Source organism: Sphingomonas sp. ABOLH, assembly GCF_003951715.1.
Taxonomy (GTDB): Bacteria; Pseudomonadota; Alphaproteobacteria; order Sphingomonadales; family Sphingomonadaceae; genus Sphingomonas; species Sphingomonas hankookensis_A.
On the sequence record NZ_QQWV01000029.1, the window covers coordinates 1 to 48,034 of the forward strand.

Annotated in this window: 47 protein-coding genes; 22 read left to right on the forward strand and 25 right to left on the reverse strand. The window is 67.5% G+C overall.

Going from position 1 to position 48,034, the window contains the following annotated elements:
• From CA237_RS13235 to CA237_RS13250, 4 genes are all read left to right on the forward strand, one after another.
• On the forward strand, positions 1-854 hold an 854-nt coding region (locus CA237_RS13235), incomplete at its 5' end, for a protein-glutamate O-methyltransferase CheR (RefSeq protein ID WP_346773497.1).
• A 1-nt stretch (position 855) separates the two neighbouring features.
• Positions 856-1,929, forward strand: a complete 1,074-nt coding sequence (locus CA237_RS13240) for a chemotaxis response regulator protein-glutamate methylesterase (protein WP_066694356.1) — start codon at positions 856-858, stop codon at positions 1,927-1,929.
• 45 nt (positions 1,930-1,974) lie between these two features.
• A complete protein-coding gene (locus CA237_RS13245; RefSeq protein ID WP_126014348.1) occupies positions 1,975-3,672 on the forward strand; it encodes a hypothetical protein in 1,698 nt (565 codons plus the stop codon).
• A gap of 60 nt (positions 3,673-3,732) precedes the next feature.
• Entirely contained in the window at positions 3,733-4,308 is a 576-nt protein-coding gene (locus CA237_RS13250) for a biliverdin-producing heme oxygenase (RefSeq protein ID WP_126014349.1), read from the forward strand.
• Positions 4,309-4,312: 4 nt separating this feature from the next.
• On the opposite strand, the gene CA237_RS13255 is transcribed toward CA237_RS13250, so the two are convergent.
• The 5 genes from CA237_RS13255 to CA237_RS13275 are packed head-to-tail and all read right to left on the reverse strand — an operon-like array spanning position 4,313 to position 9,765.
• The gene (locus tag CA237_RS13255; RefSeq protein ID WP_126014351.1) at positions 4,313-4,906 is read right to left on the reverse strand and encodes a TetR/AcrR family transcriptional regulator; all 594 of its coding nucleotides are present in this window, start codon (positions 4,904-4,906) and stop codon (positions 4,313-4,315) included.
• Positions 4,907-4,955: 49 nt separating this feature from the next.
• Positions 4,956-6,335, reverse strand: coding sequence for a PAS domain-containing sensor histidine kinase (locus CA237_RS13260; protein WP_066694364.1), 1,380 nt, complete (start codon positions 6,333-6,335; stop codon positions 4,956-4,958).
• A complete protein-coding gene (locus CA237_RS13265) occupies positions 6,332-7,426 on the reverse strand; it encodes a DUF2336 domain-containing protein (RefSeq protein ID WP_066694366.1) in 1,095 nt (364 codons plus the stop codon). Before CA237_RS13265 ends, CA237_RS13260 begins: the two co-directional genes overlap by 4 nt.
• A 35-nt stretch (positions 7,427-7,461) precedes the next feature.
• Positions 7,462-8,634, reverse strand: coding sequence for a hypothetical protein (locus CA237_RS13270; RefSeq protein WP_066694368.1), 1,173 nt, complete (start codon positions 8,632-8,634; stop codon positions 7,462-7,464).
• A gap of 9 nt (positions 8,635-8,643) precedes the next feature.
• A complete protein-coding gene (locus CA237_RS13275; RefSeq protein ID WP_084401847.1) occupies positions 8,644-9,765 on the reverse strand; it encodes an anhydro-N-acetylmuramic acid kinase in 1,122 nt (373 codons plus the stop codon).
• Positions 9,766-9,866: 101 nt separating this feature from the next.
• Here CA237_RS13275 and tyrS point away from each other — a divergent pair, with 101 nt between their 5' ends.
• Positions 9,867-11,090, forward strand: coding sequence for a tyrosine--tRNA ligase (gene tyrS, locus CA237_RS13280; RefSeq protein WP_126014353.1), 1,224 nt, complete (start codon positions 9,867-9,869; stop codon positions 11,088-11,090).
• Between the two features lie 170 nt (positions 11,091-11,260).
• On the opposite strand, the gene CA237_RS13285 is transcribed toward tyrS, so the two are convergent.
• Positions 11,261-11,701: a DMT family transporter gene (locus CA237_RS13285; protein ID WP_126014355.1), complete on the reverse strand. Its 441-nt coding sequence runs from the start codon at positions 11,699-11,701 to the stop codon at positions 11,261-11,263.
• 261 nt (positions 11,702-11,962) lie between these two features.
• Positions 11,963-14,023, reverse strand: coding sequence for an ATP-dependent DNA helicase RecG (gene recG, locus CA237_RS13290; RefSeq protein WP_066694383.1), 2,061 nt, complete (start codon positions 14,021-14,023; stop codon positions 11,963-11,965).
• Between the two features lie 70 nt (positions 14,024-14,093).
• On the opposite strand from recG, the gene CA237_RS13295 reads away from it, so the two are divergent.
• The 3 genes from CA237_RS13295 to CA237_RS13305 all read left to right on the forward strand — a co-directional run bounded on the left by CA237_RS13295 (position 14,094) and on the right by CA237_RS13305 (position 19,306).
• Complete coding sequence (locus CA237_RS13295) at positions 14,094-14,360, forward strand: succinate dehydrogenase assembly factor 2 (protein ID WP_066694386.1); 267 nt, start codon at positions 14,094-14,096, stop codon at positions 14,358-14,360.
• 119 nt (positions 14,361-14,479) lie between these two features.
• On the forward strand, positions 14,480-17,932 hold the full coding sequence (mfd, locus tag CA237_RS13300) for a transcription-repair coupling factor (RefSeq protein ID WP_126014357.1): 3,453 nt from the start codon (positions 14,480-14,482) through the stop codon (positions 17,930-17,932).
• Between the two features lie 102 nt (positions 17,933-18,034).
• On the forward strand, positions 18,035-19,306 hold the full coding sequence (locus CA237_RS13305) for a hypothetical protein (RefSeq protein WP_126014358.1): 1,272 nt from the start codon (positions 18,035-18,037) through the stop codon (positions 19,304-19,306).
• Between the two features lie 188 nt (positions 19,307-19,494).
• On the opposite strand, the gene CA237_RS13310 is transcribed toward CA237_RS13305, so the two are convergent.
• The 5 genes from CA237_RS13310 to CA237_RS13330 all read right to left on the reverse strand — a co-directional run bounded on the left by CA237_RS13310 (position 19,495) and on the right by CA237_RS13330 (position 24,389).
• Complete coding sequence (locus CA237_RS13310) at positions 19,495-20,886, reverse strand: porin (RefSeq protein ID WP_066694395.1); 1,392 nt, start codon at positions 20,884-20,886, stop codon at positions 19,495-19,497.
• 64 nt (positions 20,887-20,950) lie between these two features.
• Entirely contained in the window at positions 20,951-22,363 is a 1,413-nt protein-coding gene (gene lpdA, locus CA237_RS13315; protein WP_066694398.1) for a dihydrolipoyl dehydrogenase, read from the reverse strand.
• Between the two features lie 66 nt (positions 22,364-22,429).
• The gene (locus tag CA237_RS13320) at positions 22,430-22,822 is read right to left on the reverse strand and encodes an acyl-CoA thioesterase (protein ID WP_066694401.1); all 393 of its coding nucleotides are present in this window, start codon (positions 22,820-22,822) and stop codon (positions 22,430-22,432) included.
• Positions 22,812-23,030 carry a hypothetical protein gene (locus CA237_RS13325; protein WP_066694403.1) on the reverse strand — a complete coding sequence of 73 codons (219 nt, stop codon included), beginning with the start codon at positions 23,028-23,030 and terminating at the stop codon, positions 22,812-22,814. The genes CA237_RS13320 and CA237_RS13325 overlap by 11 nt, the downstream gene beginning before the upstream one ends.
• The gene (locus CA237_RS13330; protein ID WP_126014360.1) at positions 23,031-24,389 is read right to left on the reverse strand and encodes a pyruvate dehydrogenase complex dihydrolipoamide acetyltransferase; all 1,359 of its coding nucleotides are present in this window, start codon (positions 24,387-24,389) and stop codon (positions 23,031-23,033) included.
• Between the two features lie 127 nt (positions 24,390-24,516).
• On the opposite strand from CA237_RS13330, the gene CA237_RS13335 reads away from it, so the two are divergent.
• On the forward strand, positions 24,517-24,972 hold the full coding sequence (locus CA237_RS13335) for a universal stress protein (protein ID WP_066694412.1): 456 nt from the start codon (positions 24,517-24,519) through the stop codon (positions 24,970-24,972).
• Between the two features lie 407 nt (positions 24,973-25,379).
• On the forward strand, positions 25,380-26,669 hold the full coding sequence (locus CA237_RS13340) for a M20/M25/M40 family metallo-hydrolase (RefSeq protein ID WP_198158629.1): 1,290 nt from the start codon (positions 25,380-25,382) through the stop codon (positions 26,667-26,669).
• Positions 26,670-26,717: 48 nt separating this feature from the next.
• On the opposite strand, the gene CA237_RS13345 is transcribed toward CA237_RS13340, so the two are convergent.
• The 4 genes from CA237_RS13345 to CA237_RS13360 form a co-directional block, all read right to left on the reverse strand.
• Positions 26,718-27,788: an RcnB family protein gene (locus tag CA237_RS13345; protein WP_066694414.1), complete on the reverse strand. Its 1,071-nt coding sequence runs from the start codon at positions 27,786-27,788 to the stop codon at positions 26,718-26,720.
• Positions 27,789-27,911: 123 nt separating this feature from the next.
• Entirely contained in the window at positions 27,912-28,394 is a 483-nt protein-coding gene (locus CA237_RS13350; protein ID WP_066694415.1) for a GAF domain-containing protein, read from the reverse strand.
• 56 nt (positions 28,395-28,450) lie between these two features.
• Complete coding sequence (arfB, locus tag CA237_RS13355) at positions 28,451-28,876, reverse strand: alternative ribosome rescue aminoacyl-tRNA hydrolase ArfB (RefSeq protein ID WP_066694417.1); 426 nt, start codon at positions 28,874-28,876, stop codon at positions 28,451-28,453.
• Positions 28,877-29,530, reverse strand: a complete 654-nt coding sequence (locus tag CA237_RS13360; RefSeq protein ID WP_066694420.1) for an RNA pseudouridine synthase — start codon at positions 29,528-29,530, stop codon at positions 28,877-28,879.
• A gap of 75 nt (positions 29,531-29,605) precedes the next feature.
• On the opposite strand from CA237_RS13360, the gene CA237_RS13365 reads away from it, so the two are divergent.
• Entirely contained in the window at positions 29,606-30,385 is a 780-nt protein-coding gene (locus CA237_RS13365; RefSeq protein ID WP_066694421.1) for a M15 family metallopeptidase, read from the forward strand.
• Positions 30,386-30,397: 12 nt separating this feature from the next.
• On the opposite strand, the gene CA237_RS13370 is transcribed toward CA237_RS13365, so the two are convergent.
• Together CA237_RS13370 and CA237_RS13375 are read right to left on the reverse strand one after the other, a co-directional pair.
• Positions 30,398-31,228 carry a MipA/OmpV family protein gene (locus CA237_RS13370; RefSeq protein WP_066694422.1) on the reverse strand — a complete coding sequence of 277 codons (831 nt, stop codon included), beginning with the start codon at positions 31,226-31,228 and terminating at the stop codon, positions 30,398-30,400.
• Complete coding sequence (locus CA237_RS13375) at positions 31,225-32,241, reverse strand: glycoside hydrolase family 43 protein (protein ID WP_084401849.1); 1,017 nt, start codon at positions 32,239-32,241, stop codon at positions 31,225-31,227. The genes CA237_RS13370 and CA237_RS13375 overlap by 4 nt, the downstream gene beginning before the upstream one ends.
• A 188-nt stretch (positions 32,242-32,429) precedes the next feature.
• On the opposite strand from CA237_RS13375, the gene CA237_RS13380 reads away from it, so the two are divergent.
• On the forward strand, positions 32,430-33,149 hold the full coding sequence (locus CA237_RS13380) for a Crp/Fnr family transcriptional regulator (RefSeq protein WP_164523877.1): 720 nt from the start codon (positions 32,430-32,432) through the stop codon (positions 33,147-33,149).
• 31 nt (positions 33,150-33,180) lie between these two features.
• Here the strand turns inward: CA237_RS13380 and wrbA are convergent, their stop codons facing one another.
• Positions 33,181-33,783 carry an NAD(P)H:quinone oxidoreductase gene (gene wrbA, locus CA237_RS13385; protein ID WP_066694424.1) on the reverse strand — a complete coding sequence of 201 codons (603 nt, stop codon included), beginning with the start codon at positions 33,781-33,783 and terminating at the stop codon, positions 33,181-33,183.
• 20 nt (positions 33,784-33,803) lie between these two features.
• Entirely contained in the window at positions 33,804-34,502 is a 699-nt protein-coding gene (locus tag CA237_RS13390) for a pirin family protein (protein WP_066694426.1), read from the reverse strand.
• Positions 34,503-34,594: 92 nt separating this feature from the next.
• Between CA237_RS13390 and CA237_RS13395 the strand changes: the two genes are divergently transcribed.
• Both CA237_RS13395 and CA237_RS13400 read left to right on the forward strand, forming a co-directional pair.
• Positions 34,595-35,497, forward strand: coding sequence for a LysR family transcriptional regulator (locus CA237_RS13395; RefSeq protein ID WP_126014364.1), 903 nt, complete (start codon positions 34,595-34,597; stop codon positions 35,495-35,497).
• A gap of 192 nt (positions 35,498-35,689) precedes the next feature.
• Positions 35,690-36,391: a response regulator transcription factor gene (locus CA237_RS13400; RefSeq protein ID WP_066694428.1), complete on the forward strand. Its 702-nt coding sequence runs from the start codon at positions 35,690-35,692 to the stop codon at positions 36,389-36,391.
• A gap of 249 nt (positions 36,392-36,640) precedes the next feature.
• On the opposite strand, the gene CA237_RS13405 is transcribed toward CA237_RS13400, so the two are convergent.
• From CA237_RS13405 to CA237_RS13420, 4 genes are all read right to left on the reverse strand, one after another.
• Positions 36,641-37,312, reverse strand: coding sequence for a L,D-transpeptidase family protein (locus tag CA237_RS13405; RefSeq protein ID WP_066694429.1), 672 nt, complete (start codon positions 37,310-37,312; stop codon positions 36,641-36,643).
• A gap of 105 nt (positions 37,313-37,417) precedes the next feature.
• A complete protein-coding gene (locus tag CA237_RS13410; RefSeq protein WP_066694431.1) occupies positions 37,418-39,088 on the reverse strand; it encodes an amidohydrolase in 1,671 nt (556 codons plus the stop codon).
• Entirely contained in the window at positions 39,085-39,951 is an 867-nt protein-coding gene (locus CA237_RS13415; RefSeq protein WP_066694435.1) for an NAD(P)-dependent oxidoreductase, read from the reverse strand. Before CA237_RS13415 ends, CA237_RS13410 begins: the two co-directional genes overlap by 4 nt.
• A 160-nt stretch (positions 39,952-40,111) precedes the next feature.
• Entirely contained in the window at positions 40,112-41,092 is a 981-nt protein-coding gene (locus tag CA237_RS13420) for an SDR family oxidoreductase (RefSeq protein ID WP_066694439.1), read from the reverse strand.
• 92 nt (positions 41,093-41,184) lie between these two features.
• Between CA237_RS13420 and CA237_RS13425 the strand changes: the two genes are divergently transcribed.
• The 4 genes from CA237_RS13425 to CA237_RS13440 all read left to right on the forward strand — a co-directional run bounded on the left by CA237_RS13425 (position 41,185) and on the right by CA237_RS13440 (position 44,093).
• Complete coding sequence (locus tag CA237_RS13425) at positions 41,185-42,426, forward strand: threonine ammonia-lyase (protein ID WP_066694593.1); 1,242 nt, start codon at positions 41,185-41,187, stop codon at positions 42,424-42,426.
• Positions 42,423-42,821: a GFA family protein gene (locus CA237_RS13430; protein ID WP_066694441.1), complete on the forward strand. Its 399-nt coding sequence runs from the start codon at positions 42,423-42,425 to the stop codon at positions 42,819-42,821. The genes CA237_RS13425 and CA237_RS13430 overlap by 4 nt, the downstream gene beginning before the upstream one ends.
• A gap of 109 nt (positions 42,822-42,930) precedes the next feature.
• A complete protein-coding gene (locus CA237_RS13435; protein WP_126014366.1) occupies positions 42,931-43,692 on the forward strand; it encodes an arginyltransferase in 762 nt (253 codons plus the stop codon).
• On the forward strand, positions 43,689-44,093 hold the full coding sequence (locus CA237_RS13440; protein ID WP_066694444.1) for a hypothetical protein: 405 nt from the start codon (positions 43,689-43,691) through the stop codon (positions 44,091-44,093). The genes CA237_RS13435 and CA237_RS13440 overlap by 4 nt, the downstream gene beginning before the upstream one ends.
• A 313-nt stretch (positions 44,094-44,406) precedes the next feature.
• On the opposite strand, the gene ykgO is transcribed toward CA237_RS13440, so the two are convergent.
• Positions 44,407-44,532 (reverse strand): type B 50S ribosomal protein L36, encoded by a 126-nt coding sequence (gene ykgO / locus CA237_RS13445; RefSeq protein ID WP_055755695.1) that lies wholly within the window; start codon positions 44,530-44,532, stop codon positions 44,407-44,409.
• A gap of 188 nt (positions 44,533-44,720) precedes the next feature.
• Here ykgO and CA237_RS13450 point away from each other — a divergent pair, with 188 nt between their 5' ends.
• From CA237_RS13450 to gpmA, 4 genes are read left to right on the forward strand one after another with little or no spacing between them, the layout of a single operon-like run.
• Positions 44,721-45,338: a DUF4136 domain-containing protein gene (locus CA237_RS13450; RefSeq protein WP_066694447.1), complete on the forward strand. Its 618-nt coding sequence runs from the start codon at positions 44,721-44,723 to the stop codon at positions 45,336-45,338.
• Positions 45,335-46,447 carry a M14-type cytosolic carboxypeptidase gene (locus tag CA237_RS13455; protein ID WP_126014368.1) on the forward strand — a complete coding sequence of 371 codons (1,113 nt, stop codon included), beginning with the start codon at positions 45,335-45,337 and terminating at the stop codon, positions 46,445-46,447. The genes CA237_RS13450 and CA237_RS13455 overlap by 4 nt, the downstream gene beginning before the upstream one ends.
• Entirely contained in the window at positions 46,444-46,899 is a 456-nt protein-coding gene (locus tag CA237_RS13460) for a GNAT family N-acetyltransferase (RefSeq protein WP_126014370.1), read from the forward strand. The genes CA237_RS13455 and CA237_RS13460 overlap by 4 nt, the downstream gene beginning before the upstream one ends.
• 35 nt (positions 46,900-46,934) lie before the next feature.
• Positions 46,935-47,621 carry a 2,3-diphosphoglycerate-dependent phosphoglycerate mutase gene (gpmA, locus tag CA237_RS13465; protein ID WP_126014372.1) on the forward strand — a complete coding sequence of 229 codons (687 nt, stop codon included), beginning with the start codon at positions 46,935-46,937 and terminating at the stop codon, positions 47,619-47,621.
• The last annotated feature ends 413 nt before the right edge of the window (positions 47,622-48,034 follow it).

Here is a 48,034-nt window from a genome sequence, read left to right on the forward strand (position 1 = left end):
GCCCTATGTCCGCCTTGCCCGCCCCCTCCCCCGATCTCGACCGGCTCAGCCCGCACAAGTTCGCGAAGCTGTCGGCGCTGATCTATGACAAGACCGGCATCAAGATGCCCGCGACCAAGGTCACGATGCTGCAAGGGCGGCTGCAACGGCGGCTGCGCGAAGTCGGCATCGCGACGCTGGATGCCTATTGCGACCATCTGTTCGACGGCAGCGCACATCCCGACGAGATCATCAACCTGATCAACGCGGTGACGACGAACAAGACCGACTTCTTTCGCGAACCCGGCCATTTCGACTTCATGGCAAAGACCGCGCTGCCAACGCTGGCGGACAGCGGCCGGCGCCGCATCCGCGCGTGGAGCGCGGCCTGCTCGACCGGTGCCGAACCCTATACGATGGCGATGGTGCTCGACCAGTTCGCGCAGAAGAGCGGAGTGGACTATGGCATCCTCGCCACCGACATCGACACCACCGTCCTCGAAACCGCGCGGCGCGGCATATACCCGACCGAAATGGTCGAACCGGTGCCGGCGTCGCTGCGCCAGCGCTATGTCGCCGTCTCGCGCGATCGCAAGGCGAACCAGGTGCGGATGGTGCCGGCCCTGCGCTCGGCGATCGGTTTCGCGCGGCTGAACCTGATGGAGGAACGCTATCCGGTCGGCGAACCGATGGACCTCATCTTCTGCCGCAACGTGCTCATCTATTTCGACAAGGAGACGCAGGAGCGGGTCGTGCGCCGGCTGTGCGCCAATCTGCGGCCCGGCGGCTATCTGTTCCTCGGCCATTCGGAATCGATCGCCGGCATGGACCTGCCCGTCCGGACCGTCTCCTACACCGTCTTCACGAAAGACTGACATGTCCAAGATCCGCGTCCTGATCATCGACGACAGCGCCAGCGTCCGCCAGGCGATGACGGCGATCCTGAGCGAAGACCCCGCGATCGAGGTGATTGCCGCCGCCGCCGACCCCTTCGCCGCCGCGCGCCACATCCAGGAGGAAATTCCCGACGTCATCACGCTCGACGTCGAGATGCCCCGCATGGACGGCGTCACCTTCCTGCGCAAGCTGATGAGCCAGAAGCCGATCCCGGTCGTCATGTGCTCCTCGCTGGTCGAGGAAGGGTCGGAAACCCTGCTCCAGGCGCTGGAAGCCGGTGCGGTCGACGTCATCCTGAAGCCGCGCATGGGTGTCGCCGACCATCTGAACGACGCCAAGATGCGGATTCGCGAAACGGTGAAGGGCGCCGCCCGCGCCCGTGTCCGCACCCGCAGCGCCAGCCGGCTCAACTCGCCCGCCGCAAAGCTCACCGCCGACGCCGTGCTGCCGCCGCCGACCGGCCGGGCGATGAGCCGCACGACCGAGATGGTCGTCTGCATCGGTGCCTCGACCGGCGGGACCGAAGCGCTGCGCGAGGTGCTGGAGGCGTTGCCCGCCAACTCGCCCGGCATCGTCATCGTGCAGCACATGCCCGAAAGCTTCACACGCGCCTTCGCGAAGCGGTTGAACGGCCTGTGCCAGGTCGATGTGAAGGAGGCCGAGGATGGCGACACCGTCATGCGCGGCCACGTCCTGATCGCGCCGGGCGGCCTGCGCCACATGATGCTGGAGCGGCAGGGCGCGCGCTATGTCGTGGCGATCAAGGAAGGCCCGTTGGTATCGCGCCATCGCCCGTCGGTCGACGTCCTGTTCCGCTCCGCCGCGCGCAACGCCGGGTCGAATGCGGTCGGGATCATCATGACCGGCATGGGCGACGACGGCGCGCGCGGGCTGCTCGAAATGAAACAGGCCGGCGCCCGCACCTTCGCGCAGGACGAAGCGACGTCGGTCGTGTTCGGCATGCCCAAGGAAGCCATCGCCCGTGGCGCTGCCGACCGGGTCGTCCCGCTCAGCGCCATCGCCCGCGAATTGTTGCAGGCGACCGCGCGATGATCGGCGCGCCCCGCCCCGCCCCCTTCTCCGTTCAGGACTGACGCCATGCACCATATCCGCATCGACACCGACACCGCCGAAGCCCTGAACCTGTCCGACCTGAAGCGCAATCTGGCGATGGTCGCGGCGGGGATGGACGCGCGTTTCGTCCGCGCCGGATCGACCCTGTCGACCGCGATCGAGACGATCGACCGCATTATCCACTCGATCGACGGCGTCACCGGCGCACTCGACGAAAGCGTCGCTGGCATCGCGGTGTCGAGCCTGAAATCGGTCGCCGGACAGCTCGACGCCCTGCCCGTCGTACAGGCGGGGCGTGAGGCGGACATGGCCCGGATCGGTGCGGCATCGCGGGTACTGCGCGATCACGTCATGGACATGCGCCAGGCGCTGCGCGTGCTGCACATCTATGGCATGAACATCAAGATCGCGGCATCGGGCGAGGCGGCTTTTGTAGGCTTCGTCAACGACATGGGGCAACGTCTTGCCACCGGTGAAGAACATCTCGAAGGGTTCCTCGCCAAGCTGAAGGAACTGTCGGGCAGCGTCGGCAGCGTGCAGCAGGCCGGCCGCCTGCTCGCAGCGGAGGCGCGCAAGATCCTGCCCGCCGTGCCGCAGCGCCTTACCCGCGATGCCGACGCGCTCAACGGCCATCTGGGCGACGTCGCCTCGATGGCGCGGCAGGTGGCGGAGATCGCGCGAACCGTGCAGGGTCGTGTCGCGACGATGCTCGGCGCGTTGCAGGTGGGCGACAGCACGCGGCAGCGGCTGGAGCATGTCGTGTCGGGCCTGCAACTGCTCGACGGCTGCACGCGCGAACTGGCACCGGCGCCGCAAGCCGAGGTGACGGCGGTGGTCCACCACCTGCTCGCCGCGCTGCTCGAAACCAGCGCCGCCGATTTCGACCGCGATGCCGCGCTGCTCGTCGCCAGCCTGAAGGCGCTGCAGCCCGACACCGCCGCGCTGCTCGACCTGATCGACGACGGCACCGGGCGCAACGGCCGCCCGTTCCTCGTCCAGATCGAGGAGGCCGTGGGCGAAGTCGCGATCATCACCGTGCAGTTGCAGGAAGCCGACCATCGCTCCGGCGCGATGCTGGGCCTCATCACCGAAACCGTCGACGAACTGACCGGCCGCCTCGAACAGCTGCAACGCGTGCAGTTCAACGTGCAGGACATCGCCACCAACACCCGCCTGCTGTGCCGCCGCCATGGCGATCTGGGCAAGGCGGTGTCGGTCGTCGCGGGCGAAGTCGATATCTATGCCCATTCCCTCGGCAATGCGATGCGCGGCATCGGCCAGCCGATCCGCGAACTGTCCGACGTCAACGCGCTCCTCGCCCAGAAGCGCGGGGTCGAGGGGGACAGCGACATGGGGACCAAGCTGTCGCAGGCGCTGGTCGTCATCCGCGAAGGATGCCAGCGCACCGATCTGGCCGTTCGCGAGGGCGGCGACGATGCCCGCCAGCTGATCGAACTGCTGACGATCGCCGGCGACGAGATCGGCGCCGAGCTGCAACTGGGCGCGAACATGCGTCAGGCGGCGATCCTGCTGTCGGCGGCGCCGCGCATCGACCAGCTGTCGGACGAAGCCCATGCCGCGCTCGCCGCCCTGCTGCCGCAGATTTTCGCGCTCTACACCATGGCGCAGGAACGCGACGTCCACACCGCCAATGTGCCCCATGCCTTCGCCGTCACGACCGCTGTCGTCGAAACCGACGACGACGATGACGGCCTTTTCTGATCGATCGGCCGGGGGCGCAAGCCTTTGCACCTCCGGCCAAAGGCGGATAAGCGGTAGCGGGTGACGACCGACCTTACCCGTTCGCAACGATTGAAAGCCGCGACCGCGACGCTCCACGATGCGCTGGACCAGCGGATCATGGCCCTCGATCCCTTCTCCTCGCCTGCACGCTATGTCCGCTTCCTGCGCGCGCAGCAGGCGTTTCACGATGCCCTCGCGCCGCTCTATGCCGCACCCACGATGCAGGCGCTGATCCCGGATCTGGCGGAACGCGACCGATCGGCGGCGATCGCGGCGGACATTGCCGACCTCACCCTGCCGCTACCGGCTGTGCCCGACGCTCGACCGGTAGAGCCTGTCGACATGTCGACGTCGCTCGGCTGGCTCTACGTCGCCGAAGGATCGTCGCTGGGCGCGGCCTTCCTGCTGAAGGCAGCGCAGCGGATCGGCCTGTCGACCGATCATGGCGCACGCCATCTCGCCGGTCATCCCGAAGGGCGTGCGGCGCATTGGCGGCGCTTCACCGCGCGGATCGACGACGCGACGATGACTGCCGAGGACGAAGACCGCATGATCGCCGCCGCCCGCGATGCCTTTGCCCGGTTCCGCACGCTGGTCGACGCCGCCTTCGCCTGAGGCGTCAGTCGGCAGCGGCCGCCAGCGACTCCCGCACCCGCGCCAGCGCCATCTCCACCGGCTCGTGCTCGCCCATCAGCGCGAAGCTGCCGGTAATGTCGAACAGGCAATGACCATGCACCGTGGCGACCAGCGAGCGGGCCAGCGTCACCGCCCGATCGGCATGATCGGGGCCCAGCGCCGCCGCGACCTCGTCGACGACGATCCGGGTCAGCTCACCGCGCTGCCGGCCCTGCGCCTCCTCCATCACGAAATCGTCCGGCAGGTGATGTTCGTAGATCGCCCGCCACAAATTGCGGTTGGTCCGCGCGAAGGTGAAATAGCTTTCGACCAGGCAGCGGATGCGATCCTCCGGCCCGGCGGCCAGCGCCGCGGTCAGGTCGCGCGCCCATAGCTGGAAGGTACGCGTGTTCAGCGCGACCAGAAACCGGTCATAGCTGCCGAACACATTGTAGAGCGTGCCGATCGAATAGCCGATGCGCTTGGCCACCTCGCGCGCGGAAAACCGGGCGAACCCCACTTCGGCCAGATGACGATGCCCTTCGGTCAGGAGCATCTGTTCGATTTCCTGCCGGCTGTGATCCGATCTGCGTCCCATCGACGGTCCGATGCCATATCGGACCGGCCGGGTCGATCCTTCGGTGCGTTCAGTCCGGGGCGAACCGGCCCGGCAGCATCAGGACGAACCGCGCCCCCTGCCCCGGCGCGCTGTCGACCAGGATGTCGCCGCGCATCGCCCGCGCCAGCCGCCGGGCGATGTATAGCCCCAGCCCGCTGCCCCCCGCCTCGGTCGGGTCGACCCGGCCGAACTTCGCGAAGATGCGCTCCTGATCGGCAGGGGCAATGCCCTTGCCCTGATCGCCGACGATCACGCAGGCATCGTCGCCGTCGCGTTCCAGCAATATCCATACCGTCCCGCCGGGCGGCGAATAGCGGACCGCATTGCCGATCAGGTTGACCAGGATTTGCAGCACGCGGCGAAACTCGCCGCTCGCCGGCATGGCTTCGTCGAACGACGGGCGCTCGATCCGCACATCGCCCTGCGCCGCGCGCACCGCCAGCAACCCCGCCGCGCGCCGCGCGACATCGGCCAGGTCGAGGTCCTCGACCGCGACCGCGAAGTCCGCCCGCTCGATCGCCGACAGATCCTCCAGATCATCGACCAGCCCCAGCAGATGCCGCCCCGCGCTGGCGATATCTGCAGCATAGGCGACGTAATCGTCGCGCAGCGGCCCGTCGGCCTGCGCGGACATGCTGTCGGCATTGGCGATGATCCGGCCCAGCGGATCGCGCAGCGCCCGGCCGATCCGGCGGCTGAACCCGTCGGGCAGGTCGGATGCAACCTCGTCCGGCTGCGCCGGCACGTCCCCTGGCGACAGGTCGCGTGCCGCGCCGTCGAACCCGGCGAACTGGCCATTGGCATCGGCGCGCGGCACCGCCGACAGCCGGACGCGATGCGCCGTCCCGCGGATCGCCGCTTCCTGTCCGTCGAACCACGCTTGTGCCGCCAGCGCGCTCAGGATCGGAAAGCCCCCATCGCCATCGTCGTTCAGCGCGAACAGCCGCGTGATCGGCTGGCCCAGCACCGCCTGCGGATCGAAGCCCAGCCGGGCGGCGGCATGATCCGACACATGGGTCAGGTGCAGCGCGGCATCGGTGGTCCATAGCCAGTCGGCATCCGAACGCAGGAAATCCGCCTCGCGCCGATGCGCCGGCTCGGCCTCCCACGGTGCGCCCGCCTGCCAGCCGCTCACCTCCAGCCTGATGCCCAGCTCGTCCGGCTCGGCCCGCACCGTCAGCGCGATATCGTCCTCGCCATCGGCGGCGACGATCGGGCGGGTGAGCGCGATGCCCAGCCGCTGCACCAGCCGCACCAGCGCGGCGATCTGCGGCACCGCGACCGGCTGTCCCGGGGCACCGCCGGCGCGGCGGTTCAGTTCGGCCAGACGCGGCTCGGCATCGAGCAGCAGCCCGTCGGCCGACAATCGTCCGATCGCGGGCGCCGCACCGGGGCGATGATCGTTCACGCCCCCGCCCCCAGCGCCAGCATCGCCGCGTGATAATCGGCATCCAGCGCCATCGGCGCCAGCGCGATGCGCGCGGCGTCGGGCGTCACTTCCATGATGACGTCGATCCGATCGGCGAACCCCTCGACATCGCGTACCGGTTCGGACTCGGCCAGTGCAAAGCCGATCCGCGCGATCGTCGCCCGGTCGACCGCGAGCGCGCGCAGCACGACCCAGAGCCGCGCACCGTCCGGGTCGATCACCAGATCGCGCACCCGTTCGAACGCCAGCCCGCTCGCCCGCGCGACCAGTGCCGTGAACAGGATCAGCCGCCCGTCGCCGATCGCCTCGGCCAGCAAGGCCCCGACTTCCTCGCCCTGCGGCTCGATCGCCTGCGCCAACCGCATCGCGGCGACCTCCAGCGGGACCAGCTCGCTCTGCGCGTCGATCGCCCGTCGCACCGACTCGGCCAGCGCCGCATCGACCATCGCGATCTGCTCGCCCGCACCCGCCATCTCGCGCAGCGCCGCCGCGACCCACCATGCCAGTCGCGCGTACAGCGGCCGGACCAGTTCGACCGCCGCCGGAACTCCTACGACCATGCCCCCGCGCCGCGCCTGCGCCGCCAGCATCGACACGGCCGCCGCGGCGACCAGCCGGTCGCTCGACTGCGCCAGCCGCGCGACCATCGTCGGCCCGTCGCCAGCGCCCGTGACCATCACCGGCAACCCCTGCGCGATCGCATCCAGCCGCACCCGCGCGAACAACTCGCCGAACAGCGCCGGGTCGCGGAACAGCCCGGCCCGCACCACCCGGTCGAACGGCGATCCCGCCCCGCGCAGCCCCTGCGCCAGCGCCGCCTGCCCCCGCGCGGTCAACAGCCGGATGGCGTGATCCCGCACCGTCGCATCGATGCCGCCGACCATCGCCCGCATCACCGCGTCCAGCGCGGCGGCGGTCCGGTCGTCGATCCGCGCATCGTCGGGCAGATGGAAATGCTCGGCCGCCGCGCGCAGCCGCCGATGCCCCGCCCGCTCCGCTGCAGCGACATGGTCCAGCAGCAGAATGGCGGCAGCGCTGGCCTCGCGGGAATCGATCGGGTCGATGGACATGGTTCCGGCTTTAACCTTACCCGGTTAAGGCTAAGCTAAGCCTCGCGCCGCAGATTTTCGATGGCGTGGGCAAGGGTAATGCCCGCGTGCAGCGCGACCAACGCCAGCCCGATCGTCGATGTTCCCGCCAGTGCGAACGGTGCGAGCAGTACCAACGCCGTCGCCGGCGTCGCGGCCCAGGGCGGGCGGACGGCGGGCGAGCGCCGCGCGAGGATCGTCGCCGCCACGCCGACCAGCGCCAGCACCCCCGCCGTCCCGGCCTGCACGATCAGCGACTGGACCAGCCCGATGCCCAGCACCCCGGCCACGCCGAACACATCGACCCCGCGTTCCTGCCACGCGGCATGCCCGTCCTCGCCGCGCAACCATCCGAGCAGCGACCCGGCCGACAGCACGACCATCGCCAGGAACAGCAGCACCGTCGCCGCCCCCGCACTCCAGAACGGGATCGCCGCCAGCCCCGCGACGCCCAGCACCCCGCCCGCCGCACCGATCGCGACATCGGGCACCTTGCGCCGCACCAGCAGCGGCAGCAGCAACCGCGACACGGGCGTGAAGACGTACCGGTCGATCCACCCCGTCCGCTGTTCGGCCAGCGACGCCAGCACGTCCTTGCTCCGCACCTCCAGCGTGCCCGCATCGCGCTCCACGCCATGTCCCGAGCGCACCGCCTTGGCCGGCAGCAGGACATGCGCCGCGCGTGCCTGGGTCGCGACGCGCAGCAGCGTCGACTGAAAATCATATTCGCGCGGCAGCCGGGCGGCATCGTCCAGCCGGTCGACCGACAGCGTCGCGACCCCGGCCCAGCAATGCTCGGCATCGACCCGCTCGACCGAGGTCGCATCGCCGGTCGGCGTGACCAGCAGCGTGTCGACCGGCTCCAGCGCCATCCCCTCGACCACCGCGTCGGTCGTGACCAGCCCGTCGGCCAGCGCGACGATGGTGGCGAGCGGGTGGACCTTCGCCTTCGCTTCCTCGGCCGACCGCACGATATCGACCGTCGCCCCGCGCCGCCCGATCCGGTTGACCGCCGCCGCCAGCGCGGGCGTCACCCGCCCGACCGCGACCAGCAACTGCCCGGCACCGGCCGCGACCAGCAGCCGCGCCTGATATTCGATCAGGGTCATGCCGCCAAAGGGCAATGTCGCCGCCAGCACGCCGGGCTGGTGTTCGGCTTCTTCGGTCGCGAAAATCAGGCCGGTCAGCATGAAGGGCCGTTAAGCGCTGACGAGCCGCAGCGCCAGCCCCGCGCGCGGTGCCGGATACAGCACGCCGCCGGTCAGCGGCGCCGCCACGCCGGTCGTCCCCGGAAAGGTGATCGGCAGCCCTTTGAGCGACCGCACCGCCAGATAGGCGAACCCCTCCGCCTCCAGCGCATCGCCGTCCCAGCCCAGCACGTCGCTCGGCTCGGCCGTCACGCCGCACCGCTCGCCGATCATGCGCAGCATCACCGGATTATGCCGCCCGCCGCCGCCGACCAACAGCCGCTTCGGCCGCGCCGGCAACTGGTCGAGCGCCTCGGCAACACAGGCGGCGGTAAAGGCGGTCAGCGTCGCCGCCCCGTCCGCCGCCGACAGCCCGCGCGCCGGCTGGATGGTGAAGTCGTGCCGGTCCAAGGACTTGGGGTGCGGCAGTTCGAAGAACGGATGGTCGAGCATCGCGGTCAGCACCGCCTCGTCCACCTTGCCACCCGCCGCCAGCGCCCCGCCTTCGTCGTAGCGCGCGCCGCTCTCCGCCTCGACCCAGCTGTCGACCAGTCCGTTGGCCGGCCCGGTATCGAACGCGATCAGCTCGTCGCCCTCGCCGACATAGGTGACGTTGCCGACCCCGCCAAGGTTCAGCACCGCCACCGGCTTGTCCATGCCCGCCGCCCGCGCCGCGTGATAGATGGGCAGCAACGGCGCGCCCTGCCCGCCGGCCTTCACGTCCGCCACGCGCAGATCGGCGACGACGTCGATCCCGGTCGCGGCCGCCAGCGCCGCACCATCGCCCAGCTGCCACGTCCAGCCCTTGTCCGGGCGATGCGCCACCGTCTGTCCGTGATAGCCGATCACGTCGACGCTCCGCGCCTCGACGCCGGCCTTCTCCAGCAGCGCGGTGACGGCGGCGGCGTGGGTGCGGGTCAGCAGTTCCTCCGCCCGCTCGATCAGCGGATGCTCGCCCGGATCGTCGAACAGCAGCGCCAGTTCGGTCGCGGACGCCAGGGTCGCACGATCCTCGTCGCTATAGGGCGTGCCGACGAACGCGACCGGCCGCACCTCCCCCTCGCCATCGGTCTCGATCAGTGCCGCGTCGATCCCGTCGAGCGAGGTTCCAGACATCAGGCCGATCGCAAGCAAGGGGGCATCTCCGCGCAAATGGACATTCTCAATATCGCCTGAACCGTGCCGAAGTCGAGATACGTGGACTTGGGTGCGCCCGCGACGCTAAGGGAACGCGCATGACCTATTCGTCCGACCTGCTCAACACCCTGTCCGAACGGGGCTATATCCATCAGCTGACCGACGCCGCCGGCCTCGACGCGCTGGCGAGCGAGCAGGTCGTGCCCGGCTATATCGGCTTCGATCCGACCGCCCCGTCGCTGCACGTCGGCAGCCTGGTGCAGATCATGCTGCTGCGCCGGATGCAGCAGACCGGCCACAAGCCGATCGTGCTGATGGGCGGCGGCACCGGCAAGATCGGCGATCCGAGCTTCAAGGACGAAGCGCGCAAGCTGCTGGCCGAGGACGGCATCGCCAGCAACGTCGCGTCGATCAAGCGCATCTTCGAACGCTTCCTGACCTTCGGCGACGGACCTTCGGACGCGGTGATGGTCGACAATGCCGACTGGCTCGACAAGCTGGAATACATCCCGTTCCTGCGCGAGGTCGGGCAGCATTTCAGCGTCAACCGGATGCTGTCGTTCGATTCGGTAAAGCTGCGCCTCGACCGCGAACAGTCGCTGTCCTTCCTCGAATTCAACTACATGATCCTGCAGGCCTACGACTTCCGCGAATTGTCCAGCCGCCATGGATGCCGCATGCAGATGGGCGGCAGCGACCAGTGGGGCAATATCGTCAACGGCATCGAACTGTCGCGCCGCATGGACGGGACCGACGTCTATGGCGTCACCACCCCGCTCATCACCACGGCGGACGGTGGCAAGATGGGCAAGACAATGTCGGGCGCGGTGTGGCTGCACGAGGATCAGCTGCCCCATTTCGATTACTGGCAATTCTGGCGCAACACCGACGACCGCGACGTCGGCCGTTTCCTCCGCCTGTTCACAGACCTGCCACTCGATGAAATCGCCCGGCTCGAAGCGTTGCAGGGCGCCGAGATCAACGAGGCCAAGAAGATCCTCGCCAACGAAGCCACCGCCATGTGCCGCGGCGCCGACGCCGCCGCCGGTGCGGCCGAGACGGCACGCCGGACCTTCGAGGAGGGATCGGCAGGCGACACGCTGCCGACCTTCGCGGTGGCGGGCGGGATCACCGTGGTCGACGCGCTGGTCGCGCTGCGCCTCGCCGCGTCGAAGGGTGAAGCGCGCCGCCTGATCAAGGGCGGTGGCGCACGGGTCGATGGCGAAAAGGTCGTCGACGAAGCGCAGCTGATCGCGGTGGAAGCGCCGGTGCGGGTATCGGCGGGCAAGAAGCATCACGGGCTGCTGACGCCGGCGGGGTAAGGCAGCTTAGCCCCGCCCACCCCGTTCGGTTCGAGCAGCTTCGAGCCTGTCGAGAAGCGCCCGTCGAGAACCCGGTCATTTGGGCAACCCCTTCTCGACTACGGTTCCCGACAAGCTCGAACCTACGCTCGAAGCGAACGGGTGGAGATAAGGATTGAGGCGAGCGCACCCTACCCCCGCCGAACCAACACCGCCCCAACCAACACCAACGCCACCCCAATTAGCCGCACCCCACTGATCGGCGCCTTGGGCAACCCGATCAACCCGAACCGATCGATCACCAGCGCCGCGACCAGCTGCGTCGCGATCATGATCGTCAGCATCGACGCCAGCCCCAGCCGCGGCGCGGCAAAGGCCGCCGCCGACACGAAGAACGCCCCATACGCCCCGCCCAGAAACATCCACGACCGCGCCTCGCGCAGGTTCGCCAGCGGCGTCCGATCGGCGATCAACCACACCCCGATCAGGATCAGCGTCCCCACCGCAAACGACACCAGCGCCGCGAGCAACACCGACCCGATACTCCGCCCCAGCGCGGCATTGGTCGGCGGCTGCACGGCAAGGCCGATACCACCCAGCAGGGCGACGAGGAGCGGAGCAAGGGCGTTCATGGCGCGGGAGCTATCCGCTTGATCCCGCACGAGCAACTATCGTCATTCCGGCGAAAGCCGGAATCCACGGATGCGGAGACGTAGCGGCTCCATCGAGAACGCCCGACACAATGGATTCCGGCCTCCGCCGGAATGACGGTGGCTTAGTGGCAAGCCACGCTGTCCTTCCGGTACCCTCGCGAAGGCGGGGGTCCAGGGTAACAAGGCGCAACGACCGCGGCTCTGGATCCCCGCCTGCGCGGGGATACGGCCTATGGCCGATCACCCCGACCGCAACCGCCCAACCCCCGCATCCCGCTCGAACAGATACAGCGCCACCCGCGCCGCCTGCCCCCTCGGCCCTTCCAACCCGCCATCCCGATCCACCAGCAACCGCGCATCGGCATTCGCCACCGGCAGCAACTCGCCCAGCATCTCCGGCGTCGCCAGCCGGAACACCGCCTCCCCCGATTGCCGCGTGCCGAGCAACTCGCCACCCCCGCGCAGCCGCAGATCCTCCTCGGCAATCCGGAACCCGTCGTTGCTCTCGCGCATCAGCGCCAGCCGCGCCCGCGACGTTTCCGACAGGCTGTTCCCCCGCAGCAACAGGCACACCGACTTGCCCCCGCCCCGGCCCACCCGCCCGCGCAACTGGTGCAACTGGGCAAGCCCGAAGCGGTCCGCCGCCTCGATCACGATCAGCGTCGCATTGGGCACGTCGACCCCGACCTCGATCACCGTCGTGGCCACCAGCACGCCCGCGCGCGCCGCGGCGAACTCGGCCATCACCGCGTCCTTCTCCAGCGGCTTCATCCGCCCATGGACCAGCGCGACCTTGTCGCCGAAGCGTTGCCGCAGCGCCTCCGCCCGCGCCTCGGCAGCCGCCAGGTCGGACTTCTCGCTCTCCTCGACCAGCGGGCATACCCAGTACGCCTGCTTGCCCGCCGACAAATGCCGCGCCAGCCCATCGACCACCGCGTCCAGCTTGTCCTCGGACATCACGACCGTCTCGATCGGCTCGCGCCCCGGCGGCATCTCGTCCAGCCGGCTGACGTCCATCTCGCCATATTGGGCGAGCGTCAGCGTCCGCGGGATCGGCGTCGCGGTCATCACCAGCAGATGCGGTGGCCGCGCCGCCTTCGCCTGCAACATCATCCGCTGCGCGACGCCGAAGCGATGCTGTTCGTCGACTACCACCAGCCCCAGGTCGCGATAGGCTACCGCCTCCTGAAAGATCGCGTGCGTGCCGACCAGAATGTCGATCGACCCGTCGGCCAACCCCATCAACACGCCCTCGCGCACGCGCCCCTTGTCGCGTCCGGTCAGCGCGGCGACGGTGACGCCGGTCCCCGCCAACTGCCGCTGCAACGTCGCATAATGCTGCCGCGCCAGGATTTCGGTCGGCGCCAGCAACGCCCCCTGCGCCCCGCCCTCGACCGCGATCAGCAGCGCCATCAACGCGACCAGCGTCTTGCCCGACCCGACATCGCCTTGCAGCAGCCGCAGCATCGGCTGGGTCTGCGCCATGTCGCCCTCGATCTCGCCGATCGTCCGCGACTGCGCGCCGGTCGGCTTGTATGGCAGGTCGAGTTTCGCGCGCAGCCGCCCGTCCCCGGTCAGCGCCCGCCCCTTACGCGCCCGCGCCTCGCCCCGCACCAACAGCAGCGCCAACTGATTGGCGAACACCTCGTCATAGGCCAGCCGCTCCCGCGCCTTCGCATCCGCCGGATCGGCATGGATGCGCGCCAACGCTTCCTTCCACGCCGGCCACTGATGTTTGCTGAGCAAACTAGGCTCGATCCATTCGGGCAGGTCGGGCGCGCGCTCGATCGCCTGCGCCGCCAATTGCCCGACCCGGCGCGATGTCAGCCCTTCGGACAGCGGATAGATCGCTTCCCGCTCGGGCAGGCTGTCCGCCTCCGCCTCAGGCAGCACATGGTCGGGATGGACTATCTGCAACTCCTGCCCGTACGTCTCCAGCTTGCCGGACACCAGCCGCGTCTCGCCCAGCGGGAACAGCTTCTTCACCCAGCCCGACGATCCGCCGAAATAGGTCAGGTTGACGATATTGCCGTGTTTGTCGGCGGCACGCACCCGCGTCGGCCCGCGCCCCGCGCTCACCCGGTAATCGACGGCGGTCAGCGGGATCGCGATCACCCGCCCCGCATCCTGTTCCATCAGCTCGTTCCGCTTCAACCGGTCGACCCAGCCGGTCGGCAGGTGGAACGCCACATCGGCCACCCGCGACAACTTCAACCGCTCCAGCGGCTTGGCCAGCGCCGGGCCGACCCCTTTCAGCGAGGTGACTTCGGCAAACAGCGGGTTGAGGAGTTCGGGACGCATGACTACTTGGTCCTATATCCCAACCGACGGTCGCTGCCAGCGTCCGGCGGCGCAATTGCATTGGAACGTCATGGACCGCGAAACCCGGCTGAAGCGCCTGAAATTCCGTAGCTGGCATCGCGGCACCCGCGAAGCCGACCTGATGATCGGCGGCTATTTCGACGCGCATTCGGCGACGTGGAGCGATACCGACATGGACTGGTTCGAAACGTTCCTCGAGGAACAGGATGTCGACATCATGGCGTGGGCGATGGGCGTCCAGCCGGCTCCGGCGCAGTTCGACCATCCGGTGCTGCATGCCATGCGGAAGATGGATTTCGTGCCGGTCAGCCGCTGAACTGAACAATCTCCCTCTCCCCTTCAGGGGAGAGGGTCGGGGAGAGGGGCAGTAACGAAGCGCCCGCATTCCCCTCTCCCAACCCTCTCCCCTGAAGGGGAGAGGGCCAAAGGTAACAAATGCCCGACCTCTCCAAAATCCTGTCCGCCCCCCGCTCGCTGACCCTCGCGGGCGTGCCCACAGGCTTCCTCCCGGTCCTCCTCGCCGACCTCGCCCGCGGCGCAAAGGGGGACCTCGTCTACATCGCCCCCGACGAAGCGGCGATGCGCGCCATTGCGACCACCGCACCCTTCTTCGCCCCCGACCTGTCGGTGCTCCAGTTCCCGGCCTGGGACTGCCTCCCCTACGACCGCGCCAGCCCGACGCTGCGCTCGATGGCCGAGCGCCTCTCCGCGCTCCACTCGCTCCAGTCGAAGGCCAAAGGCCCGCGCCTGATCGTCACCACCGTCAACGCCGCGACCCAGCGGACGCTGACCCCGTTCCGCATCCGCCAGCTCGTCGCCCGCCTCGCGCCGGGCGAGCGCATCTCGCTCCCCCGCCTCTCCGCGCTGCTGCAGGCGAACGGCTATAACCGCGTCGATACCGTCCACGACGCCGGTGAGTTCGCCGTCCGCGGCGGCCTCGTCGATCTGTGGCCGTCCGGCTCCGACTCCGGCCTGCGCCTCGATTTCTTCGGCGACGAGATCGAAACCGTCCGCACCTTCTCGCCCGAAGACCAGCGCACCACCGGCCGCGTCGACGGCTTCACCCTGCTCCCCGCCTCCGAAGCCCTGCTCGATGAGGATTCAATCAAGCGCTTCCGCACCCGCTACCGCGAAAAGTTCGGCGCGACCGCGACCGGCGATCCGATCTATCAGGCGATCAGCGACGGCCGCCGCCTGTCGGGCATGGAGCACTGGCTGCCCTTTTTCGAAGAACGCCTCGAAACCTTCTTCGACCACCTCTCGCCCGAAGCGGTCATCGTCCGCGACGCCGGCGTTCCCGCCGCCGCCGAACAGCGCTTCGAATCGATCGCCGACTATCACACCAACCGTGTCCGCGCGCAGACCAACGACCCGGGCAGCTACCGCCCGCTTCTCCCCGCCGCACTCTACCTGTCGGCCGACGAATGGGCCGACCGCCTGTCGGACACCGCCGCGCATCAGGTCACGCCCTTCCACGCCCCCGACAGCGCCACCTCGGTCGATTTCGAAGTCGACGGCCCCCGCGACTTCACGCCGGAACGCACGCAACAGGCGAATATCTACGAAGCCGTCGTCGACCACATCGCGTCCTTGCGCAAACAGGGCCGCAAGCCGATCCTCGCCAGCTATTCGGAGGGTGCACGCGAACGGCTGATGGGCCTGCTCGCCGATCACGACCTGACCGGCGTCTCGACCGTCGAGACATGGCAACGGGCGCTGGGCGGTGCCAAGTCGACCGTCTCCTTCGTCGTCCTCCCCCTCGACCACGGCTTCACCAGCGCCGACGTGGCGGTCCTCACCGAACAGGACATGCTCGGCGATCGTCTCGTCCGCCGTGCCAAGCGGCGCAAGAACACCGACGCCTTTCTGCAGGAACTCGCCACCCTCTCCCCCGGCGACCTCGTCGTTCATGCCGATCACGGTATCGGCCGCTATGTCGGGCTGACCCAGGTCCCGGTGGCGAAGGCCCCCCACGACTGCGTCCAGCTCGAATATGCCGGCGGCGACAAGCTGTACGTGCCGGTCGAAAATCTCGAAGTCCTCAGCCGCTACGGCGCGGGCGAGGAAGGCGCCTCGCTCGACCGTTTGGGCGGCGAGGCATGGCAACGGCGCAAGGCGCGGATGAAGGACCGCATCCGCGAAATCGCGGGCGACCTGATCGCCACTGCCGCGAAACGCGCGATGCGCCCGGCCGAGGTCGCCGAACCCGATAGCGGCGGCTACCCCGCCTTTGTCGACCGTTTCCCGTATCAGGAAACCGACGATCAGGAACGCGCCATCGCCGACGTGCTCGAAGACTTGGGCGCAGGCCGCCCGATGGACCGCCTCGTCGTTGGCGACGTGGGCTTCGGCAAGACCGAGGTCGCGCTCCGCGCCGCGTTCGTCGCCGCCATGGCTGGGATGCAGGTCGCGATCGTCTGCCCGACGACCCTTCTCGCCCGCCAGCATTACAACAATTTCAAGGCCCGCTTCGAAGGATTCCCGATCGAAGTCGGCCGCCTCAGCCGCCTCGTCACCGCGACCGAGGCGAAGAAGGTCCGCGACGACCTTGCCGACGGCACGATCGACGTCGTCGTCGGCACCCATGCCGTGCTGTCGAAACAGGTCGATTTCAAACGCTTGGGGCTGGTCATCGTCGACGAGGAACAGCGCTTCGGCGTGACGCACAAGGAACGGCTGAAGGCGATGAAGACCGACGTCCACGTCCTGACGCTGACCGCCACCCCGATTCCGCGCACGCTGCAAATGGCGATGTCGGGCCTGCGCGAACTCTCGGTGATCCAGACCCCGCCGGTCGACCGTCTCGCGGTGCGCACCTACATCATGCCATGGGACCCGGTGGTCCTGCGCGAGGCGCTACTGCGCGAACATTATCGCGGCGGACAGGCATACTTCGTCACCCCGCGCATCGCCGACCTGCCCGATATCGAGAAGTTCCTGACCGAGGAGGTTCCCGAAATCCGCTACGTCGTCGCCCATGGCCAGATGGCGCCGACCGAGGTCGAGGAACGCATGTCGGCCTTTTACGACAAACGCTACGACCTGCTCGTCTCGACCACCATCGTCGAAAGCGGCCTCGACATCCCTTCCGCCAACACCCTGATTATCAACCGCGCCGACAAGTTCGGCCTGGCACAACTCTACCAGCTGCGCGGCCGCGTCGGCCGGTCGAAGACGCGCGCCTATGCCTATATGACCACGCCCCCCGAACGGCTGGTCAGCGAAGCGGCGGAAAAGCGCCTCAAGGTCCTCTCCGACCTCGAATCGCTGGGCGCCGGTTTCCAGCTTGCCAGCCACGACCTCGACCAGCGTGGCGCGGGCAATATGCTGGGCGACGAACAATCGGGCCATATCAAGGAAGTCGGCTTCGAACTCTACCAGTCGATGCTCGAGGAAGCGATCCTCGACGCCAAGGCCGGGGGTTTGCGCGACGACAAGCCCAAGGACTTCTCGCCCACGATCACCGTCGACGCGCCGATCCTGATCCCGGAGGAGTACGTTCCCGACCTCGACCTGCGCATGGGTCTCTATCGTCGTCTGAACGACGTCGAGGATCGCGCCGGCATCGACGCCTTCGCCACCGAACTGATCGATCGCTTCGGCAAGCTGCCGATCGCCACCGCCAACCTGCTGCAACTGATCGAGGCCAAGCTGAACGCAAAGAAGGCCTGCATCGCCAAGATCGACGTCGGCGCCAAGGGCGCGATCGTCAGCTTCCACGAGGTCCCCAGCGTCGAAGGGCTGCTCGCCTATGTCGACAAGCTCAACGGCACTGCCAAGCTGCGTCCCGACATGAAACTGGTGATCAGCCGCAGCTTCGGCGACCCGCAGGCCCGCCTGAACGCCGCGCTGCAGATCTCGCGCGGGCTGGCGAAGGCGGCGGGGTAATGGGACTTCCCACGAAGTAGATGGATTGCGACGATCGGGTTTACCCGATCGTAAGCTGGACCGAAGTCAAATGGGCCTGCATCCTACCGGACAGGAGTCATCATGCGCCAGAACGGCTTCCTGCTTCCCCTTTTGATCGTTGCCGCGGCCGGCGTTAACGCCGGGCGACCGGTCGCACCCACGACGAACTGCTCGCCTTATCGCGCACCGGCTACCGAGGACGAACGGCCGGATGCGGGACCCTACAGGTTGCTATCCGCCCGCTGTTTCGATCCGGGGAAAGTGTATGACAGCGCCCCGCCCTCCGTATCGCCGGACGGCACCCATGCAGCATGGGCAGATCATGCTGGTGTCACCATTGTTGATCTTCGCTCCGGCCAAAATCGCTTTATCCCTGCGTCGACCCAAAGCCTCAATTTCCGGGTAACGACCGTTGCCGCGCCCATTGCGTGGACGCCGGATTCGACGTCGCTCTGGGCTACGACCCGTGAAAAGGCTGCGAGCGGATTTCCCACCTCGGGTGGAAAGGTCATACGCCTGTCACTTGACGGATCGCGCCTTCCGGTCCCCGATTTTTTCTCTCCATCCGGTCCGCTCGACGCCGTGCAGTGGGTCCCCGGCACGTCAATCGCTATCGTTCAGTTCGGGACGCACGGCGGTACCTATCAACCGACCCATCCGGACCCCGCGCCTGAATTGGCAATGGTCGACACGGCGACGGGCAGTATCCTTGATCGACTGTCATTGGCGTCCCTCCATTCGCTCAAGGGACGACCGGCGGGAAGCGATCCGCGATTTTCGCTCGCGGCGGTGACGGCAGTGATCGCATCGGGCCGGGTTCACGCGGTTGTCACGATTCGAACAAGAGCCGGCGCAACGCGGGTCCACTGGACACAAGGTCTGCCCGCAGTGGAACTGCCCGTTCGAAACCGCACGGATGAGCGGGTTTCCCTTCTTCCCTCCGGCAAGCAACTTCTCCGCTTGATCGAACTCCAGCCGGACGGAGTCCAGATATTCGACGGGCCAATGGATCCCCATGCCCCGAGGCCCGAACCGCCGAAACCGAGAGCCGGTATCGTGGTCGAGTCGATATCCCTTTCGACCGGTAAGTCCGCCTGGTCGATCACCCAAAGTGTGACGAATTTCTGGAAAGCCGACATTCTCGAAATCAGCCCGAATGGGCGTTACGCCCTGATCTCATGGCCGAATAGGCGCAGCCTTGTCGTGCAGGCAGCTTTGATCGATCTCAGAAATGGCGCGACGGTGCAGATGTTCCCGATGAGTGCTTCAGGCGGTCAGGCTGGCTTTACCGACAACGGCGACGTGATATGGATCAGGGTAGCGGGTAAGTTTCGGTTCTACCGGCGGTCTTAGCGGTCCCGCCCGGGATCGGGCCAGCGCACGACATCGCTTTCCTACAACATCCGCCACTGCCATTCTGCGCCCGGGTCGTTGTCACCCACGCTCTTTGACCTTCCCACTCAACGGTGATGCGCGCAGCGCGCAAAATCCGCACGAGTGTGAACTTAGTGAACTTTGGACGCCGCCGGCGGAAAAAAACCCTAATAATTCAACTGCAACTGCGTCCGGAACACATCGCCCTCGGCGCGTCCCATCCGCCGCTCGTCCGCCTCGGCGCGGTCCATTCGGGCATAAGCGATGGTCCATTCCAGCGCGGGCACCGGCTGGAACTCGATGCCCAGCTCGATCTCGTCGGTCTCCAGCCGCGGCGCGTTGACCGCCGCCTTCCATCCGCCGCGATAGGTCTGCCACCGGGCATAGGGCATGAACGGCCCGACCGGCGACGCCTTCACCCGCGCCATCGCCTGCACATAGCCGCCATGCAGCGGCTTGGTCGTGATCGCGCGCAGCGTCCGGTCATATTCCGGCCCCCGCCCCCAATTCCATTCCGCCTGGAACCCCAGCGGCGCCGGATACAGGATCGCGTGCAGCCCGATGCGCTCGTCGGTGAAGGGTTCGGCACCGACCCCGCCGGTCCGCACCTCGGGCTGGACGCGGTTGGTATAGGCGCTGCCCCCGACCTCCAACACGCGCCCGCCGCCGATCTCGAACGGCCATGTCGCCAGCGCCACCGCCATCACCGCGTCGTTCGCTTCCTCGCGGTTGATCCCCTGCCCGTTATAGACGCCGACGCCGAACGCGCCGTAATTGCCGAACAGCTTCTGCCCGTCTTCGGTCAGTCGTTCCCAGATGTCGTCGACATGGGTCGGGGTGTAATAGGCGACGACCCCGATATCGCGCTCGCTGGGCACCCCGCTATTGATCGCGTCGCTGCGGTCGAGCGGGATACGGTTCGACGACGACTGCATATTCTCCCACCCGAACGGCACCTTCGACTGGCCGAAGCGCAGCCGGAACCGTTTGTCGGGATCGAGGAACGCATCGAAATAGGCGTCGCGCAGTTGCAGGAACCCCTCGCGCCGCTCGCCGACCGACTGGCTGGTCACCGCCGTAGCGAAATCGGGCTGGAGGTAGAAGGACACCCGCTCACCCAGATCACCCTGCAGGATCAGCCGGATCCGTCGAAAGGTGAAGCCGGTGTCGTCGCCGATCCCGCTGTCATGCACCGACCGCAGCCGGGCGATGCCAGCGGGCGCGGTACGATCGCCCGAGATGATCTCGTTCAGCCGCAACTGGGTATAGCCGCGCAGCCTGATACGATCATACCACTTCTCGCGCTTGGCCGGCGGCGATGCGGCGGCGAGCTGGGTCGATGGCGGGGCGGGCTTCGGCGCGACGGCGACTTGCGGCACGGGCGCCGCGGGCGCACTCGGCGTGGTCGCGGCAGCATTTGCGGCCTGCGCCGCCTTCATCTCGGCAATGACCGCTTTCAGCTCGTCGATCTGCCGCTGCAATTCCTGCACGGTTTGCCCGGCGGCCGGCGGTGCAACCAGAAACGACGTGGCGAGGATCGCCGGAAAGAGCTGCTTCATGGACCCGCGCCATGCCGCTCGGGCACGGCGCGGGTCAAGAACTATGACGGTTCGGTGACGTCCGTCAGATGTGCAGCGCGCGACCGTACGCCGCCAGCACCGACTCATGCATCGATTCGGAGATGGTCGGGTGCGCGAACACCGTTTCGGTCAGCTCCTGCTCGGTCGTCTCCAGCTGGCGGGCGACGACATAGCCCTGGATCATCTCGGTCACTTCCGCGCCGACCATGTGCGCGCCCAGCAGCTCACCGGTCTTGGCGTCGAACACCGTCTTTACGAAGCCTTCGGCCTCGCCCAGCGCGATCGCCTTGCCGTTGCCGATGAACGGGAACTTGCCGACCTTGACGCTGTAGCCCGCTTCCTTGGCCTTCGCCTCGGTGAAGCCGACGCTGGCGACCTGCGGACGCGCATAGGTGCAGCCCGGAATGTTGTTCTTGTCCATCGCGTGCGGATGGACGTCCTTGTTGCCCAGCGCCTTGGCGATGGCCTCGGCGGCGATCACGCCCTCATGGCTCGCCTTGTGCGCCAGCCACGGCGCGCCGGTCACGTCGCCGATTGCCCAGATGCCCTCGACATTGGTCTTGCCATAGCCGTCGGTCTTGATGTGGCCGCGCTCGGCTTCAATCTTCAGCGCTTCCATGCCGATATTCTCGGTATTGGGCACGATGCCGATCGCGACGATCGCATGGCTGAACTCGACCTGTTCGACCTTGCCGTCCGGCCCCTTGATCGCGGCCTTGACGCCCGCCGGAGTCGCTTCTAGCTTTTCCAGACCCGACTTGGTCTTGATCGTCATGCCCTGCTTGGTCAGCGCCTTGTGCATGAACTCGCTGACTTCGGCATCCTCGACCGGCATGATCCGGTCGAGCATCTCGACGATCGTCACGTCGGCGCCCATGTCGTTGTAGAAGCTGGCGAACTCGACGCCGATCGCGCCCGATCCGATGACCAGCAGCTTGGTCGGCATTTCCGGCGGCACCATCGCGTGGCGGTACGTCCAGATCTTGGCGCCATCGGCCTTGGCGAACGGCAGGTCGCGGGCGCGGGCGCCCGTCGCGATGATGATGTGCCTGGCTTCCAGCTCGGTCGTCTTGTCGCCCTGCTTGACGCTCAGCTTGCCCTTGGCCGTGATCGTGCCGACGCCCTCGTGCACTGCGACCTTGTTCTTCTTCATCAGCCCCTTGACGCCCGCGTTCAGCTGGCCCGCCACCTTGCGGCTGCGATCGACGACCTTCGCAAGGTCGAACGACGGCTTCTCCGCCGACAGGCCGTACTGTGCGGCATGCATCATGTAGTGATAGATTTCGGCCGAACGCAGCAGCGCCTTGGTCGGGATGCAGCCCCAGTTGAGGCAGATGCCGCCCAGCCGCTCGCGCTCGACGATCGCGACCTTTAGGCCCAGCTGGCTCGCCCGGATCGCCGCGACATAGCCGCCGGGGCCGGAACCGAGCACGATGAGGTCGTAAGATTCAGCCATCACTTTACCTTTTCGCTCGATGCTGCCCGGTCGAGCAGCCGTAATGATGTTGGGACGATCCCGGGATTACGCCTCGATCGCCCGCGGCTTGCGATCCTCGTCGATCGCCACGAACACGAACTGCGCCTCGGTCACCCGGCACGTCGCCTCGCCGAAGCGGTCGCGGCGCCACGTTTCGACCTTGATCGTCATCGACGTCCGCCCGACCTTTATCAGGTCGGCATAGACCGACAATTCGTCGCCGACCGCTACGGGCGCATGGAACTGCATCGCGTCGACGGCGATCGTCACCGCGCGCCCCTTGGCATGGCGCGCGGCGAGCAGGCCGGCGGCCATGTCCATCTGCGACATGATCCACCCGCCGAAAATGTCGCCATAGGGATTGGTGTCCGCCGGCATCGCCGTCACGCGCAGCGCGGGCTGATCGGTCGGGGGAACCGTGGAATTCTCAACGATCATCCGACAAACCCTTTGCGCGTTCCTCGGCCATAGCGCGCCGCACCTGCCGGATGCCCAGCACGATGACGATCGCCATCGCCACCCATGTCACCGTCCAGATGTCGCGCCGGCCCAGCGGATACGACCATGCCGATAGCGAACCGATCGCCCATGCCGCCGCCACCCCGGCGACGACATGCACGATTTCGGTCAGCAGCCGGGCTCGCATTTACGCGATCAGGCCGAGCGGCGACTCCACCAGCGCCTTGAACAGCTTGAGCATCTCGGCACCGTCCGCCCCGTCGATCGCGCGGTGGTCGAAGCTGCCGGTCGCGGTCATCACGGTCGCGACACCCAGCGCGTCGTCGACGATGTACGGGCGCTTCTCACCGGCACCGACCGCCAGGATCATGCCCTGCGGCGGATTGATAACCGCTTCGAACTGCTTGATGCCGAACATGCCCATATTGCTGAGCGACGCGGTGCCGCCCTGATATTCCTCGGGCTTCAGCTTGTTCTCCTTGGCGCGGCCGGCCAGGTCCTTCATCTCGGTGCTGATCTTCGCCACGCCCTTGTTGGCGGCATCGCGGATGATCGGGGTGATGAGGCCGGTCGGCGTCGACACCGCCACCGACACGTCGGCGCGGGCATACTGCACCATTTCGTTGCCGAGGAAGGTGACGTTGCACTTCGGGCTGTTTTCCAGCGCGACGCCCAGCGCCTTGATGAGCAGGTCGTTGACCGACAGCTTCACGCCACGCGCGTCGAGCGACTTGTTCAGGTCGCCGCGCAGCTTGAGCAGCGCATCCAGACGGACATCGACCGTCAGATAGATGTGCGGCACCTGCTGCTTCGATTCGGTCAGGCGACGCGCGATCGTCTTGCGGATGTTCGACAGCTTCTCGACCGTGTGCGGGATCGAATCGTCGAACCACACCGCCGCCGGCTTGGGCACTTCCGCTGCCGGAGCAGGGGCAGCCGCCGCGCTTGGTGCCGGAGCGGCCGCTTCGGCCTTCGGCGCGCTTGCGGCACTTGGCTTCGCGTTCTCGACATCGGCCTTGACGATCCGGCCGTTCGGGCCGCTGCCGGCGATACCCGACAGTTCCAGCCCCTTGTCGGCGGCGATGCGACGCGCCAGCGGGCTGGCCTTCACGCGGCCGCCATCGCCTTGGGCAGCGCCGGCACCGGCCGGGCGGCCGTGATCCGACGTACCGGCCGGGGCCGGCGCGGCTTCGCTGCCGGTCTTGTTCGGGTCGGTCGCATCGGGCTTGCCCTTGAACTGGTCGTCGGCAGGCTCGGGCGTTTCCGCCTTCTTCGGCGCGGCATCGATCGCCGACGCATCCTCGCCCTCTTCCAGCAGGATAGCGATGACCGCACCGACCTTCACATTGTCGGTCCCTTCGGCGACCAGCACCTTGCCGATCGTGCCTTCATCGACGGCTTCGAATTCCATCGTCGCCTTGTCGGTTTCGATTTCCGCCATGATGTCGCCGGACTTGACGGTATCACCGTCCTTCACCAGCCATTTGGCCAGCGTCCCCTCTTCCATCGTGGGGGACAGGGCGGGCATCTTGATCTCGATCGGCATGGGGCAGAATGGTCCTCTCAGGCTCGTCGCGCCTCTTCGCCGCCGGAGCCGTCCCGGTCAAGCCCCGGCACGACCTTGCGTCGCCGCCACGAACCGGCGCATGAACCGTAGCGTCAGGGGAAGATGCATGCGGACATATCTGGTGGTGGTCGACGAAAGTCCCGAAAGCGCGGTCGCGTTGCGCTTCGCCGCGCGCCGTGCGGTCAAGACCAATGGCGGGGTCGAGGTGCTGGCGCTGGTCGAGCCGCAGGAATTCGCCCCCTGGGGCGGGGTACAGGCGACGATCGAGGAGGAAGCGAAGGAACGCGCCGAAGCGCTGGTCCAGGCGGCGGCGGGCACGCTGATCGCCGAATCCGGCCTGCAACCGCATCTGACGGTGAAGATCGGCGACGGCCCGCGAATCGTGCGCGAGATGATCGCCGCCAATCCGCAGATCGCCGCACTGGTGCTGGGCGCCGCCGCGACCGGATCGCCCGGCCCGCTCGTTACCCATTTCGCCGGCACCGATGCCGGTGCGCTCCCCGTGCCGCTGATGGTCATTCCCGGCAGCCTCGACCGCGCCGGGATCGACCGGCTGAGCTGATTCGCCATCACGGTCAGCCATGGTTCAGGCCGCTGCGATAAAGCGACGTTGGGAAGTACCGGGCGGGGGAGAGCAGCGATTCGCGCTCGATCCCCCGCGGGCTGCTGCTGTTCGCCGGGTGTCCGGCACATCCTCTCTTATAATTCAGCGCAGCGCTGGTGGACGTCCGTTAGCGCGGCTCGGGCACAAAAAAAAGGGCCGGCGAACCGACCCTTGAAAAGTTTTAGGAGAGGATGCCTGAAAGGCACAGTCGTTGTGCACCGCAACCGTTCCGTTAGCAATTGCAAAAAACGAAACCAAACATTTAGTTTCTGCATCAAACCCACCGGGTAACTAGGTTTTAGCCGGATATGGGTATCACGCGAAACCGGTTGAGCAGGGTGTCGGAACGCGGCATCCTCCCGCCCATGCGCTCGATGTTGCTTCTGCCCGCCCTGTTCCTCGCCACCGCTGCCGGTGCGCGCGATACCCCCCGCCCCGACCGGCTACGTGCCGACGTCGCGACCCTGGTCGGGTTCGGCACGCGCCATACCGCGTCCGATCCCGACCATCCGACGCGCGGCATCGGCGCGGCGCGACGCTGGTTCGCCAACGAACTGACCCGAATCGGTGCCGGCTGCGGCAACTGCATCACTGTCGCCAACATCGCGCGCGGCTTCACCGGCCCGCGCGCGCCACAGGGCGTCAATGTCGTCGACGTTCTCGGCTTTCAGCAGGGGCGCGATCCCAAACGCGTCGTCATCGTGATGGGCCATATCGACAGCCGCGTCAGCGACGTGATGGATGCGACCAGCGACGCGCCCGGCGCCAATGACGACGCGTCGGGCGTCGCGCTGGTGCTGGAAACCGCGCGCATCCTGTCGAAGGAAAAGTTCGACGCGACGATCGTCTATGCCGCGCTGTCGGGTGAGGAACAGGGATTGTGGGGCGCCCAGCTGCTCGCCGATACCGCGAAGGAGCGCGGCTGGACGGTGTCCGCCGTGCTCAACAACGATATCGTCGGCAACACGATCGGCCAGGACGGGCGCAAGGTCGCCGACCGCGTCCGCGTCTTTTCCGAAGGCATCCGCGCGTCTGAATCGATCGAGCAGCAGATCGCCCGCCGCGCCGCCGGCGGTGAGGATGACGGCCCGTCGCGCGCGCTGGCCAAGACGATCGATGCGGTCGCGACCACGATCCCCGGCGGCCTCGACGTGTTTCTCGATCGTCGCCCCGATCGGTTCGGGCGCGGGGGCGACCACGAACCGTTCCTGAAGCTCGGCTATCCTGCGATCCGCTTCTCGGTCGGGGTCGAGAATTACGACGCCCAGCATCAGGATCTGCGCCGCGACGGCAAGCGCGTCTATGGCGACACGATCGACCGGATGGATTTCCCCTATCTGGCCAAGGTGACGGCGATCAATGCCGCGACCATCGCCCGTCTCGCGGCCGCTCCGGCTGCCCCCGCCAGCGTGTCGATCGAAGGGGCGCTGGCGACGGATACGACGGTCCGCTGGGCGCCGGTGGCGACTGCAGCCGGCTATCGCATCCGCTGGCGGCGAAACGACGCGCAGGACTGGACCGACCGTCGCGACGTCACCGGCACGGAAGCGGTGCTGAACGGCGTCATCGTCGACGACCATTTCGTCGCCGTCTCGGCCCTGTCGCCATCGGGCGCGGAGAGCATCCCGACCTTCGCCGGCCGCGCCCCGCATTAACCCTCATCCGGCCCCATTCGGTTCGAAGCGTCTGTCGAGAACCTGGCCCTACCGCCGCAACGTCTTCGACCGGACCACCCGCCGGGGAGCACGACGCACCGTCTCGTAGGTGACGACTTCCTCGGTCGTGGTCGTCGTCACCGGCGCGTTCTGGACCGTAACCGTCGTCACGGTGCGCGGCGGATAATAATAACCGTTGGCGATGTAACCGCCCGGCCCCTCGGTGGTGGTTGTCGTGGTATAGCTGCGCGCGACCGGCGGTGCGCCGACATGTCGCTCGACATAGCCACCGCGCGAACGCGGGCCGATCGGCTGCACTTCCTCGCGCATCGGCCCGAACACGACCGGCGGCGGGGCATCGTCATAATAGCCGTCGTCCGGCGCGATCGGCACATCGTCCCCCGGCAGCGGATAGTCGGCGCCATAGCCAGGCTGAACCGGCGGCGGCGGCGGCGGCCCACGCCGATCCTCCGCCCGGTCGATCGCGGTCCCGGCCAGCGCGCCGACCCCGGCGCCCAGCACCGTCCCGCCCAGCCGGTTGCCGCGGCCGGCGATGACATTGCCCGCCACCGCGCCGACCGCGCCGCCGATCACCGCACCGCCCACGCCGTTATCCCGCCGTGCAACCGGCGGCGGCGGCGGCAGATCGCCCTCGCCAACATAGCGGTCATAGGCGCGATCGTCGCGGACATAGCGCCCAGTATCGCGCGCATCCCAATCGATGCCGCTGCGATAATCGAACACCCGCCCGTCGCGATCGGCCAGCACCGCATCGTCATAATAGCGATACCAGCCATAGCCCGGCTGCGGGCGGCTCAGCCCATAGGTCGGCCAGTCCTGAATGAAGAAGCTAGGCGCCACCCAGTAGCGCGGCAGGATCCACCCACGCACCGGTGTGCGATACGCCGCCCAGCCGCCCGGCGCATAATGGCCGCCATACCAGCGCCCGCGCACATTGCCGCCCCAGCGCGGCCCGGGCAGGTTCACCCGCGGCTGTCCCGGATAGAGCGCCGGCCGCCCCGGCCGCGCTTCGGGTGCCTGGCCGAGGCGCGGCTGCGCCTGCGCAACCCCGGTCGAGGCAAGGATCGCCGCAAGGGCGGCAAGGGTCGGCGTTCGCATCGTCCGGTCGGCTCCCTCATGCGCGGACGTACCGCGCGGATATGGTTGCCGAAAGCTTACCACGCGCGGCGGTTCCCGGCCAATCCGGCGCTTGCCGGACCGACCGTCCCGCACCGGGGCAGATCAGCCGATCCGCGGCGCCAGCACGCGCACCAGCGCCTCGCATCCCGCCTGGTCGCCGGCATCGAACCGGCCGGGCAGCGGGCTGTCGAGATCGAGCACCCCGATCAGCCGCCCGCCGTCGACGATCGGCACGACCAGCTCGCTGCGGCTGTCGGCATCGCAGGCGATGTGCCCTGGAAAGGCATGGACATCGGCGACCAGCTGCGTCGTCCGCGTTGCCGCCGCCGTACCGCACACCCCGCGCCCCACCGCGATGCGGATGCACGCCGCCTTGCCCTGAAATGGCCCCAGCACCAGCTCGTCACCGACTAGGCGGTAGAAGCCTGCCCAGTTCAGATCGGGCAGATATTGCATCAGCAACGCCGAGGCATTGGCCATGTTCGCGACGGCGTCGCGCTCGTCCGCCGTCAGCGCATCGAGCGCGGACAGAAGATCGCGGTACAGGTCGCCCTTGGCGCCGGTGGAGATATCGAACTGGTACATGGGGGCTATGTAGCGCCGGCGTGGCCCCACACAATCCTCCCCGGTACGGGGAGGATTCAGTCCATCCGTACCTTACCCCGCCCCGCCTTCACCTGCGACCGCCCCTTCTTCGCGTCCACCCGCCGCACCTGCGATGCCATGGTCGGCTTGGTCGCGCGGCGCTTCTTGGGCACGATCGTCGCCTCGCGGATCAGTTCGAACAGCCGCTCGCGCACCTCGCGCCGGTTCATCTCCTGCGACCGCGACGCATCGGCGCGCAGCGTCAGCACGCCCTCCTTGGTCAGCCGCGACCCCGCCAGCACCGCCAACCGATGCTTGACCGCGTCCGGCAGCCCCGGCGAAGCGACCACGTCGAAGCGCAGCAGCACCGCGCTGTCGGTCGTGTTGACATGCTGCCCGCCCGGCCCCGACGCGCGGGTGAAGCTTTCGACCAGTTCGCCGCTGTCGATCGAAATCGACCGGGTGATCGGGATGCGCGGCACCTACGCCTCGTCGAACCCCGCCGCGACGAAGCTGCGCGGCCATGGCGCGGTCACATCGATCGCCGGCTTGTTGTCGCGCGGGACCATCAGCCCGATGGCGTGCAGCAGCATGCCGTGCCGCCCGCCCCGGCCATAGACCGGATCGCCCGCCACCGGACAGCCCAGCCCTTCGGCCATGTGCACGCGGATCTGGTGCGTCCGGCCGGTTTCGGGGAACAGCGCGACCAACGCGCGGTCACCGACCGTGCGCAGCACCCGCCAGTTCGTCCGCGCCGGCTTGCCCTTCGCATCGCCGACCATGCGCCATCCGGTCTCGGCCGTGCTGACCTTGGCCAGCGCCAGGTCGATCTCGCCCGATTCCCCGGCGGGAATGCCGTCAAGGATCGCCAGATAGCGCTTCGTCACCCGTCCCTGTTCGAACGCCTGCTGGAACCGGGCATGCGCCTTGGGATTGCGTGCAAGCAGCAGGCACCCGCTGGTATCGCGGTCCAGCCGGTGCACCGGCGTCGGTTCGCGTTGAAAGGTGAAGCGCAGCTCGTCGGCCCGCGCGACGATGCTGGGCGAACCGTCGCGCGGGGGATCGACCGGCAGGCCGGCGGGTTTGTCGAGGACGATCGCTTCGCCGTCGATGAACAGGACCAGGTCGTCAAGCATTCCGCTCCCTTGCCATCGTTGTCGACGCCATGCCAGTGCGCATGGGCTGCACCGCCGACCCAGCCGGAGACTTTTGTGCGCCGAACCGCCCTCGCCCGCCTTCTGCCGCCGCTCTGCATCCTCGCCTCCTGCGCGCCGACCACCGCGCCGGCGCCGCCGGTTCCCGTCCCGACGCCCGCCCCCTCGCCGGTCGCGCCTCCCCGGATCGTCACCCTGCCCCCCGCCGGGCCGACCGGTCCCGTCGAACTTTGCGAGCGCGGCACGGTGCAGCGGACCGCCGATGGCCGGTTGTTCAACCATTTCCCCTATCCCGACATGCCGGCAACCGCGCTGATCGACGCGCCGACGACGCTGGGCGGTTCGTGCAAGGTCCATCCCGCGATGGCCGACGATCTCGCCCGCCTGCTCGCCGCCGCCGATGCCGATCCCGCCATCGCCGGCACGCTGCGCGCCGTCTCCTGCCATCGGTCCGAAGCGTTGCAGCGCCAGACCTTTTGCGGCGGCATCGGCGCGAACGGATCGGGCAGCTTTGCCGAGCGTGCCTGGGCCTCGGCACCCCCGGGGCATAGCGAGCATTCGACCGGCTATGTCATCGACTTCGGCACCAGCACCGCCCCCGCCTGCAACGCCGAAGCCTGTTTCGCCGCCACGCCCGCCGGACGCTGGCTGCGCGCCAACGCCGCCCGCTTCGGCTTTGAAATGTCGTTCCCGGCGGGCAACAGGCAGCAGGTGAAGTGGGAACCGTGGCACTGGCGCTGGGTCGGCACGACGGCGAGCGCAGCCGGCGCGCCGCCCGCCCGCTCGATCTTCCTTCAGGCCCGCACCCGCTTCCCCGCCGACCCGAAGGTCGATTAGGGCGGATCCACCCTACAGGGTCAACCGATAGCCATAGCCGATGCCGATCGTCGCCTGGACCCGCCGCCCGCGTTGCTCGATCAGCGGCGACTGTCCTGCCTTAATGCCCAGATAATCGACCCCACCGAAGACGGTGACGGCGCTGTTGCGATCGATCGGCCGGATCGCGCTGCCACCGATCCCGACCGACGCCAGCCCGCCACCGGGCCGATACCGCGCCAGCCCGGTGCGCAGCGACTGTCCCGCGTCGATCCCGAAATAGGTCCGCAGATAATCGCCCGTGGCGAACGTCGCGCGCGGTCCCAGCGACCCGGCGATCCGCCCCGCCCGCCACGTCCGCGCGACCGAAACGTCGGCGACCGCCGCGTCATGCCCGCCAAAGCCCTGCCGCCCCTCACCCCGAACCCGCCATGCGCCCAGCCGCTTCTCGATAAAGCCGCCCGCCTCGCCGGCGACACCGACATCGCCCAGCCCGCGCAGCACGTCGCTGCCCCCGGTCAGCTGGAACGGCGATCCGCGCCCATCCTCGTCGCGCCCGAAGCGAATTTTCACCAGCGGCCCGGCCCGCCATCCGTCACGACGCAGCAGGTTCAACCCCACCCCGTCCGGCACAGACGCGAAGAAGACGTCTCGATAATGGACCCGCAGGTCGGGAAACAGCGACAGCGCCATGTCGCGCGATCCCTGCCATGCCGGGCTCAGCACCGGTGCCGCACCGACCGTGATGCTCCAACCATCGGGCGCCCCGCCCGCTCGCCCGGCAGCCGGCCCGCCGCTCTGCGCCAGCGCCGGAGTCGCGACAACCGCCAACACACCGATCCCGACCGAAAGCCGCATCGTCATTTTCCCCTCGCGCCCGCCGCGCTGCGCGGGGCCGTCACTCCGGCCTCGGTCTGGACCACCGGCTGCATCGTGCCGTCTGCGTTATAATGCAGCCGCTCGACCGTCACCGCCCGCCGCCCGATCGCGCCGTTCAGGTCGCCGATCGCCAGCGTCGCATTGTGCAGGAACAGATACCAGTCGCCCTTATACTCCACGATCCCCGGATGGATGGTGAAGCTGTATTTGCCCGATCCGGTCAGCTCGCCGCGATAGGTCCACGGCCCCTTGATCGACGGCGCGGTGGCATAGGACACACGCTCGTCGCGATGCTTCGACCGGTCGAGCGAGGCATAGGTCAGGTAATAGGTGCCCTTGCGCTCATGCAGCCACGGCCCCTCCTCGAAATGCGGCGGGGTGATCTCGGTGATCGGTCCGTCGATCTCGATCATGTTCGGCTTCAGCTTCGCGATATAGCATTGCCGGTTGCCCCATGCGATCCACGTCGTCCCATCCTTGTCGGTGAACACGGTCGGGTCGATGTCTTCCCAGCTATGCGTTCCCTTCGGCGTCATCTGGTTGGTGATCAGCGCCGCCCCCTTGGCATCGACGAACGGCCCGGTCGGCTTGTCGGCAACGGCGACCGCGATCGCCTTGCCCGGATGCGTGTCGTCATGCTCGACCGCAGCGTAGAACCAATACTTGCCGTTCTTGAAGACCGCCTGGCTCGCCCAGGCATCGGCCTTCGCCCATTTGAAATCGGCCACCTTCATGATCGGTCCGTGATCGGTCCAATGGCGCATGTCGGTGGTCGAATAGACCAGCCATTCGCGCATGTTGAACATCTGGTCCCGCTCGGCCTGGTCATGCCCGACATACAGGTACAGCCGGTCGCCGACGACCAGCGGAGCGGGATCGGCGGTGAACTTGTCGCGGATGATCGGGTTGCTGCCCGGCACCGGCGCTGGCCGCTCCTGTGCCCCCGCCATCGTCGCCGCCGCGATCGTCAACGCACCCCATAACGCCATGCCGCGCATCGCTCTCTCCCATCATCGTTCTTTGCCACGATGATAACCGATAGCGCTAACAATCCAAGCCATGCACCACCGGTCCCGTTACCGGACCGCTTCACGGCACCGGCGGAACCAAGCGACATCCGCAATCTTGGTTAGGTTGGTACGCCATGGACAAACCAGCCGCCGGCCGATCTCGGCAGGAGGAACCCATGTCGAACACGCTAACGACCAAATTGACGAGTTTTTCCGACCTGTCGGCCGAAGAAGCCGCAGCGCTGGATGCAGTCTGCAACGACACTTTCACCGTCAAGGGACGCGACCTGATCCGCGTGGGCGACCGCCCCGAACAGGTGTTCCTCGTGCTTAACGGCTGGGCCTGCCGCTACAAGGACCTGCCCGATGGCAAGCGGCAGATCCTCGCCTATCTGATCCCCGGCGACCTGTGCGACCCGCACATCTTCATCTTCGAACAGATGGACCATTCGATCCGCGCCATCGGCGAAGCCCGCGTCGCGGCCATCCCGAAACAGGTGATCCTCGACCTGACCGAACGCTATCCGGCGCTCGCCCGGGGCCTCTGGTGGTCGGCACTCGTGGACGAAGCGGTCTCGCGCGAATGGCTGGTCAATGTCGCCCAGCGCGATCCCTACACGCGCATGGCGCATCTGTTCTGCGAAATCTGGCTGCGCATGTGCCAGGTGAAGCTCACCACCGGCGGCACGTTCGACCTGCCGCTGACCCAGGAGCAGTTGGGCGACACGCTCGGCATCACGCCGGTGCACGTCAACCGCGTGTTGCAACGCCTGCGCGCCGAAGGGCTGGTGACCACCCGCGACCGGCGGATGACGATCCACGACGTCGACGCGCTGAAGGCCGCCGCCGAATTCGACCCGCGCTACCTGCACCTCGACGCCCGGGCGGCGGCGTGACGGGGCGACCTCCCGGCCGCCCCGCCATCGCTTATCCGAAGACCTTGGTCGCCAGTTCGGCGATCCGCTTGCCCTGATGCCGCGCACCGCCCAGCTCGATCTCGGTCGGCTGACGGCTGCCGTCGCCGCCGGCGATGGTCGACGCGCCGTACGGCGTGCTGCCGTTCACTTCGTCCAGCCCGGTATGGCCTTCATAGGCGTAATCGAGGCCGACGATCGTCATCCCGTGATGCATCAGGTTGGTAATGATCGAGAACAGCGTCGTTTCCTGCCCGCCATGCTGCGTCGCGGTCGAGGTGAAGGCGCCGCCGATCTTGTTGACCAGCCCGCCCTTGGCCCACACGCCGCCGGTCGTGTCCCAGAACGCCGCCATCTGGCTCGACATCCGGCCATAGCGGGTGCCGGTGCCGACGATGATCGCGTCGTAGTTCGTCAGCTCGTTGGGATCGGTCAGCTCGGCATGATGGTCCGCGACGACGAAGCCCGCCGACTTGGCGACCTCCTCCGGCGCGGTTTCCTTGACGCGGCGGACGTCGACGTCCGCACCCGCCGACCGCGCACCCTCGGCGACCGCATCGGCCATCTTGGCGATATGGCCATAGGACGAATAATACAGGACCAGGACCTTCGACATGTTCAGATGCTCCCTTCGGCTTATTCGGAATCGACCAGGACGATTTCGGCGTCCTCGGTCGCGGTGATGGTGACGGTCTGCCCGCCGGAAAGTGCGGCCCCGTCGCGCGCCTGAAAGGCGACGCCGTCGATGGTGATCGCGCCGGTCGCGGCGACGAGATAGGCGTGACGCCCGTCCCCCACGCTATGTTCCACGCTTTCGCCAGCCTTCAACGTCGCGCCCAGCACCCGTGCCTCCGCCCGGATACGCAACGCATCGCCGTCTTCATCGAACCCGCTTGCCAGAGTAACAAACTTGCCCGACCGCTCGCCCTTGGGAAACGGCTTGGCCCCCCATGACGGCGCGCCGCCCTTCTGGCGCGGCTCGATCCAGATCTGGAAGATGCGGGTCGTTTCCGGCTCCAGATTATATTCGGCGTGGCGTACGCCGGTGCCGGCGCTCATCACCTGCACATCGCCTGCGGCCGTGCGGCCCTTGTTCCCCATCGAATCCTGATGGGTGATCGCGCCGGAGCGGACATAGGTGATGATTTCCATGTCCTTGTGCGGGTGCGGCGGGAAGCCGCTGTTCGCGGCGATCTCGTCGTCGTTCCACACCCGGATCGCGCCCCAGCCCATGCGGGCGGGGTCGTAATAATTGGCGAAGCTGAAATGGTGGCGGGCGTTCAGCCATCCGTGGTCGGCATGGCCCAGGCTGGTGAAGTCACGTTTGTCGATCATGGTCGATCTCCTTGCTTGACCCCCAAGATAAGCGCGGCGATCATACCGTAAATGGAAACGTCGGAAACCGATCGTTTCGCAGCGGAGGATATATGCGGCTCCCCGATTTCGAAGCCTGGGCGATGTTCGCCTGCGTTGTCGAGCACCGCTCGTTCAGCGCCGCCGCCCAGTCGATCGGCGTATCGAAGGCGACGGTGTCGAAGGCGGTCGCGCGGCTTGAGCTGTCGCTAGGCACCACCCTGTTCCACCGCACCTCGCGCCGCCTGACACTGACCGATGCCGGCCAGTCGCTCGCCGAACGGGCCGCCCGCATCCTCGCCGAGGCGCAGGCGGCGGAGGAACAGGCGCGCGACGCCGCCGCTGCGCCCACCGGCCTGGTCAAGGTCGCCGCGCCCATGTCGTTCGGCCTCGCCCATATCGCGCCCGCGATCGCCGACTTCCTCAAACTCCATCCCGGTGTCGAGATCGACCTGACCCTGTCCGATGCGAAGGTCGACATCGTCGCCGAAGGGATCGACGTCGCGCTGCGCATCGCCGACCTGCACGACAGCACGCTGCGCGCCCGCCGCCTCGCCCCCGTCGCGATCAGGATCGTCGCGGCCCCCTCCTATTGGGACGCGCGCGGCCGTCCGGCGCACCCGGCCGATCTCGGCGACCATGACTGTTTCGGCTATACCAACCTGCCGAACGCGATCTGGCATTTCCGGCGGGGCACGGAGGAAGTGTCGGTCCGCCCGGCCGGCCCGCTCGCCACCAACAATGGCGAGGCGATGCTCCCCGCATTGTGCGCCGGCCTCGGCGTTGCGCGACTGCCGGACTTCCTGGTCGATGCCGATATCGCCGCGGGCAAGCTGGAAGCGGTGCTGGCCGACTGGGCCGGCGACGGTGTGGCGCTGCACCTCCTCACCCCGCCCGGCACGCTGCGTCCGGCACGCGTCGAGTCGCTGATCGAGTATCTGTCCGATCGCTTTCGCCGGTCCTGCAATCCGCGTTAATTTTCCTAAACCTTGTCCGGCAACGGCCGTTTAGCCTTCCAGAACCCTTCATTCCGCTTAACCAACGGAATTTACGAAGTGTTTTCGATTAGGAAGAAATTAACCTTTTGCCTTCATAGGTCTTTACGTTAATGTTTTTGCTGCGCGCCGGTCAGGGACGATAGCGCGCCGCGAAACGGGGGAACCAAGCCGATGCGCGTGCTGTTGATCGAGGACGAGCCGACGACCGCCAAGGCGATCGAGCTCATGCTGACGACCGAGGGTTTCAATATCTACACGACCGATCTGGGCGAAGAAGGCCTCGATCTGGGCAAGCTGTACGATTACGACATCATCCTGCTCGACCTGAACCTGCCCGACATGCACGGCTATGACGTGCTAAAGAAGTTGCGGGTGGCGCGGGTGCAGACGCCGGTCCTGATCCTGTCGGGCATCGACGAGATGGATTCGAAGGTCCGCTCGTTCGGCTTCGGTGCCGACGATTATGTGACCAAGCCGTTCCACCGCGAGGAACTGATCGCGCGCATCCACGCGGTCGTCCGCCGCTCGAAGGGCCATTCGCAGTCGGTGATCCGCACCGGCAAGCTCTCGGTGAACCTCGATGCCAAGACGGTCGACGTCGACGGCGCGCGCGTCCACCTGACGGGCAAGGAATATGCGATGCTCGAGCTGCTGTCGCTGCGCAAGGGCACCACGCTGACCAAGGAAATGTTCCTCAACCATCTCTATGGCGGGATGGACGAACCGGAACTCAAGATCATCGACGTCTTCATCTGCAAGCTGCGCAAGAAGCTCAGCATGGCCTGCGAAGGCGACAATTATATCGAGACGGTCTGGGGCCGCGGCTATGTGCTGCGCGAACCGGACGAAATGGCCGAAGCGGCGGTCGCGTAACGCGGCCACGCACCCCCGGTCTCCCACTCCGTTCGGTTCGAGCAGCTTCGAGCTTGTCGAGAAGCGTCCGTCGAGAACGCCCAGTTTAGGGCACCGTCTTCTCGACCTCGGTTCTCGACAAGCTCGAACCAAACGGACCTGCACGAGACGGTAATCCAACCTCTACAGTATCCCCGCGCAGGCGGGGATCCAGGGTCATCAGGCGATACCCTTTTCGGCGCTGGATTCCCGATACGACTACCAAGAAAATCAGGCGGTAATCGCCCCACCCATCCCCAACCTCTTGCCGTTGGTGATGATCACCCGATCCCCCAGCTTCGCTGCCCCGAACAGCTTCCGCGCGAACGCGGTCGGCACGCCGATGCAGCCATGAGTCGCCGCCCCCTCCTGCACATCGCTGCCATGGATCGAAATGCCGTCATTGGTCAGCCGCAGCATATAGGGCATCGGCGCGCCATAGAGGTTGCTGACATGGTCGGCATCCTTCTCGGTAATCTTGAGCGCGCCCAGCGGCGTCGGTTTCCAGTCCGCGCCGTACAGCACCACCGCCGCACCGATTTCATAGCCGTTGCGAAACACCGACAGCGTCTGCGCATCGAGGTCGATCGTGATGACCAGCGGGCCCTTCGATGGCGCACCATCCTCGTCCCACACCCAGCGGCCATGGGTGAACGGCCCCTCGATATCCAGCACGCGGCGGACGACCATCGCCTCGGGCGCTGGCGTCGACACGGCGATGGGTGTGGCGACCGGAGCGGGCGCGGCCACCGGCACCGAAGCGGCCTTGGCTACCGGCTTGACCGGCGCGACGGCGGGCACCGGCCGCTCGACACCCAACAGCATCGCCGCCCCGCCCGCCGTGGCACCGACCACACCGACCAGCAACGCCAGCCCCAATCCGGTTCGCAACGAAGCGCGCATCGTCCCTCCTGTCGCCCGTATGTAGGGCAAACGGCACAAGCGTACACCCCGGCGAAACCCGCCGTATCAGGATGGCACATTAATCCTCCCCAGCACGGGGAGAATTTACCGCCCGGTCGCCTTCGGCTCCTCCTTCAGCGGCCAGGCCTTGTACCCGCCGACCCACGTTTCGATAACCCGCGTCGCGCGCAGTTCGGCCGGCGTCGCCGCCACCGGATCGCGATCGACCACGATGAAGTCCGCCTTCTGCCCCGGCAGCAGCGACCCGAACTTCTGTTCGGCGAAACCGGCAAACGCCGCGTCCTGCGTGAACGCCTTCCACGCCTGTTCGCGCGTGACCTTTTCTTCCGGGCGCCAGCCGCCCGGCGGCTGCCCGTTGGGGTCCTCGCGGGTGAACGCCGCCGCCCAGCCGACGAACGGGTTCGGGCTTTCGACCGGATAGTCCGACCCGAACGCCAGCCGCCCGCCGTCGCGCAGGACGGTCGCCCACGCATAGGCCCCGGTCAGCCGCGCCGGCCCCAGCCGCGCCTCGGCCATCATCCGGTCGCCGGTGGCGTGCACCGGCTGCATCGACGCGATGATGCCATTCTTCCCCAGACGCGGCAGGTCGGCGGGGTCGAGCACCTGCGCATGTTCGATCCGCCAGCGCCGGTCGTCCTTGTACGACGATGCCAGCTCGTCGATCGCGTCCAGCACCTGCCGGTTCGCCCGGTCGCCGATCGCATGGATCGCGAACTGGAACCCGTCCATCGTGCCCCGGCTCAACAGGTTGAGCAGCGTCGTATCGTTGATGAACGAAAGCCCGGTCTGCTTCGGCGCATCGCTATAGGGTGCCTTCAGCCACGCGCCGCGCGACCCCAGCGCGCCATCGGCGTACAGCTTGATCCCGCCCATGCGCAGCCGGTCGCCGTACAACCACGGCGTCGGCCCGGCCCCGGCGATGGTCAGCGCGGTGTCGAGGCCCGCGCCATAGCTCATGATCCGCACCCGCAGCTGGCCGATATCGCCCATCCGCCGGAACACCAGCCAGTCGTCGACCGACGTGCCCATGTCCGCCGTCGCGGTGATGCCGGTCGACAGCAACAGCTCCTGCGCCTTCAGGAACGCGGCGTTGCGTTCGCGCGGGGACGGCTTGGGCCTGGCCGCGTCGAACAGGCTGGCGGCGCTGTCGACGAACACCCCCGAAGGCTGTCCGTTCGGCAGCAATTCGATCCGCCCACCCGCCGGCGCGACCGTCCTGGCGGTGATCCCCGCCGCCTTCATCGCCGCGCTGTTCGCCCACACCGCATGGCCGTCGGCACGTTCGAGCAGCACCGGCTTGTCCCCCGCCGCCGCGTCCAGTTCGGCCGCAGTCGGAAAGCGCCCCAGCCCCCACGCCTCCTGGTTCCAGCCGCCGCCCAGGATCCACTGGCGATTGCCGTTGCTGCGCGCATAGGACTGGATCGCCGCCTGCGCATCCGCCAGCGACCGCGTGTTCGACAGGTCGAGTTCCAGCGCCCGATAGCCCAGCGACATGACATGGCCATGCGCATCGATCATGCCCGGCATCACGATCCGCCCACCCATGTCGCTGCGCCAGTCGAGCTTTTTCGGCGCCTTCTCGCCCTTGGGCACCAGCCGCACGACCTTGCCGTCCTTGTCGACCAGGATGCCGCCGAAGCGCACCACCTGGCCCCGCGAATCCAGCGCCACGCCGTTGACGTTGTCCACCAGCCCATCGGCCTGCGCGGTTCCCGCCAGCAGCAGCGCGGCGACGGTGAGTACCGACCGGATCACTTGGCGATCCTCCGCACCAGCGCGCTCGTATCCTGTCGTCCGCCACCCATCGCCTGTACCTCGGCATAGAATTGATCGATCAGCGCGGTCACCGGCAGCGTCGCGCCATTGCGCCGCGATTCGTCGAGCGCGAGGCCCAGGTCCTTGCGCATCCAGTCGATCGCAAAGCCGAAATCGAACTCTTGCCTAGCCATGGTCGGCCAGCGATTGACCATCTGCCAGCTCTGCGCCGCGCCGCCCGACACCGCCTCCAACACCTTGTCGAGGTCGAGGCCCGCGCCTTGCGCGAACCGCAATGCCTCCGACAGCCCGCCCAGCACGCCGGCGATGCAAATCTGGTTGACCATCTTGGTCGTCTGCCCCGCGCCCGCCTCGCCGACATGGACAATCCGCTGGGCATAGGCGGTCATCAACGGCTCGGCCGCCGCGAACGCCTCGGCGCTACCGCCGCACATGATCGACAGCTTGCCATTCTCGGCACCCGCCTGCCCGCCCGACACCGGCGCGTCGAGCACCAGCAGCCCCTTGGCCTTGCCGGCCTCGGCCAGTTCGCGCGCGATCGCCGCCGACACGGTGGTATGGTCGGCGAACAAAGCGCCTTCGCGCAACGTCCCGAACACCCCGTCGCTGCCCAACGTCACCTGCCGCAGGTCGTTATCATTGCCGACACAGGCGAACACCGCATCCGCCCCGTCCGCCGCGGCCGCCGGCGTATCGCCGACCGTCCCGCCATGCTTGCCGGCCCACGCCTCCGCCTTCGCGCGCGTGCGGTTATAGACGGTGACCTGATGGCCGGCGGAAACGAGGTGGCCGGCCATGGGTGCGCCCATGACGCCGGTGCCGATGAATGCGAGTTTTGCCATGGGGCAGCGGTCTATGGCGTTACGAAGGCGCGGGGAAGTGTCCATTTCCTACCCTCACTCGCCACCCCGGGCTTGACCCGGGGTCCCGCTTCTTCTTCTGACTGGGTAGGAAGCGGGACCCCGGATCAAGTCCGGGGTGACGAACAAGATACGGTCCTCCTTACGCCGGCTGTCCACCGCCCCCCGTCGCCCCGAAAATCTGCCCGGTCGAAAAGCTGATCGCCGGATCGGCCGCCGCGACATACAGTCCGGCGATCTCTGCCGGCTGTCCCGGCCGCCCCAGCGGCGAGCTACCGCCGAAGCTCTGCAATTTCTCGGGCGTCGCCCCGCCACTGACCTGCAACGGCGTCCAGAACGGTCCCGGTGCAACCGCGTTGACGCGAATACCTTTGGACGCCAGCTGCTTGGCCATCGCTTTAGTGAAGTTCAGCACCGCCGCGCGGGTCAGCGCATAATCCACGATGTCCGGCGACGGATCGCCCGCCTGCTCGGACGAGGTATTCACGATCACCGCGCCCGGCCGCATGATCGCCGCCGCCGCCTTGGTCAGCCAGAACGGCGCATAGACGTTGGTCTTCATCGTATCGTCGAAGTCCTGCGAACTGATCGACGCGATATCCGGCCGGGTCTGCTGCCGCGCGGCATTGTTGACCAGGATATCCAGCCCGCCCAGCTGCGTCGCCGCCTGCTGCACCAGTTTGCGGCAGAAGCCTTCGTCGCGCAGGTCGCCGGGGATCGCCACCGCCTTGCGCCCTGCCTCGCGGATCAGCGCAACGACCTCGCGCGCGTCCGGCTCCTCGGCGGGCAGATAGTTGATCGCGACGTCGGCGCCTTCGCGGGCATAGGCGATGGCGGCGGCACGGCCGATGCCGCTGTCGCCCCCGGTGATCAGCGCGCGCTTGCCCGCCAATCGCCCCGAACCCTTGTAGCTCTGTTCGCCATGGTCGGGCCGGGGCGTCATCTTGGACGCAAGGCCCGGCCAGGGCTGGCGCTGTACCGGAAAGGGCGGCTTGGGATGCGCGGCGGCGGCCGGGCTGGTGGGGGCAGCGGCCCCGCCATTCTGCGCGGCGGCGGGCACGGCGGCGGCGACCCCGGCAAGGGCGGCTCCCGTCACGAAAGTGCGGCGATCGGTATCGGTCATGGGGTTCGGCTTTCCGGCTTGGGGGTGTTTGAACAGAAGCCTGCCCGGCCCCATGGGTTCCCCTCTTGGTACAAATCGGCTACGCGCCCGCGATGGCTACCAACCCGATCGCTCCGCCCGCCCTGCCTCTCACCGTCGATGACGTGCGCATGGCAGCGATGCGTATTGGCGGCTCGATCGTCCGCACGCCGACCCTGATCAGCCGCACGCTGTCGGAACTGACCGGCGCGACCGTCTATCTGAAATTCGAAAATCTCCAGTTCACCGCCGCTTACAAGGAACGCGGCGCACTCAACACCCTGCTGCAACTAGACGAAGCCACCCGTGCCAAGGGCGTGATCGCCGCCTCGGCGGGCAATCACGCGCAGGGTCTCGCCTATCACGGCAACCGTTTGGGCGTGCCGGTCACCATCGTCATGCCGCGCCCGACTCCGACCGTGAAGGTCATGCAGACGCAGAGCCACGGCGCGACCGTGGTGCTGGAGGGCGAGACGTTCGACGCCGCCTATGCCCATGCCCGCAAGCTGGAGGCCGAACAGGGCCTGACCTTCGTCCATCCGTTCGACGACCCGCGCATCATGGCGGGCCAAGGCACCGTCGCCCTGGAAATGCTGGAGGACGTGCCCGATCTCGACACGCTGGTCGTGCCGATCGGCGGCGGCGGCCTCATCAGCGGCATCGCCACCGTCGCCAAGGCAGCCGATCGCCCGATCGAAGTCGTCGGCGTGCAGGCCGAGCTGTTCCCGTCGATGTACAACCGGGTGCACGGCACCGCCATGGACTGCGCCGGCGATACGCTGGCGGAGGGGATTGCGGTCAAGCAGCCCGGCGGCCTGACCGCCGAGGTCGTGGCAGCGCTGGTCGACGACATCGTGCTGGTCAGCGAGCGCCAGCTCGAAGAGGCCGTGAGCCTGCTGGTCCAGATCGAAAAGACCGTGGTCGAGGGCGCCGGTGCCGCCGGCCTCGCCGCGCTGCTGGGGCATGGACCGCGGTTCAAGGGCAAGACCGTCGGCATCGTCCTGTGCGGCGGCAATATCGACACGCGCCTGCTCGCCAACGTCCTGCTGCGCGACCTCGCCCGCTCGGGCCGCCTCGCCCGGCTGCGCATCCGGTTGCAGGATCGCCCCGGCGCGCTGTTCCACGTCGCGAAGATCTTCCACGAACACACCGTCAACATCATCGAAGTCTATCACCAGCGCGTCTTCACGACGCTGCCGGCCAAGGGCCTCATCACCGACATCGAATGCGAAACCCGCGACCGCGAGCATCTCGACCGCCTGGTCGAAGGGCTGCGCACCGGCGGTTACGAAGTCAGCACGGTCGAACTGGCATGACCGGCACCATCACCGGCGCCTGTCTGTGCGGAGCCTGTCGCTACCGCAGCGACGCGCCGGTGATGAACGTCCGCGCCTGCCACTGCCGCCGGTGCCAGCGCGCGACCGGCAGCCCCTTCTATGCGCGGGTAATGGTGCCGCTGGCCTCGGTCACGATCGACGGGCCGGTCGCATGGTATGACGGCGATACCGGCGTCCGGCGCGGCTTCTGCCCGGCCTGCGGCTCGACGCTGTTTTCGGAACGCGCCACGGCCGGCACGATCGGGCTGACGATGGGCACGCTCGACCACCCCGAACGCTTCGCGCCCACCGATCACATCTGGGTATCGGCGAAGCAGCCATGGCTGAAGCTGGACGACGGCCTGCCGCAGTTTGCGGAAGGGCCGCCCGCCTGACGCACCGGCCCTACGAAATTCGCGGTTAACGCGCTTTTCGCCACGTCTTGTCATCGCCATATTCGCTGCATCATTCTATCGGGAGCTGCCCGATCCGAAGGAGCAATGGGTGACCGCGCCGTTTCGATTCCCCCGGTTCTTCGTCACCTCGCCTGCGCCCTGCCCCTATCTGCCGGGGCGGCAGGAGCGGAAGGTGTTCACCGAACTGAGCGGTGAGAATGCCGACGAACTGAACGAAGCGCTCGGCCGCATCGGGTTCCGCCGCAGCCAGTCGGTCGCCTATCGCCCCAGCTGCGTCGGGTGCAGCGCCTGCGTCTCCGTCCGCGTCGTCGCCGGCGATTTTTCGATGAACGCCACCCAGCGCAAGCTGATGCGCCGCCATTCGGACCTCGATATCCGCGCGTGCAAGCCATGGGCGACCGACGAACAATTCCGCCTGCTGCGCCGTTACCTGACCGCGCGCCATCCCGGCGGCGGCATGACCGCGATGGACGAATCGGACTTTGCCGACATGGTCGAGCATTCGCCGGTCACCTCCTGGGTCATCGAATATCGCGAACCCGCCGTCGATGGCGTCCCGGGCAAGCTGGTCGGCGCGTGCATCACCGACGAACAGGCCGACGGGCTGTCGATGGTCTACAGCTTCTTCGAGACCGACGACGATGCCCGCCCGGGCTTGGGCAACTTCATCATCCTCGACCATATCCGCCGCGCCCGCGCCAGCGGCCTGCCGCACGTCTATCTCGGCTATTGGGTACAGGGATCGCCGCGCATGGCGTACAAGACCCGCTATCGCCCGCTGGAGGTGCTGGGGCCGACCGGCTGGGCGCTGCTCGACGATACGCCCTCAGCCGCGACCGCCCCGGCATGACCGCCGCGCTGCTCGCCCTCGCGCTGGCGGCGCAACCCTCGGCCGGGCTGGAGCAACGCCGCGCGACGATCGTCCAGTTCGAGATCAAGCTGGCTGCTGGCCTGTCCCCGGCCGAAGAGGCTGCCGCGACCGAAGTGTTCGCCGCCGACACCCGCACCATCCGGCGTTGCGCCGATGCGGGCACCATCGGGGCGCGGTACAAGGCGGAGAAGCGTTTCTCCGGCTCGATCACCGAACGCCGCAACACCGCCTTCGCCGCGATCCCGATCGAGTTGCGCCGCGAACTGGACAAGGTCCCAACCGGCCATGCGACCCGCGTGTTCGGATCGGCCGGCGTCCGCCGCGTCTTGATCGCGTGCACCGTGCCCACCGTTCCGGCCGACCGGCGCGGCACGATCTGACCGATACGTCGCACCGGCAAACGCCGGGCATCCTGCCGCTCCTGCCCTACGCCGTCACCGAGAATCCCAGTCTGCGCCAGGATGAAGCCCAACCCGCGCCATTCGTCATTCCCGCGCAGGTGGGAATCCATTGCCGCCAGCTTTTGAGATCACCTCGGAACGTCAGCGTCTATGGACTCCCGCCTGCGCCCGAGTGACGGACCGGGTTGGAAAACCGGCAACTACCAACACGAACAGGCACCCGGTCCACATGGGACCGGATGCCTGTTCGAAACCCGTGATCGGGCGGACCAAAGCCCCGCCCGACGCCGAATCAGCCCTGGCGGGCCTTGAAGCGGCGGTTGGTCTTGTTGATGACGTAGATGCGCCCACGACGACGGATCACGCGGTTGTCCCGGTGACGATCCTTGAGCGACTTCAGCGAATTGACGATCTTCATGGGAACGGCTCTCAAACGGCAAAAGGGCCGCTCGCACGGCCGGAAAAGAGGCGTCCAGCTATCGCCGCGCGACCGTCCCGTCAAGATACAACCGCCGCCTCGCATCGAAACACTTGCGCAATGAACCCATCGCCGGGTGTCGCGCGTTGGGTGGGTTGATGAACCGTGGCATATTCGGGGTGAGTACCATGAACAAGGCGTTGGGGTTTGGCGTGGCGGCAATGGCAGCCCTGCTGGGGAGCGGATGCACCACCGCCGGATCGCGGATCGCGCCGGTCGACGTCACCCGCTTCCACCTGAACCAGCCGATCGCGAAGGGCAGCTTCTCGATCGAGCCGGTCCAGACCATCCGCGCCGCCACCCCGGAATTTCAGACCTATGGCAATGCCGTGGCCCGGGAGATGGAAAAGCTCGGCTTCACCCGCGCCGGCACCCAGCCGTCGGAACTGATCGTCGGCGTCGCCTTCACCCGCGGGACCAAGGGCTTCGTCGAACGGCGCTCGCCCGTCTCGATCGGCATCGGCGCGGGCGGTGGCAGCGGAGGCTGGCGCGGCGGTGGCGTGGGCCTCGGCGGCGGAGTCGGCTTCGGCCTGGGCGGCGGTGGTCAGCGCGAGGTGATCGGCACCGAACTCGCCGTCCAGATTCGCCGCCGCGCCGACGGCACGACCATCTGGGAAGGCCGCGCGGTCACCGATTCGCTCGAAAACACGCCCGGCGCGCAGCCGGTGTTTCAGGCCGACCGGCTGGCCAACGCGCTGTTCCGGAACTTCCCAGGCGAGTCGGGAATCACTACGACGGTGAAATGAGCATCACCATCAACGCCGCGTTCGACAGCGGCAATATCCGCGTCGTCGCCATCCAGGGCAACGTAATCGACCTCGAGATCGTCGCCGATCACCAGTCCGACTTCTATCAGTGGTTCCACTTCCGCGTCGCCGGGGCGCGGGGGCGAACGCTGACCTTCCGCATCGTCAACGCCGCCGGATCGGCCTACGCCTTCGGCTGGCCGGGCTATCGCACCCGGATGAGCACCGATCGGCAGGCGTGGCGGCAGGTCGCTACCGACTATGCCGATGGCGTACTGACCTTCACCGCCACCATCGACAGCGAACTCGCCTGGTTCGCCTATTTCGCGCCCTATACGATGGAGCGCCACGACGACCTGATCGCCCGCATCGCCGCGCGGCCCGGCGTCACCCATCGCGAGCTCGGCCAGACGCTCGACGGCCGCGCGATCGACTATCTGACGCTGGGCGACGGCCCACTACAAATCTGGGCCTATGCCCGCCAGCATCCGGGCGAATCGATGTGCGAATGGTTCATGGAGGGGCTGCTCGAACGTCTCACCGATCCGAACGACGCGCTCGCCGCCGATCTGCGCCGGCGCATGACCTTTCACTGCGTGCCGAACATGAACCCCGACGGCTCGTTCCGCGGCCATCTGCGCACCAACGCCGCCGGCGTAAACCTCAACCGCGAATGGCACGCTCCCTCGCCCGAGCGCAGCCCGGAAGTCCTGTGCGTCCGGAATCGCATGGACGAAACAGGTGTCGACATCGCCATCGACGTCCATGGCGACGAAGCGATTCCCGCCAACTTCATCGCAGGCTATGAAGGCATCCCCAACTGGACCGACGAGCATGGCGCCCGCTTCACCGCCTTCGGCGCGGCGTGGGCGGCGGCAACGCCTGAGTTCCAGACCAAGCTCGGCTATCCGGTGTCCGCGCCCGGACAGGCGAACCTGTCCATGTCGACCAACCAGCTCGCGAACCGTTTCGGCGCGCTCAGCATGACGCTGGAAATGCCGTTCAAGGATCACGACGACAATCCCGACCCCGAATATGGCTGGTCGCCCGAACGATCGAAGGCGCTGGCGCATAGCTGGCTGGAGGTATTGGCGGACTTCACCCGGTGATCGTCCGTCCGGGCGGTCTCGACCATCCCGGCACCGCCCGGCTGCTGGCGGCGCATCTGGCCGACATGCACGCCAGCTCGCCGCCGGGCAGCGTCTACGCGCTCGACCTGTCGGCACTGGCGACACCCGACATCGCCTTCTACACCGCATGGGACGGCGACACGCTGCTCGGCTGCGGCGCGCTGCGCACGCTGGGCGACGGCACGGGCGAGATCAAATCGATGCGGACCGACGCCACCGCCCGCGGTCGCAGCGTCGGACAGGCGGTGCTCGATCGCATCATCGCCGACGCCCGCATGGGCGGCCTGACCCGCCTGCTGCTCGAAACCGGCACCGGAGCGATGTTCGACGCCGCGCACCGCCTCTATGCCCGGGGCGGCTTCGCGCCCTGCCCGCCGTTCGGCAGCTACGTCGCGACCGACTTCAACCGGTTCCTCTCGCGCACGCTTTGAGCTAGGTGCACCGCAACAACAGCAACGGAGGTTCCATGCCCACGCTCGTCCTGATCCGCCACGGCCAATCGGCCTGGAACCTCGAAAACCGCTTCACCGGCTGGTGGGACGTGAACCTGACCGAGAAGGGCGAGGCAGAGGCCAAGGCGGCGGGCGAGTTGCTGACCGAAAAGGGGCATGACTTCGACCTCTGCTTCACCAGCTTCCAGACCCGCGCGATCAAGACGCTGAACATCGCGCTGGAAGCGATGGGTCGTCTGTGGCTGCCGGTGGAGAAAGACTGGCGCCTGAACGAGCGGCATTATGGCGGCCTGACCGGTCTCGACAAGGCGGAGACCGCCGCCAAGCATGGCGACGAACAGGTCAAGATCTGGCGCCGCAGCTTCGACGTGCCGCCGCCGCTCCCCGAAGCGGACAGCCCGTGGGACCTGTCGGCCGACCGTCGCTATGCCGGCATCGACATTCCGCAGACCGAAAGCCTGAAAGACACGATCGACCGCGTCCTCCCCTATTGGGAAAGTCGCATCGCGCCCGAACTCAAGGCCGGCAAGCGTATCCTGATCTCCGCCCATGGCAACTCGCTACGCGCGCTGGTGAAGCATCTGTCGGGCATTCCGGATGACGAGATTACGGGCCTGGAAATCCCGACCGGGCAGCCGATCGTGTACGAACTGGCCGACGACCTGACGCCGACCGATCGGTACTATCTTAGCGAGCGGTAAGGGACAGGCACTCCCTCTCCCCTGCGTTGGGCGGGCGGGTACAGCACGGAGCATCCTGCTCAAACACCCCCGTCCGCGTGCTTAAACGCCCCCATCCGTTCGTGCTGAGTAGGGATTGAGCTTGTCGAAAGCCCGTATCGAAGTACCCCTGGGCGGTCCTTCGATACGCCACTTCGACAAGCTCAGCGGCTACTCAGGACGAACGGGAAGGGACAAGAAGCCATTCCTACCCCACCCACCCCGTTCGGTTCGAGCAGCTTCGAGCCTGTCGAGAAGCGCCCGTCGAGAACGCGGTCGTTCGCCCCCCTTCTCGACTACGGTTCTCGACAAGCTCGAACCTGCGCTCGAAGCAAACGGAGGATATGGGGCAAGGCACAAACCCCTTTCCTACACACCCCACCCCCGCCAAACTC

Coding starts and splice junctions, on each gene's coding strand:
- CA237_RS13425 (WP_066694593.1), top strand. CDS start 41,185: ATGGCTACCAACCCGATCGCTCCGCCCGCCCTGCCTCTCACCGTCGAT.
- CA237_RS13360 (WP_066694420.1), bottom strand. CDS start 29,530: ATGCTTGACGACCTGGTCCTGTTCATCGACGGCGAAGCGATCGTCCTC.
- CA237_RS13330 (WP_126014360.1), bottom strand. CDS start 24,389: ATGCCGATCGAGATCAAGATGCCCGCCCTGTCCCCCACGATGGAAGAG.
- CA237_RS13420 (WP_066694439.1), bottom strand. CDS start 41,092: ATGACCGATACCGATCGCCGCACTTTCGTGACGGGAGCCGCCCTTGCC.
- wrbA (WP_066694424.1), bottom strand. CDS start 33,783: ATGTCGAAGGTCCTGGTCCTGTATTATTCGTCCTATGGCCATATCGCC.
- CA237_RS13320 (WP_066694401.1), bottom strand. CDS start 22,822: ATGATCGTTGAGAATTCCACGGTTCCCCCGACCGATCAGCCCGCGCTG.
- CA237_RS13345 (WP_066694414.1), bottom strand. CDS start 27,788: ATGCGAACGCCGACCCTTGCCGCCCTTGCGGCGATCCTTGCCTCGACC.
- CA237_RS13305 (WP_126014358.1), top strand. CDS start 18,035: ATGCGCCAGAACGGCTTCCTGCTTCCCCTTTTGATCGTTGCCGCGGCC.
- CA237_RS13240 (WP_066694356.1), top strand. CDS start 856: ATGTCCAAGATCCGCGTCCTGATCATCGACGACAGCGCCAGCGTCCGC.
- recG (WP_066694383.1), bottom strand. CDS start 14,023: ATGCGTCCCGAACTCCTCAACCCGCTGTTTGCCGAAGTCACCTCGCTG.
- CA237_RS13370 (WP_066694422.1), bottom strand. CDS start 31,228: ATGACGATGCGGCTTTCGGTCGGGATCGGTGTGTTGGCGGTTGTCGCG.
- CA237_RS13400 (WP_066694428.1), top strand. CDS start 35,690: ATGCGCGTGCTGTTGATCGAGGACGAGCCGACGACCGCCAAGGCGATC.
- CA237_RS13440 (WP_066694444.1), top strand. CDS start 43,689: ATGACCGCCGCGCTGCTCGCCCTCGCGCTGGCGGCGCAACCCTCGGCC.
- CA237_RS13310 (WP_066694395.1), bottom strand. CDS start 20,886: ATGAAGCAGCTCTTTCCGGCGATCCTCGCCACGTCGTTTCTGGTTGCA.
- CA237_RS13390 (WP_066694426.1), bottom strand. CDS start 34,502: ATGATCGACAAACGTGACTTCACCAGCCTGGGCCATGCCGACCACGGA.
- CA237_RS13375 (WP_084401849.1), bottom strand. CDS start 32,241: ATGCGCGGCATGGCGTTATGGGGTGCGTTGACGATCGCGGCGGCGACG.
- CA237_RS13245 (WP_126014348.1), top strand. CDS start 1,975: ATGCACCATATCCGCATCGACACCGACACCGCCGAAGCCCTGAACCTG.
- CA237_RS13405 (WP_066694429.1), bottom strand. CDS start 37,312: ATGCGCGCTTCGTTGCGAACCGGATTGGGGCTGGCGTTGCTGGTCGGT.
- CA237_RS13325 (WP_066694403.1), bottom strand. CDS start 23,030: ATGCGAGCCCGGCTGCTGACCGAAATCGTGCATGTCGTCGCCGGGGTG.
- CA237_RS13295 (WP_066694386.1), top strand. CDS start 14,094: ATGGACCGCGAAACCCGGCTGAAGCGCCTGAAATTCCGTAGCTGGCAT.
- CA237_RS13380 (WP_164523877.1), top strand. CDS start 32,430: ATGTCGAACACGCTAACGACCAAATTGACGAGTTTTTCCGACCTGTCG.
- gpmA (WP_126014372.1), top strand. CDS start 46,935: ATGCCCACGCTCGTCCTGATCCGCCACGGCCAATCGGCCTGGAACCTC.
- CA237_RS13335 (WP_066694412.1), top strand. CDS start 24,517: ATGCGGACATATCTGGTGGTGGTCGACGAAAGTCCCGAAAGCGCGGTC.
- CA237_RS13285 (WP_126014355.1), bottom strand. CDS start 11,701: ATGAACGCCCTTGCTCCGCTCCTCGTCGCCCTGCTGGGTGGTATCGGC.
- CA237_RS13430 (WP_066694441.1), top strand. CDS start 42,423: ATGACCGGCACCATCACCGGCGCCTGTCTGTGCGGAGCCTGTCGCTAC.
- CA237_RS13450 (WP_066694447.1), top strand. CDS start 44,721: ATGAACAAGGCGTTGGGGTTTGGCGTGGCGGCAATGGCAGCCCTGCTG.
- CA237_RS13350 (WP_066694415.1), bottom strand. CDS start 28,394: ATGTACCAGTTCGATATCTCCACCGGCGCCAAGGGCGACCTGTACCGC.
- mfd (WP_126014357.1), top strand. CDS start 14,480: ATGCCCGACCTCTCCAAAATCCTGTCCGCCCCCCGCTCGCTGACCCTC.
- CA237_RS13415 (WP_066694435.1), bottom strand. CDS start 39,951: ATGGCAAAACTCGCATTCATCGGCACCGGCGTCATGGGCGCACCCATG.
- CA237_RS13395 (WP_126014364.1), top strand. CDS start 34,595: ATGCGGCTCCCCGATTTCGAAGCCTGGGCGATGTTCGCCTGCGTTGTC.
- CA237_RS13270 (WP_066694368.1), bottom strand. CDS start 8,634: ATGCTGACCGGCCTGATTTTCGCGACCGAAGAAGCCGAACACCAGCCC.
- CA237_RS13340 (WP_198158629.1), top strand. CDS start 25,380: ATGCGCTCGATGTTGCTTCTGCCCGCCCTGTTCCTCGCCACCGCTGCC.
- CA237_RS13455 (WP_126014368.1), top strand. CDS start 45,335: ATGAGCATCACCATCAACGCCGCGTTCGACAGCGGCAATATCCGCGTC.
- CA237_RS13255 (WP_126014351.1), bottom strand. CDS start 4,906: ATGGGACGCAGATCGGATCACAGCCGGCAGGAAATCGAACAGATGCTC.
- CA237_RS13265 (WP_066694366.1), bottom strand. CDS start 7,426: ATGTCCATCGACCCGATCGATTCCCGCGAGGCCAGCGCTGCCGCCATT.
- ykgO (WP_055755695.1), bottom strand. CDS start 44,532: ATGAAGATCGTCAATTCGCTGAAGTCGCTCAAGGATCGTCACCGGGAC.
- lpdA (WP_066694398.1), bottom strand. CDS start 22,363: ATGGCTGAATCTTACGACCTCATCGTGCTCGGTTCCGGCCCCGGCGGC.
- tyrS (WP_126014353.1), top strand. CDS start 9,867: ATGACCTATTCGTCCGACCTGCTCAACACCCTGTCCGAACGGGGCTAT.